General features: G+C 51.0%; 43 protein-coding genes. 16 read left to right on the forward strand and 27 right to left on the reverse strand.

Annotation, left to right across the window (positions count from 1 at the left end; translation table 11 throughout):
• Window positions 1–539: 539 nt before the first annotated feature.
• Complete coding sequence (locus ACO0LL_RS27755; protein WP_422954057.1) at window positions 540–1,166, forward strand: LysE family translocator; 627 nt, start codon at window positions 540–542, stop codon at window positions 1,164–1,166.
• Between the two features lie 102 nt (window positions 1,167–1,268).
• Here the strand turns inward: ACO0LL_RS27755 and ACO0LL_RS27760 are convergent, their stop codons facing one another.
• The 10 genes from ACO0LL_RS27760 to ACO0LL_RS27805 form a co-directional block, all read right to left on the reverse strand.
• The gene (locus ACO0LL_RS27760) at window positions 1,269–1,760 is read right to left on the reverse strand and encodes a hypothetical protein (RefSeq protein ID WP_422954058.1); all 492 of its coding nucleotides are present in this window, start codon (window positions 1,758–1,760) and stop codon (window positions 1,269–1,271) included.
• A 99-nt stretch (window positions 1,761–1,859) separates the two neighbouring features.
• Window positions 1,860–2,186, reverse strand: coding sequence for a hypothetical protein (locus ACO0LL_RS27765; protein ID WP_422954059.1), 327 nt, complete (start codon window positions 2,184–2,186; stop codon window positions 1,860–1,862).
• 80 nt (window positions 2,187–2,266) lie between these two features.
• Window positions 2,267–2,800 (reverse strand): tetratricopeptide repeat protein, encoded by a 534-nt coding sequence (locus ACO0LL_RS27770; RefSeq protein ID WP_422954060.1) that lies wholly within the window; start codon window positions 2,798–2,800, stop codon window positions 2,267–2,269.
• A 247-nt stretch (window positions 2,801–3,047) separates the two neighbouring features.
• Complete coding sequence (locus ACO0LL_RS27775; protein ID WP_422954061.1) at window positions 3,048–3,806, reverse strand: hypothetical protein; 759 nt, start codon at window positions 3,804–3,806, stop codon at window positions 3,048–3,050.
• Window positions 3,803–4,612 carry a hypothetical protein gene (locus ACO0LL_RS27780; protein ID WP_422954062.1) on the reverse strand — a complete coding sequence of 270 codons (810 nt, stop codon included), beginning with the start codon at window positions 4,610–4,612 and terminating at the stop codon, window positions 3,803–3,805. The genes ACO0LL_RS27775 and ACO0LL_RS27780 overlap by 4 nt, the downstream gene beginning before the upstream one ends.
• A complete protein-coding gene (locus ACO0LL_RS27785; protein ID WP_422954063.1) occupies window positions 4,609–5,505 on the reverse strand; it encodes an ATP-binding cassette domain-containing protein in 897 nt (298 codons plus the stop codon). Before ACO0LL_RS27785 ends, ACO0LL_RS27780 begins: the two co-directional genes overlap by 4 nt.
• Window positions 5,506–5,788: 283 nt before the next feature.
• On the reverse strand, window positions 5,789–6,307 hold the full coding sequence (locus ACO0LL_RS27790; RefSeq protein WP_422954064.1) for a hypothetical protein: 519 nt from the start codon (window positions 6,305–6,307) through the stop codon (window positions 5,789–5,791).
• A gap of 122 nt (window positions 6,308–6,429) precedes the next feature.
• Window positions 6,430–7,278 (reverse strand): diaminopimelate epimerase, encoded by an 849-nt coding sequence (gene dapF / locus ACO0LL_RS27795; protein WP_422954065.1) that lies wholly within the window; start codon window positions 7,276–7,278, stop codon window positions 6,430–6,432.
• Between the two features lie 88 nt (window positions 7,279–7,366).
• Window positions 7,367–8,683: an energy transducer TonB gene (locus tag ACO0LL_RS27800; RefSeq protein ID WP_422954066.1), complete on the reverse strand. Its 1,317-nt coding sequence runs from the start codon at window positions 8,681–8,683 to the stop codon at window positions 7,367–7,369.
• 213 nt (window positions 8,684–8,896) lie between these two features.
• A complete protein-coding gene (locus ACO0LL_RS27805) occupies window positions 8,897–9,853 on the reverse strand; it encodes a quinone oxidoreductase family protein (protein ID WP_422954067.1) in 957 nt (318 codons plus the stop codon).
• A 100-nt stretch (window positions 9,854–9,953) separates the two neighbouring features.
• Here ACO0LL_RS27805 and ACO0LL_RS27810 point away from each other — a divergent pair, with 100 nt between their 5' ends.
• Window positions 9,954–10,406, forward strand: a complete 453-nt coding sequence (locus ACO0LL_RS27810; RefSeq protein ID WP_422954068.1) for a MarR family winged helix-turn-helix transcriptional regulator — start codon at window positions 9,954–9,956, stop codon at window positions 10,404–10,406.
• Between the two features lie 429 nt (window positions 10,407–10,835).
• Here ACO0LL_RS27810 and ACO0LL_RS27815 read toward each other — a convergent pair whose 3' ends face one another.
• Window positions 10,836–11,225 (reverse strand): hypothetical protein, encoded by a 390-nt coding sequence (locus ACO0LL_RS27815; protein WP_422954069.1) that lies wholly within the window; start codon window positions 11,223–11,225, stop codon window positions 10,836–10,838.
• Window positions 11,226–11,298: 73 nt separating this feature from the next.
• The gene (locus tag ACO0LL_RS27820; RefSeq protein ID WP_422954070.1) at window positions 11,299–11,718 is read right to left on the reverse strand and encodes a hypothetical protein; all 420 of its coding nucleotides are present in this window, start codon (window positions 11,716–11,718) and stop codon (window positions 11,299–11,301) included.
• A 175-nt stretch (window positions 11,719–11,893) separates the two neighbouring features.
• Between ACO0LL_RS27820 and ACO0LL_RS27825 the strand changes: the two genes are divergently transcribed.
• Window positions 11,894–12,433: a hypothetical protein gene (locus ACO0LL_RS27825; RefSeq protein ID WP_422954071.1), complete on the forward strand. Its 540-nt coding sequence runs from the start codon at window positions 11,894–11,896 to the stop codon at window positions 12,431–12,433.
• Window positions 12,434–12,512: 79 nt separating this feature from the next.
• Here the strand turns inward: ACO0LL_RS27825 and ACO0LL_RS27830 are convergent, their stop codons facing one another.
• From ACO0LL_RS27830 to ACO0LL_RS27840, 3 genes are all read right to left on the reverse strand, one after another.
• Window positions 12,513–13,760, reverse strand: a complete 1,248-nt coding sequence (locus ACO0LL_RS27830) for an amino acid--tRNA ligase-related protein (protein ID WP_422954072.1) — start codon at window positions 13,758–13,760, stop codon at window positions 12,513–12,515.
• A gap of 114 nt (window positions 13,761–13,874) precedes the next feature.
• Window positions 13,875–14,033 (reverse strand): hypothetical protein, encoded by a 159-nt coding sequence (locus tag ACO0LL_RS27835; protein WP_422954073.1) that lies wholly within the window; start codon window positions 14,031–14,033, stop codon window positions 13,875–13,877.
• A 392-nt stretch (window positions 14,034–14,425) separates the two neighbouring features.
• A complete protein-coding gene (locus tag ACO0LL_RS27840) occupies window positions 14,426–15,589 on the reverse strand; it encodes a serine hydrolase domain-containing protein (RefSeq protein WP_422954074.1) in 1,164 nt (387 codons plus the stop codon).
• A gap of 197 nt (window positions 15,590–15,786) precedes the next feature.
• On the opposite strand from ACO0LL_RS27840, the gene ACO0LL_RS27845 reads away from it, so the two are divergent.
• The gene (locus ACO0LL_RS27845; RefSeq protein ID WP_422954075.1) at window positions 15,787–16,806 is read left to right on the forward strand and encodes a hypothetical protein; all 1,020 of its coding nucleotides are present in this window, start codon (window positions 15,787–15,789) and stop codon (window positions 16,804–16,806) included.
• 99 nt (window positions 16,807–16,905) lie between these two features.
• On the opposite strand, the gene ACO0LL_RS27850 is transcribed toward ACO0LL_RS27845, so the two are convergent.
• Window positions 16,906–17,547: an FMN-dependent NADH-azoreductase gene (locus ACO0LL_RS27850; RefSeq protein ID WP_422954076.1), complete on the reverse strand. Its 642-nt coding sequence runs from the start codon at window positions 17,545–17,547 to the stop codon at window positions 16,906–16,908.
• Window positions 17,548–17,660: 113 nt separating this feature from the next.
• Between ACO0LL_RS27850 and ACO0LL_RS27855 the strand changes: the two genes are divergently transcribed.
• The gene (locus ACO0LL_RS27855) at window positions 17,661–18,575 is read left to right on the forward strand and encodes a LysR family transcriptional regulator (RefSeq protein WP_422954077.1); all 915 of its coding nucleotides are present in this window, start codon (window positions 17,661–17,663) and stop codon (window positions 18,573–18,575) included.
• A gap of 321 nt (window positions 18,576–18,896) precedes the next feature.
• A complete protein-coding gene (locus ACO0LL_RS27860; protein ID WP_422954078.1) occupies window positions 18,897–21,803 on the forward strand; it encodes a ligand-binding sensor domain-containing protein in 2,907 nt (968 codons plus the stop codon).
• 63 nt (window positions 21,804–21,866) lie between these two features.
• Here ACO0LL_RS27860 and ACO0LL_RS27865 read toward each other — a convergent pair whose 3' ends face one another.
• Both ACO0LL_RS27865 and ACO0LL_RS27870 read right to left on the reverse strand, forming a co-directional pair.
• A complete protein-coding gene (locus ACO0LL_RS27865; RefSeq protein ID WP_422954079.1) occupies window positions 21,867–22,481 on the reverse strand; it encodes an ester cyclase in 615 nt (204 codons plus the stop codon).
• Window positions 22,482–22,856: 375 nt separating this feature from the next.
• Window positions 22,857–23,753 carry a LysR family transcriptional regulator gene (locus ACO0LL_RS27870; protein WP_422954080.1) on the reverse strand — a complete coding sequence of 299 codons (897 nt, stop codon included), beginning with the start codon at window positions 23,751–23,753 and terminating at the stop codon, window positions 22,857–22,859.
• Between the two features lie 136 nt (window positions 23,754–23,889).
• Here ACO0LL_RS27870 and ACO0LL_RS27875 point away from each other — a divergent pair, with 136 nt between their 5' ends.
• Window positions 23,890–24,105, forward strand: a complete 216-nt coding sequence (locus ACO0LL_RS27875; protein WP_422954081.1) for a hypothetical protein — start codon at window positions 23,890–23,892, stop codon at window positions 24,103–24,105.
• Window positions 24,106–24,407: 302 nt separating this feature from the next.
• Here ACO0LL_RS27875 and ACO0LL_RS27880 read toward each other — a convergent pair whose 3' ends face one another.
• The 7 genes from ACO0LL_RS27880 to ACO0LL_RS27910 all read right to left on the reverse strand — a co-directional run bounded on the left by ACO0LL_RS27880 (window position 24,408) and on the right by ACO0LL_RS27910 (window position 33,635).
• A complete protein-coding gene (locus tag ACO0LL_RS27880; protein WP_422954082.1) occupies window positions 24,408–28,643 on the reverse strand; it encodes a hypothetical protein in 4,236 nt (1,411 codons plus the stop codon).
• 530 nt (window positions 28,644–29,173) lie between these two features.
• Window positions 29,174–30,166, reverse strand: a complete 993-nt coding sequence (locus ACO0LL_RS27885) for a hypothetical protein (RefSeq protein ID WP_422954083.1) — start codon at window positions 30,164–30,166, stop codon at window positions 29,174–29,176.
• A gap of 221 nt (window positions 30,167–30,387) precedes the next feature.
• A complete protein-coding gene (locus ACO0LL_RS27890) occupies window positions 30,388–30,714 on the reverse strand; it encodes a hypothetical protein (protein WP_422954084.1) in 327 nt (108 codons plus the stop codon).
• Between the two features lie 60 nt (window positions 30,715–30,774).
• Window positions 30,775–31,092 carry a hypothetical protein gene (locus ACO0LL_RS27895; RefSeq protein WP_422954085.1) on the reverse strand — a complete coding sequence of 106 codons (318 nt, stop codon included), beginning with the start codon at window positions 31,090–31,092 and terminating at the stop codon, window positions 30,775–30,777.
• 23 nt (window positions 31,093–31,115) lie between these two features.
• Window positions 31,116–31,379 (reverse strand): hypothetical protein, encoded by a 264-nt coding sequence (locus ACO0LL_RS27900; protein WP_422954086.1) that lies wholly within the window; start codon window positions 31,377–31,379, stop codon window positions 31,116–31,118.
• A 290-nt stretch (window positions 31,380–31,669) separates the two neighbouring features.
• The gene (locus ACO0LL_RS27905) at window positions 31,670–32,485 is read right to left on the reverse strand and encodes a GSU2403 family nucleotidyltransferase fold protein (RefSeq protein ID WP_422954087.1); all 816 of its coding nucleotides are present in this window, start codon (window positions 32,483–32,485) and stop codon (window positions 31,670–31,672) included.
• Window positions 32,486–32,489: 4 nt separating this feature from the next.
• Window positions 32,490–33,635, reverse strand: coding sequence for a hypothetical protein (locus tag ACO0LL_RS27910; RefSeq protein ID WP_422954088.1), 1,146 nt, complete (start codon window positions 33,633–33,635; stop codon window positions 32,490–32,492).
• A gap of 874 nt (window positions 33,636–34,509) precedes the next feature.
• Here ACO0LL_RS27910 and ACO0LL_RS27915 point away from each other — a divergent pair.
• The 3 genes from ACO0LL_RS27915 to ACO0LL_RS27925 all read left to right on the forward strand — a co-directional run bounded on the left by ACO0LL_RS27915 (window position 34,510) and on the right by ACO0LL_RS27925 (window position 39,661).
• Window positions 34,510–36,801, forward strand: coding sequence for a pre-peptidase C-terminal domain-containing protein (locus tag ACO0LL_RS27915; protein WP_422954089.1), 2,292 nt, complete (start codon window positions 34,510–34,512; stop codon window positions 36,799–36,801).
• A 344-nt stretch (window positions 36,802–37,145) separates the two neighbouring features.
• A complete protein-coding gene (locus ACO0LL_RS27920; RefSeq protein WP_422954090.1) occupies window positions 37,146–38,822 on the forward strand; it encodes an AAA family ATPase in 1,677 nt (558 codons plus the stop codon).
• Entirely contained in the window at window positions 38,819–39,661 is an 843-nt protein-coding gene (locus ACO0LL_RS27925) for an HNH endonuclease (RefSeq protein ID WP_422954091.1), read from the forward strand. Before ACO0LL_RS27920 ends, ACO0LL_RS27925 begins: the two co-directional genes overlap by 4 nt.
• On the opposite strand, the gene ACO0LL_RS27930 is transcribed toward ACO0LL_RS27925, so the two are convergent.
• A complete protein-coding gene (locus ACO0LL_RS27930) occupies window positions 39,652–39,972 on the reverse strand; it encodes a hypothetical protein (protein WP_422954092.1) in 321 nt (106 codons plus the stop codon). The genes ACO0LL_RS27925 and ACO0LL_RS27930 overlap by 10 nt on opposite strands.
• A 29-nt stretch (window positions 39,973–40,001) precedes the next feature.
• Between ACO0LL_RS27930 and ACO0LL_RS27935 the strand changes: the two genes are divergently transcribed.
• The 6 genes from ACO0LL_RS27935 (at window position 40,002) to ACO0LL_RS27960 (ending at window position 45,536) form a co-directional block, all read left to right on the forward strand.
• On the forward strand, window positions 40,002–40,733 hold the full coding sequence (locus tag ACO0LL_RS27935) for a hypothetical protein (RefSeq protein ID WP_422954093.1): 732 nt from the start codon (window positions 40,002–40,004) through the stop codon (window positions 40,731–40,733).
• Window positions 40,734–41,119: 386 nt separating this feature from the next.
• Window positions 41,120–41,839 (forward strand): paraquat-inducible protein A, encoded by a 720-nt coding sequence (locus tag ACO0LL_RS27940; RefSeq protein ID WP_422954095.1) that lies wholly within the window; start codon window positions 41,120–41,122, stop codon window positions 41,837–41,839.
• The gene (locus ACO0LL_RS27945) at window positions 41,832–42,488 is read left to right on the forward strand and encodes a paraquat-inducible protein A (RefSeq protein WP_422954096.1); all 657 of its coding nucleotides are present in this window, start codon (window positions 41,832–41,834) and stop codon (window positions 42,486–42,488) included. Before ACO0LL_RS27940 ends, ACO0LL_RS27945 begins: the two co-directional genes overlap by 8 nt.
• Window positions 42,481–44,205: an intermembrane transport protein PqiB gene (locus ACO0LL_RS27950; protein WP_422954097.1), complete on the forward strand. Its 1,725-nt coding sequence runs from the start codon at window positions 42,481–42,483 to the stop codon at window positions 44,203–44,205. Before ACO0LL_RS27945 ends, ACO0LL_RS27950 begins: the two co-directional genes overlap by 8 nt.
• The gene (locus tag ACO0LL_RS27955; RefSeq protein ID WP_422954098.1) at window positions 44,202–44,819 is read left to right on the forward strand and encodes a PqiC family protein; all 618 of its coding nucleotides are present in this window, start codon (window positions 44,202–44,204) and stop codon (window positions 44,817–44,819) included. The genes ACO0LL_RS27950 and ACO0LL_RS27955 overlap by 4 nt, the downstream gene beginning before the upstream one ends.
• Before the next feature lie 93 nt (window positions 44,820–44,912).
• A complete protein-coding gene (locus ACO0LL_RS27960; protein WP_422954099.1) occupies window positions 44,913–45,536 on the forward strand; it encodes a hypothetical protein in 624 nt (207 codons plus the stop codon).
• A 35-nt stretch (window positions 45,537–45,571) separates the two neighbouring features.
• Here ACO0LL_RS27960 and ACO0LL_RS27965 read toward each other — a convergent pair.
• On the reverse strand, window positions 45,572–46,138 hold a 567-nt coding region (locus ACO0LL_RS27965), incomplete at its 5' end, for a transposase (RefSeq protein ID WP_422954100.1).

A 46,138-nucleotide genomic window follows, 5' to 3' on the forward strand; every position in this document is an offset into this window, starting at 1 on the left:
TACCGTCGTCTAAAAATGCGTTATGAGAAACTAGCTATGACACACGAAGCATTTCTTTCGTTGGCTTGTTCTCTCATTTGCTGGAACTTTCTTAAACCTTTAATTTAATTTCGCAACAGCTTCTTAGTATCGGTGATCCCCTGTCTTTCCTGGGGATCAGGCGCATCACTGTCCCATTCAGTTTAATCAGCGCAAACCTGTTTTCTGGATCTGGCATACCGATGATGCAAGGCATGCCACCAGATGTTGAACTTGTGCCAGGAGGATGTCCGGCCTGCCAGTGCTCCTGCGAAGACGTACTGGTTTCGCAATTTTGCACTGGCAAGGTATCCAGCCTCAAAGTATCTGCATACACTTGGACAGGCGATATACACGCCAGCACAAGTGTGACAGACAATAAGATATTTCGCGTGTGGGGCATGGCAGCAATTCCTAGATATACTAAACGGAGAGCTCAATACCGGATTATGCATCAAACATCTAGCAAATATAGAGTCTGCGGTAAAATCTGGCATCCCCGCAACAGCCAAAGGACTCCCATGGAAAACTACGCCCCCCTGCTCGGCATCTGCGCCGCACTCACTGTCGGCGTTGTCAGCCCCGGCCCGAGTTTTGTGATGATAGCCCGCACCGCGATGGCATCTACCCGTGCCGAGGGCGTCAGTGCTGCGATAGGCATGGGCATGGGTGGTACGCTGTTTGCGCTGGCGGCCTTGCTGGGCTTGCAGGGGGTGTTGCTGGCTTTGCCTGTACTGTTTATCGCCCTGAAGGTATTGGGTGGGCTGTACCTGGCATACCTGGGCTTCAAAATCTGGCGTGGTGCGGCTGAGCCTTTGCAGATTGTTGCGACCGAACAATCAGGTGAACGCAATTTGCGTAAATCGCTGTTACTGGGTTTTACTACCCAGGTCAGCAATCCAAAAACATCGATCGTGTATGCCAGCGTGTTTGCCGCCTTCATGCCTGCCACGCAAAGCCTGGGCTTTGATGTTTTGCTGCTGGCTTGTGTCTTCATTATAGAAGCGAGCTGGTATGCGATAGTCGCCGTTGCCCTTTCCTCAGAAAAACCGCGCACGACTTATCTGCGCTACAAACAATGGCTGGACCGCGCTGCAGGTGGCGTCATGATGGCGCTGGGTATCAAGCTGGTGGCATCGGCGCGCTGATACCTGGCTCATCTGTTGCGCATAACAAAAGACGCTTCATCGCGAATGATGAAGCGTCTTTTTTTCAGACCTGATATTGCCTGCTGCTAAAAACCCTGCAACTTATTTTGTTGCTGGCGTTGCTGTCTTGCCTGTGCCTGCTGTTGCAACTTTAGCTGTGTCAGTTTTGACCTCGGCTTTTACTTCTGGCTTGACTTCAGTTTTCGCATCTGTCTTCACTTCAGTTTTTGCCTTGGCATGCTTTTCATGGGTAACATGCTTGGCGTGTTTCTCATGTTTCTCTGCTGTTTTTTCCACAGCTGCAGTTTTGACTTCTAGCGTTGCTGGTGTAGCTGCTGGTGTAACTGCCGGCGTAGTTGCAGGCGTAGTTACAGATGTAGCTGCTGCCGTGGTGTTTGTTGCCATTGCAGTCGTTACTGCCTTGCCAGCTGGTGTTGCTGTGCTTGTTGCGACTGTTGCTGGGGTAGCTGGAGTTGCAGCCGTCACTGCTGGTGTTGCTTTTGCTGGTGTAGCAGTTGTCGCTGCAGGTGTCTGTGCAAATGCGCTACCCATCAAAACTGTGGAAGCGATCAGGGCGGTAATAAGTTTGTTCATGGTGATAATCCTTAATATGTCTGTGAGCGGTTTGTTTTTTTACTTCATTCACCGGCAGCCCGTGCTGCCGGTAAGTGTTCAACAATTACTGATTAAAACTTATTTCGATGCTGCGCTGGCTGCGGCAGATGCACCTGCTGCTTTTGCTTCTTTCTTGGTGTGCTTGGTGTGTTTTGCAGCTTTTTCACCTGTATGCATTACTGGCTTGGCTTCAGGAGCAGATGCTGCTGGTGCTGCAGCAGAAGCACTGGATGATGCAGAAGCGGCTACTACCTTGGCTGCCGGTGAAGATTTCGCTACACTCGCTGCTGCTGCGGCTGTTGCTGGTTTGGATGCAGCAGTAGCAGATGCGGATGCTGGTGTCTGTGCAAAGGCGCTACCCATAACAACTGTGGAAGCGATGATGGCGGTGATCAGTTTTTTCATGATATTTCCCTCTTTATGTTTGGGTTGCTTGCTAAGTTTTGTACTTCGTTTTGCGTTTCGTTTTTCGTCTCGTAGTGTCGCTACGTAAGCCAAAAACGCCGGCCGGATACATTGCGTTGACGCAAAAAACCACAGGACATGAGGCTTAGTGTTGTTGTTCTAAACGGCAGGTAGCTTGTCAACCGATCACCAGGCTCATGCGTTACGCGCGTAGGAACAATAAAAAACGACGCCTGCAAACTGCATGGCGTCGTTTTTTTGTAGGGTGCGTCTTGACGCACCATCTCTTCAATGATCAGGAAAGCGTAGAAAAACGGTGCGTCAAGACGCACCCTACTGGCTGACTTGCGAAACCAGTTCAATGCTTCGGCATCGTTTTTTGTCACGCCCAAGCCTTGGGCATACATAGTGGCGAGATTGCTTTGCGCGACTGCATCCCCTTGCTCTGCAGCTTTCCTTACCCATTTCAATGCCTCGGCATAATTGGCTTTTCCGCCTATGCCTTTAAGATGCATTGTCGCAAAGATGTTCTGCGCATCAATGTCGCCTTGCTCTGCACGCTGATGCAAAATATTGTAAGCAGACTTGTCACCAGCACTTGCCCTGGCAATCAAGGCCCGTTTTTCAGCATCGCTTGTTTGCGCTAGTCCAGGTAGGGATGCCAGCCGGATAGCGCTACTATGCATACAACACACAAGGTTTTAGACACAGGAGCAATCTTCATATGGCAAAGCCTTTAAAAAATACCCGTTGTCAGGGAAATTAATTGCCATAAGTCACCCTGACTCTGGAGCACAGGCAAATGAATTGATGCTGCAGCAAGATTAAAACCTGCTGCAGCATCATTTCACTCAGCTCTACTCAGGATTTGTCGGGCACAAAACGCGCCAATTTAAAAAACTCGCGCCTGCCGGATATCTGCACATCTTCCCCCACATCCAGCAGGATTTGCTGTGGCAAGCGCTCTGGATGTATATCCAGGTTACCAAAAGGCATCTGCACTTCAAGCTTTGTGACCCGCATGTCTTTGTTCAAAGAATAAGTCATCGAACAGCATTCTTTTGTCGGTGGTGGCACACAGCGAGACACCAGCCTAAGCTGGCTTACCTGCAAATCTCCGATGTCGGTACGAGAGCCGCAATCTCGCATGGACAATTCCAGCGCAGTCTCAGGTGCAGGGAAGCTGCCCGAGATTTCTGCGCCAGAATCACCTGCAAATTCCAGCTTTCTGACGCTCACTGGCAAGTGGATTTCTATTTCCTCAGATCGATGGTACCTCAAATCTGACTTACTTGAACTTAGTCTGATATGAAAAGCATCACTGGCCGCCTGCATGCTGACAGCAATCTGCAAATTGGGATTATTGACTTTTACCTGCGTCAAGCCAGGCTCAAAGATGAGTTTGAGCTTACCCACATCCCGGCGACTATCAACCTGAGTATCCAGCACCACCTTGGTATGGTTGCCCAGATCAGCATATTGTTCCCTGACATGGATGATCTCAGCTTCAGCCAACCGCTCTTTGCTCAGGTGGTCAAGCATATAATTGCCTGCGAGGTACCAGACAAAGGCGAGAGCAAATAACCAGGCACCTGCTTTAGAAAAATGACGTGACATCATGCGACCTCCCTTTCCCGGATATGGAAATAGAGTGCACCCCATAACAACACGGGCACGCCCAGCCACAGACCAAAGGAGAGTACATATTCCACCGGCCTGTGAACGTAAGCTTCGGTGTAGCGCCAGTTCCTCATGAATATACCCGCTTGCGGCACAATACCTGTCAGCAGGGTCAGTGTGCCCAAAAAGAACGTGACCAGTGCCGTACGCAGCACGGGAGAGCGTCTGAAATAAACCGCCCCACCAGCAACAAGTGCCTGCGAAAAAGAGAGTAGCAAAAACGAATAGGTATGGAACAAAAAGGAGTGGTCATCCCCCGTTGTACTGCCGCTTGTCAGGAAAGGGAAGAAAAAACGAAAATCGCGGTCACAATGCTCACAGACTGGCATGTTGGCCACGACAGCCTTGGCCAATTGCACAGCAGGATAATGCAATATGACGTACAGCAAACTGTAAGCCAGCGGATAAAGAAGACCGATGACCAGAAACGCCATGAGCCATTTTTCAAATACCGAAGCCGGGCGCATCAGGCCGATCAGACAAGCGCCGGGGTTTTGCAGGTATTTGAAATACCGCCATGTAAAGATCGGGGCAGAGCACCACAGGCCGGTAAAATACCAGAATGACTGCGCATTATATGTAAACTGATCATTTCGGTGCTCGACATCAAGAGCAACCATCACGACCATGATCACCAAATCCAGTATCGCCAGCACCCCCGCAAACCACGCATATTCGCGCCAGCTCTCGGCCCAGTGTGCGCGCAGCAGGCGGCCAAAACGTTGTATGTCAAAAAAATCTGTCATTGCAAATCCTTGGCAGCTTGTAACTGAGGTTGAGACTGAAGCTGGGATTGAGGTTGCCGATAATTCGCCACCGCATCCAGCACACCCTGTTTATTGATGCTCAGCGCCTTGTACAATAATTCGAGATTAACAGCGCCCGGTTCACCCGTGGTATTGCGCGCTATATACGCCCATTGCTGGCCATAAGCTTCCTGGTAAATGCTGCCGGCGGTATCTGCCTGGTCGTCTGCGACGCCGAGTTGCAGCGCATGTTGCAGTGTCTGCATGCTGGCCGACAGGGCGAGTTTGCCGCCATCGACGAACAGCACATGGTGCATCAGGCTCTCAAGATCATGTGCCTGATGGGTGCTGATGATCACGGTACGGTTCGCATGTTCATTGCCACCAAGGATAGTCTTGAATTGTGAGCGTCCGACAATGTCGAGGCCATTGGTGGGCTCATCCATCAGCAACAGGGGCGTGTGGGTTGCCAGGGCAAAGGCAATCACTGCCTTCTTCTTTTGCCCCAGGCTCATCGCGGCAAAGCCCTTGTCGCGCGGGATTTCAAAGATGTCGGCATACTGCGCAAAATCACTGCCTGAAAAACGCGGATAAAACGGTGCATGCGTCTTTTGCAGCACGGCCATGCTGATATCGGGCAGATGAAATTCTTCCGGCACGACATATACCTGCTCCAGAAAAGTCGGCAAGCGCGCTGCTGGCTTGTAGCCCAGCACCTCCACCTGCCCACCATGCGGGAACAGCAAACCTGACAAAATCTTCAGCAGCGTCGATTTGCCACTGCCATTGCGGCCAAACAGGCCATACACGCCGGGCTTGTCCAGCGTCAGCGAAAACTCGTCATAGACGCGCTTCTTGCCATACTCAAATTGTAGTTGCGAGACTTTGATCATCAATTTCCTTAAAGTGCTTTTTATATGTCATGTTGCGTCATGGTGCATGTTGTGCATGAAGCTGGCCGCGAAAACAATGGGATGAATATAAGCATCCATGCCGGCAACAGTTTGCGTATCAAAGGCAGAAGTGTATTACTATTTTGAAAACAGTGGGAGATTTTGGTCGCAGTTGCGATCATCGAAGTTGACAAGCGCGAGACCAATGAAAGCGCCATCCCCAATGAAAACATTGATCTGAACGTGTGATGATCTCAAATGGTGTTGTGGGATGTATGCTGAATCAGGGATTTTCTATCATCTCAAGCCATGCAATATCTGCGCCACAGCGCTGCATCCTTACGTGAAGACCATCTCTCAAGATTCCGCCATTGCCTGCGGCCTGGTGAAAACCGGGTGAGGAATCAAAAGCTGAGTAAGCCAGGTGGGCATTGCCAACGTCAAAACTTTCATTTCCCTTGCCTTTCGCATGCAGGCCTGGATGAAAATTTCTTATCGTGCCATCAATCAATTCACAGCTTCTACTCTCGTAGGCCGAACGCAATGACGCGTATTCGTAATATGTTTTTGCAATGATCAGCACACTGAGTAGTGCACCTGCACCCATGACCTTGAACGGGAAAGCAGGTCCAGACTCTGCTCCCCGGCGGCGCCAATTCATACGAGGATAACCAAGGCGCTTTCGCCATGCATCGACAAAGAGCATCAAACACGCAATCACAACAAGGACGAACCCGGCGTTGAAAAACAGCGTCACATCATAGCTAGTCTTTGTTATATCGAAAAGGACAGTTGAGCGCATGTTCTTGAGTCTTGCAAAAATTCGTGATCTAACAATACGATAGGTCAGGCTACCACGGAGCGCAAGAGGAAATTACTATACAGTACGGTACGAGGTGGGCGTCATTTGCTGCGGCGAGTAAATCAGGCTGACTCCCGCGTTACAAGCACGCCACGGCATACCACAAGCACAGGCCCGGTCATCGTGACTTCAAATTCAGGCGAAATGGCAATCGTGATGTCGCCACCCCGCATGCGCACCGTCAGGTTAGCATCAACCAGCCCCAGCCTGTGCGCCACGGCGGCAGCGGCGCAACTGCTGCTGCCGGATGCATGGGTGTAGCCTGCGCCACGTTCCCAGATTTCCAGTTGTATGTTCTGGCGATCGAGCACGCGCAAAAATTGCACATTACTGCGGTTCGGGAAGAGTAGATGATGTTCCAGCAAAGGGCCCAGTTCTCTCGCAAGGGCTTCAGTAGGCTCTGTTCCCAGCGTATCCGTCAGCACCACACAATGCGGATTGCCTATGGTCGCGCAAGATACCTGTACGCTGCGTTGACCAACAGCGATTTCTTCCAGCAAAACTTCCCGCGCAGGCCCCAGCACCGGTATCTGCACAGCATCAAAACTGACCTGCCCCATCGACACTTCCACTAACTGCTGCTCAGGAAAAACCCTGGCCCGCACGATGCCGCCCCTGGTCTTGACAGTGAACACCTGCGTGTTAACCAACCCCTGGTCGTACAGATACTGGCAAAATATACGCAGGCCATTGCCACTCTTCTCAGCTTCGCTGCCATCTGGATTGATGATGCGTAAACCAAAGTCGGCATCATCAGGACAAGTAGGGCCAAACAACACGCCGTCACTGCCTATGCCGGTACGAAAATCGCACAGACGCTTGATCTCCTCCGTGCCAATTTCTATGGCAGAGGCATCCACAACCAGATAGGCATTGCCGAGCGCCTGGTATTTTGTGAAATTGATTTCCATGCTGGTATCCACCATCTGCATCAATTGTATATTCAGGATATGTGCAAGCTGTTCAATACTTGCTTATTCCTTAGAAAAATGCAGCGCGCTACTGCGACTGACTGATTTTTTCTTTATCGGCAGCCTGCTTACGGATAAAACGCATGCTCGCCTTGTTGCCTCTCACTTCACCATCAATCACCGTTGGTTTGAACCTGCATTGTAGGAGTACGTCGAGCAGTTCACCATACAGATTTCCATTTCCTTTGAAGTTTCCGCTGTGCATGCCGTGAGGCTCTCCATCAATATTGATCTTGAAGCTGATATCGTTGTCTTGCGGTTTGCCAGTGGCGAGTGTCACTTCAAAACCGTCTGATTTACAACTGGCGTCGATCAACTCTGGTTTTGGATAGGGCTTGCCGCCAGGATTGGTCTTCCATTCATATTCATAATACGCCCATCCCACGGTAGGGCGGCCTTCATATGTTGGCACAGTAAATTTGCATTGGGCTATGGTCTCGAGTGCAAGATCATCCAGGCGCTTCCAGTCACTGCTTCTGGAAGCATATTTACCAACCACCTCGCCATCTTCTGCGATCAGGAAATTCAAGCTCATCGAACCATCCATTTCGTATCGGGTAGTTTCAGGCGGAAACGGCGGATTCTTGCAACTCTCTTTGACCAGGGTCGGGCCTTTGTATTTTGGGTCGAGCGCTACTTTCCATATGACAGCCGGGGGATTTAACAGCTCTTGCTTATCAGCTTCCACCTGCTTTGCCAGGTCACCACGCTTCGTCTCTTGATAAACCTTGATCAGATCAAGCGTCGCGTTTTTTTTGTAAGTATTATCCACGGCAGACCCTCGTTTTTCCTTGTTAAGAAAAACGGCCAGTCTCAAATAACTCTCGGCTTTATTCCACTCTTTCTGGCGCATGTATATGCTACCAAGGAAGGCAAACTCTTCATCCAGCCTGGTCCCTATTTTTTCACTGCTGACTTTTCCAAATCCCTCGATAGCTTGAAGAGACAGCTTTTCTGCTTCTGGAAGCTGCCCCTGTAGTATGAGCAATTGAGCATATTTGCTCAAGAAATCAGAATACGAATAACCTGCCATTTGCGGTTTTTTCTCTTTAAAAGCAAGTATCTGTGTACAAACTTTTTGAGCTTCATCAAGCTGCCCGGATTTGATATACAGATCCATTTTTTGGGTAAGGACTCTTAACAGCAATAGAGGTGTTTTGTCCTGCACTTTTTCAGCAATGACGAGTGCCTGCTGATTCAATGACCAGCTGTTGTCAGATTTCCTCGCATTGCGAGCCCACTTCCCTGCCGTCGAGAGCAGTTCATTAACGTTATCTATCGTATTTGCACTAGCAGCGTTTGATAATAAGACGAGTGTGGATGCAAAGAGAAAATTCTTGATCATGGAAAGAGGCGTTTTTAAAAAATAGAGATAGGAAGGCAGTAATATATCTCAAATCACCAGGCATAAAGACGCAAATTTGTGAGAAATGGGAGCTGCAAAATAAGTCACGCGATTGAAAATTGCTTTTCAATCGCAATGACAGCATGTGCACCATTGAGATAGTGAAATTTTGAGTAAGTACAAAAAAATAAAACTCAATTCTTTAAAAAGTCATCACGCCATCGTAAACACCAGCCTCGGCATGTTGGCATCTTTGGCCCAGTTTTCTGCCACCGCAGACAAGGGTGTCGTCTCTACCGCAATGTCGAACCCGCCTGGCACGGCAGCATGCAATACTTCGCCTATCGATTTGAACAGGCGCTGGGGTGGGATGCTGCCTATGCCGCTGCCCATGAGCACGATGGAGGATGAACGCAATACCGCACTTGGCAAATTGATGTCTTCGCCACTGACTGAGCCGACCTGCACAAAGCGCACGGGCACGGCTTCTTTGCCTGCCTTGGCAGCGGCGATGAGCAGCAATTCTGCGCTCTGCCCCCACAGGTAATCGACGACCACATCAATACCTTGTGCAAATTGCTGTTTGAAGACTTCTTCCATGGCTTGCTTGTCATCATCCAGAGGAATCACCACGTCTGCACCTATGGTTTGCAGTGTTTGCAGCGCCTGTTTGTTACGGCCCGTGGCAATCACCTTCTTTGCGCCCAGGTACTTTGCAATCTGCACTGCCAGGCGGCCTGCTGAGCCAGTTGCGCCATTGATCAACACGGTTTCACCCGCCACCAGCTTTGCTCTCTCCTGCATGGCGGCCCAGGCCGACATGCCAGGGTTGGCAAGGGCTGCCGCCTTGATATCATCAAGCGCATCTGGCAAGGCGATGCATTGCGCAACCCTGACTACGGTCTTTTCTGCCATGCTGCCAAACGGCGCTTGCGGCAGGGCAAAATAGACGCGGCTGCCGTCTTCCAGACGCCCTACGCCATCAATACCCACCACAAATGGCAGGCTGCCTGCGGAACTATAATGCCTGCCCGAGGCCCGGCTTTTGACCACAGGGCTGAGCGCTGCTGCCACCACCCTGATCATCACCTCGCCATCGCCTGCGGCTGGCTCCTTGAAATCACCATAGACGGGTGGCTTGCCTGCTTCTACTATAATTGCTGCTTTCATATCTGCTATCCTTTGCTGAAATTATTCAGGCTTGCTCAAATTGGACGCACTGAATATCCGTGCATTATACACACATATTGAAATACGCAAGGACTACCACATGAAGAAAGAAATTGGCGAACTGCGCGGTGCCCTGATGGATATCACCGGCGTGCTGAACCGCCCGCAGCCAGATGCCGCCCTCATTGCGGCAGCGGGCATTGATCTTGACCGCGCCCTCTTCCCCTTGCTGGTACGCATAGAACGCCTGGGGCCCATAGGCATAGTCGAGCTGGCAGAACTGGTGGGGCGCGACCACAGCACCGTCAGCCGCCAGATCGCCAAGCTCGATAGCCTGGGCCTGGTCAGCCGCTGCCCCAGCCCGCAAGATGGCCGCGTCAAGGCCGCCATCATCACCGAACAGGGTCGCGTCATGACGGATGCGCTCGACAGTGCGCGACAAAAGATCATAGAAAAAATGCTGAGTGACTGGAAAAAAGAAGACGTGCGCGAACTGGCCCGCTTGCTGCGGCATTTTGCGGATGATGCGCTGGCCTGGGTGGGGGCTTTGTGAAGTTGCGATGGCGTTGATGATGCTTGTGGGTGAATGCAAGTGTCATTGCCGCTACATCTGATTAACCAGTAGGGTGCGCCATGCGCACCGTTTGTACTTTGAAATTGCCAGATTAAAAAAAACGGTGCGCACGGCGCACCCTACTGCGGAACGATACGGCAACAACAGCGATATACCAATGCGACGAACGCCGCTGGCGCGCCAGCCCGGTGGATTCCAGCCTGCGCTGGAATGACGACTTTAAGATTGCGGCTGAATTAAACAAGGGCGATGAGAAAGCTGAAACTGCTTGAAATCACAAAAATTTGAATACTCACTTGACCGTATTAACGTCATCCCAGCGCAGGCTGGGATCCATCTGCGCTAAATCCATACTCCTGAAATGGCCAGCGATTTTGCAGATCGAGTATTCACCACTTCACTCAACAATCAATCCGCCTGAAAATAGGCATTTTTTGATTTAACTTTGCCATTTTCTGTTAAATCAATCTGGCAATAGGCATTGCTGAACATCAATGCCGGGAACAAGAAAGTATGACCGTCGTTGTCAAATCCCTCATCAGGAAATCCATAATGCCGGGCAGACACTTTATGTCCAGGCTTTCTTTCAAATCCTGTCTGTTTTTCAAATTGCCTGATGATAGGTATGATATCTGCGCCAAGCGCAATCTTGTCGCAAAACACATTCGCATCCCGCTCAGCAGACCAGATGGAATAAGCTACTAGCATGAACAAGATAACCGGCAGAGAAATAATGAACAGTACTATCTTGAGATAAATATAGAAAATTTTCTTGCCTGGATTTTCTTGAACACTCATAGATAAAAAATGTAAGGATTACTGATAAACCTAAGCTATTCACGCATCGGCATCCACAGTATGAACAGGGTAACTAAGGCAATTCAAGCAAAGGAAAACGCACATCAAATAACAACTCCCTTTTATAGCGCCCATTCCAATAACACTGCGATGCAACCACGAGCGTGCCTTTTATTTCGTTCGTCACTTGCGCAAGCTCTGGTGGGACAACGAATTTGGTGATCGTGAATATCAATGTAACGCCGTCACCATTTCGTTGCAAGGCATCATAGGCTTCAAAGGCCACGGCTATGCCTTGCCAGAGTAAATTATAGTAGGTAGGGCACTCTCCCCTGCCTGGTGCAAGATCGCCATGGCCGCCAAGGTCGAGGAAAATGATATCGCGCTCATCATCTACAACATAGCAGGATTGGAAGGCATACACAGGGCCGTAAACCCGCTTTGCATAGTCCCGCAACTCATTGTTACCCATGATGTTGAATTTGAATGTCATCGTCTGCAACTCATATAATTCTGGTCTGCCTTTTCACTCAACGTCTTTGCATCATATTGCCGCACAAACGCTGATCCTTGACGCCACTTTAGCATCAAGATAATATCGCGCAAAATTTTATCCTGCTGCAGGATAGATAAAAAATCCAGTACCCTACCCACATCAAGGCCAGCCAGTGACATCCCTATCTCCATACGCAAGACCCCTCGCCTGGGCATGTTGCCTGATCAGCTCGCTGCTGGTGAGCTTGGTCAACGCCATCATCTGGCGTGGCACTGGCCTGAATCTTTTTTCATTTTCTTATCTGGTGTTCCTGCCCATAGGTGCGATCCTCATGGGGTTTTGTGCCCTGAGCGGGTTTTATCTGATCGCAAACCATTTCAAGTTTCCAGCCAGCCGCATTGACTTTGCCTTTTTGTTGCTGGTTGCCGTGGCTTTCGTCTTGCAGATTTTCTTGGGTATTTACCTGTCGTTCTACTTCATGGGCAAGGTCGCACATCCATCACCAGCTTCATTCATGGAATTTATTTCGCTCTACGTGACCAGGGTCAAGCACGCCATGCGCCTCAATAGCCATACCCAAGACGCCGTCGCCGCCGGTGAAGCGGGATGGTATCTGTTGATGATACAGCTTATGGCACTATGTGCAGTTGCGCGCACCATTTATGGCGCGACCAACAGAAGCGGCAATGCGCAGTGGGAAACGAAGTTTTAAACCAGGATGCAGGTGCGTTACTCTGCACCTCCCATCTGCGTTTCTTTAAGCGCCTTGAAAATCAACGAACGATTCATGCTCAAGGCGACAGCCGTCCTGGCCCTCTATGGATAAACGTCGCCTCTTTAATCCCCGGCAAGCCCAGGAATAGCGCGGTCAAACGTGCCAGGCCCAGGCCAAAGCCGCCGTGTGGCGGTGCTGCCAGTTTGAATGATTCCAGATAAAACTCCAGGCCCTTGCCTGTCAGCCCTTTCTCGGCGAGTTGCGCCATCAGGACATCGTATCTGTGTTCGCGTATCGCACCCGTGGTAATTTCTACGCCGCGATACAGCAACTCAAAACTCCGTGTCAGGCTCTCGCCTTCGCGCATATGGTAGAACGGTCTTTGCTTCCACGGTACACGGGTCAGTGCCACCAGCTCATGGCCCTGCTCTTGCATCATCGCGCCGAGTTTTCGTTCTTCCTCGGCACTTAATGATTCGTCGCCGGATACGCCGAGCAAGGCCTGCGCTTGGGCAAATTCGAGGATATGGCAGGCGGCTGGCACCGTCGCTTTGGAGTAATGCGAGGCCAGCTCAGGGCCCATCCTGGTGATCACCTGCTGCAAGGCGGCAATGATCATTGCACACTCAAGTTGTATGATCTCGACTTCGCTTTTAACACCCTCGAGTTCCACGTCGAAGGAGATAAACTCGGTCGCGTGGCGCGAAGAAAAACTCGGCTCTGCCCTGAATACCGGGCCGACTTCATAAATCTTGCCCAGGCCTGCCATGATGGCAATTTGCTTGTAGATCTGCGGTGACTGGGCCAGATAAGCGCGTTCACCAAAGTACTTGACCTCAAACACCTCTGAACCAGATTCAGACGGCGCACCCATGAGCTTGGGAGAATGTATGCCAATGAAACCCTGGCTCCTCAGATAGCTGGTCATTTCCATTTCGATTTCACTTTGCACTATTAGCGCCAAGGCCTCTTTGCGTTCGCGAAAGCGTGCAACCGGCCATGCCAGCCTGGTGCCAATTTCACTCCCTGCGGATATCGGCCACTGTATCGTTGGTGACAGCAGCTCAATCGACTCTGCCTGTATCTCAAAGCCGCCAGGTGCCTGCGCCGATGCAACGACTATGCCTTCAACTGCCGCATACGCGTGCTGCATCAAGGCCTTCGCCTGTTCACGCGCCGCGCCCGATGACACGACTTGCACCTTGCTCGCACCAGACTGCAAAATGACGAATGCCATTTTGCTCTGTATGCGGGTGGTCGCCACAAAGCCTTCTACTCTTACTTTTTTACCTGCCTGTAATGCGATTTCCTCGAATGTAAACATGTCCTGCTCCTTGATTGCGGGTTGATAAAAATGCCGCCTTCGGATTCCGGAAATGAAAAAAGCCCGGAATCTCCGGGCTTTTTTGAATCGTGGTTTTCGCTATTTGATCAAATACTAATCAGATACAGCGAAACGACCCCAGCCCGAGTTCGAGTTGGAGTCATTATTATTAATGCGGGCAACAAGCGACAAAACCTCGCAGCCACAGGCGAAGCTACGCAGGGAGCGTGGCTCCGGCGTACTTGCTATTTGTGGATACGAAGTAGTTTGCATGATTGTTGTCAAAAATTATTTGTAGTCTGAATCAGACTGAACACTAAGGCTATATCAAGACTATCACGCTTGTCAAGCGCACCGACGGTGGTACTAAAAGCAAGTAGGGTGCGTCTTGACGCACGTTGTTGCGTTGAACCATTCTGATTATTGACGATGTGGTGCGTGAAGACGCACCCTACTCACTGGCAAGGCTCGCACGTCATACTGTTTCAAGCTTGTGATGCAGTGCGCATTTTCTGTAGGAGCGGCTTCAGCCGCGAACCGCTTTACCGTATCGACCATTCGCGGCTAAAGCCGCTCCTACAACCAGCCCGTAGGGTGCGTCTTGACGCACCGTTTTTGCGTTGAACCGTTCTGACTATTGACGATGTGGTGCGTCAAGACGCACCCTACTTTCCTGACATACTCTCCAGCACAGCCGCAATGCGCCCCGCCAGCGGTTGCTGACCTGGCTCATAATTCGACAGCACGACCACGGTATAGCCCGCATCGAGATACATGTCGAGCTTGCTATACACCCCGGTGAACTGCCCGCTATGTCCCACGACTTTGCCCAGCTTGCCCGCACTTAATTCGAAGCAGTATCCATAGCTGCCCTTGTCTGCACGGCCTGCGGTCTGGTCTTGCCAGAACAGCTGGCGTGTCGCTGGTTTGAGCAGTTTGCCTGCCTGCAGTGCATCGGCAAAACGCAGCAGGTCATGCGTGGTCGAATAAGCCAGGCCATACGGCCCGCCGCGCAATGGTATGAGGACAGTGTTTTCTTTTCTGCCTGCCATCGCAGCTTGCTTGCCCAGATAACCGGTGGCGAGATTTTCTGCTCCCTCATCCCTGACATAATTATCTGTACTGTTCATGCCTGCTGCCAGGAACACATGCTGGCGTACATAGTCATAATAATTTTGTCCCGAGACTTTTTCTATGATGACACCAAGTAAAAACGTACCCATATTGCTGTACAAATAATTGCTGCCGGGTGCAAACTCCAGCCTCGCATCACGTGTGAATGGCTTGTAGTCATCCAGGTTTCGCAACGCGACCATCTGCATATACGGGCCGTTGAGAAACTTGCTATTGAAAAGATCGCCCAGGCCCGATGTGTGCGACAGCAACTGGCCTATGGTGATTTTTTTCGCCACTTCAGGCGACAACCAACTGGCATCCACATAGTTGCTGACCGTGTCTGCATACGACAAACGCCCCGCCTCTGCCAACTGACCTATACCCACTGCCGTAAACATCTTGCCGACCGAGGCGACATTAAACCTGGTGTCTATCGTATTGGCCACATGGTAGCGCTTGCTGGCTTCACCACAGGCGGCCTCGCTGATGATCTTGCCAGCTTTTGCGACCACATAGGCACCAGAGAATTCATCCTTGCTGCAGGCGGTGTTGAATATGGTTTGCAGTTTGTCTTTCAGTTCAGCTTCAACTGCGGGCGACAAGACTGTATTTTTATCAGGCATTGCAGCCGTAGTAGCGGTATTGGTTTGCGCAGCTGTAAGGGATGTCAGAAACAAACTCAATATGGCGGGCAGTGCATGGCTGGTGCGCATTCGTTTCCTTATCGGGTGTATGGATGAGAGGCTGGCAAAATTTATTGGTCGCTATTGATAGCGTTGTGGATTTTATATGAGTATGCCCTTAAAATGAACAGCACCACCTTACTTTTCTTTCGCTCATGCACGCATTAGACAGATACAGAAACACCCGCGACCACTGGGGCGAATTGGCACCAGATTTCAGTCAAACCATGAACACGGAAGATTTGGCGATCGATCTCAATGCAAAGCAAAGATACGCTACCCTGCTTGCAATACAATATGATTTTCAAGAAATTGACAAAGAACTGATTCGCTATCTGTTTGCACAAGAAATAGATTCTCTCATTAATGACGACACCAGCGGCACCACTTACTCGCTATGGCTGGGTGCCTATTTGCTGGCAAGTTACCGGGACCCACTTGATATTCCCTCGTTCTATAAAGCAAAGAATATAGACATGGATACACACGGTGGATTTGACACTGAATTCATGTATTGGGCGCTAAAAACAGAAACACACGACTACGTACGCACTCACTTCCCTGATCTGTATAAAAAAATCCAGGACGATACAGAATCAGAAGAATTTTATGAGTGTCTGGATAGCTGGTGGGCAAATCGCTGCTCGGAGCATCCTGCCCACCCTGCTGATGAAAATGACTATGCCCTTTATGAACGTCACTTATATTTTGGTGACCTGAAGCAAGCGCGCAAGCATATAGATAACTGGGCAAGAGACCGCAGAGATGAACGTGAAGTTTCAGTCACGCTAGAGTATGCATATAAGGCACTGGGTGCATATCGGGAAGTCATCAAAATTCTTGAAGTAAATCTGAGTCAGGCAAAAACAGACCGAGACAAAATCATTATCATCAGTGATTTGTTACAGATGTATGCTGCACTCAATTCACCGCCTGAAGCCTTTGCTTATTTCGCGCAGGCAGATGCAGAATTATCGACTTTTCAAAACTGGAAGAGCGTGGGGTTAGGCAAAATGTTGGTTCACGCCGCCTTCGAGTATGCCGCTCTGTGTGATGACGACCAGATAGCAGTGTCTTCATGCGGATTCGCCTTGTCCTGGTGCCAGGAACTGACTTCTCATCATTATACTTTGCTCGTCGCTGGCGAGAAGGCAACAAGACGGTGCCAGCTTATTTCTCTCGCTGAAGATTTCAGACACAAGGCCGAAACAGAACGTCAACGCATAGATGCTTTATTCCGGAAGTGAAGAACTATTGCTGCATCTGATAAGGCCCGCTCCTGTGAGAAGCTTTAAGACGTCATGCGGCGCATTACAATGCGCCCTACGTCAGGGTAATGACGTGCTCTACTCGTTGTTCGCCTGCACACCCGCTGCATGTCTGATATCTGCCTCGAGCTTACCCACAAAGTCATCCATCGTCTCCTCCCCCAGGTCCACCCTCTTGGCACCGCCACCCGCAACAAAAGTCACGTCAGTGATGCCGATGACACCAAGAATGAGGCGCAGGTATTGTGTAGCGATGTCGCGTTCACGTATTGGTGAGCCCTCGGTATAGACGCCGCCAGAGGCGATCAGCACGGTGGCTTTTTTTCCGTGGACGAGGCCGCTGCCATCAAAGCCCAAGGTCAGGCCTTTGCGCACGATGTGGTCTATCCATGCCTTCAATAGCGCGGGCACATTGTAGTTATAAACCGGTGTCGCGATAACGATGTGGTCTGCGGCCAGCAGCTCTGCGACCAATTCGTCGGACAAACTCAATGCATCCGCCATGGCGGCACTATGCTGGGCGGGTGGTGTGAAGTAGGCTTGCAGCCAGGCGGCGTTGGTGAACTGTAGGCCGGTTTGCATTAAATCGCGTTCGACGACTTTGCCATTGGCATGCGCGCTGCGCCATTCCTGCACAAAGCGGCGTGTCATATTGCGTGAGACAGATGCATCGCCGCGCGGGCTGGTTTCAATGACCAGGAGTTTTGTTGGTTGTGTCATGAGATATCTCCTTGAAAAAGGAACTCACTATATCGCTGCAGCGGCTTCTTCAATAGAGATTAAATTATGATAAAGTCCATCATAATTTATGATACACAACAAGGAGAAGCATCTTGATAGGTAGCTTGACACTGGACCAGTTACGGGTACTCGTCACCATCGCCGACACTGGCAGCTTCTCTGCCACAGGCCGCAAGCTGGGGCGTGTGCAGTCAGCCATCAGCCAGAGCATTTCGACGCTGGAGGACGTGCAGGGTGTGGCCTTGTTTGACCGCAGCGGCCACAAACCCCGCATGACAGAAGCCGGGCGTGTGCTGGTAGAACAGGCGCGCCATGTATTGGCCAGCGCTGCCCGTTTTGAAGCAATGGCGGCAGGCACGCGCGCAGGCCTGGAACCCGAACTGGTCATCGCGATAGACCCGCTGGTGCCCAGCGCACCGCTGATAGATAGTTTATCGATGCTGAGCAAGACCTACCCTCATCTGCCAGTCAGTTTTTCGACCGAGGGGCTGGGCGGTTCGCTGAGGCGCTTGCGCAGCGATGCTGCTGCGATTGCGATTTGCCTGCTGCTGCCAACCGTGCCTGACGATATTGCCGCTTACCCCTTGCTGCGCATAGACATGCAGGCCGTGGTGGCGGCCAGCCACCCGCTGGCAGCACTGGCAAAAATGGCAACGCAGGGCCGCCCGGTGACACAGGCTGATCTTGAGCCCCATGTGCAACTCGTGCTGTCCGACCCGGTCGCACCTGAGAGTGACAACTATGGCGTCGCCAGCGCCAGGCTCTGGCGCTTTGTCGATCTTGGCCGTCGCCTCGATTTCTTGCTCGGCGGTTTTGGCTGGTGCCGCATGCCGCTACACCTGGTTGCCGGGCACATCAACAGCGGCGAACTGGTCGCCCTGCAAATCGAGAACGACCCCACCCCCAAAGAAGGCCTGACGATTTATGCCGCCCATAAACGCAGCCGCACGCCCGGGCCTGCGGGGCGCTGGTTGCTGGATGATCTCAAGAACCGTTTGCAGTCTTGACGTTTTTAACAGGCTCGCGCATGCCAATAGAGATGCGCAAGTCCATGCTTGCTTCATCAAAAACTACTGATCCATGTAGCTTGTTTACTCTTTTTGTGACATGCTTCCGCCCCGCTGAGAAAATTTCCTGACCATGGAAAATCGGTAGCTTTCATACCGGCAACTCTATGACATTTGCGTGACCAAAAATTTCGCTTGCATGTCAAATCGCACCAGATAGTCAAAAAAATGACGCCTAGTCAAGTTTAAGGAGTTGCGAAATTGTATTGCTACACAGGTCAATTTTTACCTCGTTTTGCCCGTTGCAAGATATTGAAGTTGATGGTCGTATCGAAGTTGATGTTCGTGCTATTCATATTAATGCTGGTGACATGGGTAACACCGGCCAGCTCGCAACAGATACCGCTGCGCTACTACACCCAGCTTGATGGCCTCAGCAATCTGTCTGTCAGCGCGATGGCGAGCGATGGTGATGGTTATATCTGGGTCGGTACAGAGAATGGGCTGTTTCGTTACAACGGCACTGAATTCCGCCGCTACGCCAAAGCAGAGGGCTTGCCCGAACCCTTCGTTACTGCTCTGCATGTAGATGCGCAACAGCGGCTCTGGGTAGGCAATAGTGACGGCCTTTACCTTAAAAAGGGCGAGCGCTTTGAACCCATACTCCACAATGGCAAAAAACTGCCAATTTCTCCAGGCCAGAAATTCAATACATCGCCAGACGGCACTCTGTTTTTCATCAGCCAGCAACGCCTGTATGCACTGAATTTGCCACTGAAGATGGCCCAGGGCCAGCCGCAATTGCAAGTACTTTTCCCCACGCAGCAAAGCTTCTCACAACAAGCGCCAGATACCCTGTTGAGTGTTCATCGTGAAAAAAACGGTGATTTCTGGCTGGGTTGCGGTTCATCGATCTGTCAATACTCAGGCAAACAAATTCATGTCTGGGATGCAGCGCAAGGTGTGCCTGGCGACCAGTGGCTAAGTTTTCACCGCGACAACAGCGGGCAACTCTGGGCCAGAGGTGAGCAGCATATTGTGGTTCTGCAGCCCAGCGAAAAACAATTCACCGACAGAACGCCACCAGGCGACATCCTGCATAAAAAAGGACTGGTCACCTGGATATCTGCCGATGCAGAAGGACGCATACTCAGCAATGCCAACCAGTCACTGATACGCTGGAACAAAGACCATTGGGAAAATTTTGACCGGAAGAATGGCCTGAAAATAGCAGGCGGCCTGACTGCCCTGCTATATGACAAAGATGGTGGCATGTGGCTGGGTTCACGCGGGCTGGGCCTGGTCAAATGGCTGGGTTCTGGCAATTGGGAAAGCTGGACCATGGCGCAAGGCATGCCTGACGATGTTGCCCTTTCCATGGTCAGGGACAAGGACGGGGTTTTGCATATAGGTACACGCTCTGGTCCGGCACAACTGCGTCCGGGCCAGCGTCAGTTCAACAACGTCACCGAGAAACAGCAAACACTGAACCATCAATGGTCAGGCATGGTGGTCGATCAGTCTGGTACGGTGTGGGGCGGCACTTATTCAGGGCATTTGATGCGCTACGATGCAAAGACCAGGCTCTATGCGCAAGTAGCAAGCCTGCCGCAGATTATCCGCATGCTGCCCGATAGTCAGGGAAATATCTGGCTGGCCACCACAGACGGGCTGTTTGTGTTCGACAGCAAGGCCAGCAAGATCAATGTCATGCGCCCTGCCGGGCTAGACAGTTTGCAGATGCCCAAAACCGAGAATTTTCGTGATCTGTGCCTGAGCCCAAATGGCCATGTCTGGTTCATTGCGCGCAATCAGCTGCTGCGTTTTGATGGCAGGAACTGGGCTAATTTCCCGGTCAGTTTCAATGGCCTGCCGCCCAATATGTCTTCCATTACCTGCACTGCAGAGAATGACTTGTGGCTGGGCACGCACCAGGCGGGCTTATTGCGTGCCAGTGTCAGCAATGGCGTCTTGCAGTTACGGCAGCAAGAATCACCGGTGCTCAAAGAAAAAGTCATTTTCTCTTTGCTTGAAGACAGCCGTGGCTGGCTGTGGGCAGGTACCGATGCCGGTATCGCGGTCTGGAATAAAAAACAGTGGCGGCTATTCAATCAAAGCAATGGTTTCGTCTGGAATGAAACCAATGGTCACAGCTTTTATGAAGACAGCGATGCCGCCATGTGGGTGGCTACCAGCAATGGCATCTCACACATACTCAAACCTGAGAATCTGTTCAAAGAACACGAACTCAATACCCTGATAGAAAGCATCCACAGAGATGGCGCCAGCTACACCAGCGATAAACCGCTGGCGCTGGCCTGGTCACCCCAACCGCTGGAACTGGTGCTGGCCAGCCTTAATTTCAGAAACCGCAGCGCGCTGGAATTTCATTACCGCCTCAGTGGCCTGGAAGAAAACTGGTCAAGTTCAACGACACCCAAAGTGCGCTACACCGCGCTTGAACCAGGCAACTATCGCTTTGAATACTTTGTCAGCAATGCCGATGCCCAGCAAACCTCGGCGATCAAATCGCTGGAACTGCGCATACAGCCGCCGTGGTGGAGAACCATCTGGTTTTACATCTTGATCGCTGCAGCCCTGATGCTGCTGGTTTTTATCCTCCACCGCTATCGCCTGCGCAAGCTGACCGAGCTACAGGCACGCACCGAAGCCATCGTCAAAGAACGCACGCGTGAGCTGGAAATATCCCGCGAACAACTCAAGGTACGCGCCTTGCGCGATGGCCTGACATCTGCCTGGAACCGTTCTGCCATGATGGAAATGCTGGACATGGAAATCGGCAAGGCACAACGCCAGCAAACGCCCTTGCTATTGGCCCTGCTGGATCTAGATCACTTCAAACGCATCAACGACACTTACGGCCACCCTGCTGGCGACGCCGTATTGATCGAGGTGGTGCGCCGCCTGAATGCCACAGTGCGCCAGTCTGACGCCGTTGGCCGCTACGGTGGCGAAGAATTCCTGATTATCATCCCCGGACTAGACGTCAACCATGGTAAAGGCCTCATCGAAAGATTACTGAAATCAATTCGCGAAAAAGAGATCGCCATCAGCGACCAGCAATCCATCGCCGTCACCAGCAGTTTTGGTGTCATCGCCTTTGATCCACACAACCCGATGACCGCCGCTGAATTGATCTCGCATGCCGACCAGGCTTTGTACCGGTCCAAGCAGCAAGGCAGAAACCGAGTTGAGTATGTAGGCTGAGAGTAAAAAAAATGAGTGGCAGGTACGATTGGCCTAGCGTAATCGCACCTGCTGTAGAAGGTTTTAATTCGTGGCCGCTGCCTGCCCAAACTTTAACTGCGTCAACAGGCTTGCCGTATCGGCGTGCAGCCAATAGTCTTTTACTTTACCGCCTTCGATGCGGAGTATGTCTGTACCTGTGAATTTCAGCGGTGTCCCTACGGCTGCACCTGTGCCGGGTATGCCACCACCATAGTTGCCCGTTGCCTCCCAGCGCAGCACTGCAAAATTGCCATCGACAATGGGGCCGACTTGTACCGTGAAGCGCAGGTTTTTGAACAGCGCATGGCTTTGCGCGACCCAGGCTGCAAGTCCGGCGGGGCCACTAATTGCAGTGTCAGGGCGGCCATCGAGCAGAGTGGCATGCAAAGCAAAATCGGGCGCGATGATGGACTTTGCCAAATCCAGATCGCCATTCCACAGCAAAATCCATTGATTAGTCAGTCCCTGATGTGCTGTGGTCACGCGGGTTTGGTGCGTTGGCGTGATTGCAGCAGGGGCAGATGCCTTTGTCTCAGCGGTCGCACCAAAAGCCGCAGTCAGGCTCGTGCCCAGCAATGCAATTGCGGCGGCCATCTGCATGGTTTTACGGGTATATTTTCCAAATGAGTTTCTGGATGAGTTGCTAGTTGTGTTCATGAAAAGCTCCTGAAATAAGTTCAATGTATTAAAAAAATTAATAGGTGATTGCGTCAGTCATCGCCGGTCTGTTGAAATACTTTTGCTTCGGTTGGCAAAATCCCTGATGAGGCCTTGCCGTTTGCAGCCGTATTGCGATGAAAGAAGTATGGGCGAATGCCTGGGTAAAAGAAATTGCAGAAAGCCGACTAGCGGCTATGCATTAATGCATAGCCATATGGGATATGCCAAATGAAGATGAATGGGAAGATTGATAGTTTGTAGCCTATTCCGGCGACCAGCTATTTTTACTACATGGTCTTGCATTTGTTTTGCAACAGGAGTGCCAGGTCATGTGCCTGGTTTTAAACTCCCTCAAGCATGAAAAAATGCGCTTCAAGCATGCTTCTTGACATAGTCCTTCAAACCCGCAGTGAGCGCAGCAAATGTCACGGCACAACGCGGGCTTTCGCGCAGATCTTCGTGCATGGCGACCCATATATCCAGGTTGACCGAGAACTGTGTTTTTAAAACGCGGACCAGGTCTTTGTCCCTGGCAGCCAGCACAGAATGGCAAACCCCTATGCCATAACCAGCGCGGATTGCCGCCAATTGCGCCAGATCACTGTCGGTACGCAAGGCAAATGACGAGGGTTCAAGCGTGGGGAATTTGGACTTCAATTTACGCAGGAAGGCATTTTCCTGGTCAAAACCAATGATGGTATGGCGCGATAACTCATCCATAGTTTTTGGCATGCCAAAATCAGCCAGGTAGCTTTGGTGGGCAAAAAACCCAATTTCAATTGCACCGGCACGCTTAGCGATCAAGGCATCTTGCTCTGGATTGACCATGCGCACGGCGATGTCTGCCTCTCTGTGCAAGAGATCATCGACACGGTTGGACAGCACCAGCTCTATCATCAGTTCAGGATGTTGCCGCCGCAATGCCGTCAAAATAGGTGGCAGCACTTCTACACAGGTGACTTCACTGGCTGTTACCCGCACCGTGCCGCGCACACCTGATCCATGGCTGCTGGCAACCCTGCGCAATGCTGCAGCGGTAGCCGCAACATCGGCGGCATAGGGTTTGAGCTCCAGCGCCGCCTCCGTTGGCGCGAAGCCGTCAAACGTGCGCGTGAACAGTTTTAAATTCAGCGCCTTCTCCAGGCTGTCTATATGGCGGCCAACAGTAGGCTGCGTCATGCCCATCGCCCGCCCTGCTGCCGACAGCGAACCGGTATCGATGACCATCAAGAAGGTGCGGTACCACTCCCAGTTCGGCTCAGCGTTCATGGCATATACATTTATTTATAGCGACCATGCGATTCTAGGCAATTTTCATTTAACTGGCAATACTGCACACTGGCATCTATTGCAGTAAAACTGTGCCAGTTAATACTAATGCAGCATTGATGAAAGAGCCCATACCATGAATATCGCCACCCATTTAGCTCAGCTATTTTCCAACCACGCAGAGTGCGCAATCGCCTTACGCCCCAGGCAACTGGCGATATCGGTTTTTGGGCTGGCCGTGCTGGTACTTGAATTTTGGTTGAAGGTGCCTGTGAAACCAGTGCTGGATACTTATTTGCAGAAACTGCTTGCCTGCATCGCCCCAACAACATCCTCGCAGGCTGCGTTATAAGGTAGCCGACAAAAAAGCCCCATCAACGAATTGACGGGGCTTTGAATACCGTTTTGAACGCTACATCAACGGCAAGATGATCTATGAGACCTAAGGACTCACCGCGCTCTTGATCGCAATCGCCGTCACTGCCCAGCGAAGTAGGGTGCGTCTTGACGCACCACTTTTCGGTCAAAAATTTCAATGTGCACGCGCATAAGGGTGCGTCGAGACGCACCCTACAAAAAAGCCCCATCAACGTGTCGATGGGGCTTTGAACACCGTTTTGAACGCTACATCAACGGCAAGATGATCTAAGAAGCCTACGGACTCACCGCGCTCTTGATCGCAATCGCTGTCACTGCCCAGCCCAGCCAGCCATTTGGCTGCGCGACGCTCCATGCCATGGCGGATGATCCTAACGCCGTCACTGGCGCATGCTGCGTGCCAAAGGTCAGGGTATTGGGGTTGGTATAGCTGAGCGCGCCCATGCCATAGGTAGGGACTATGCTTTGCGCATAATCGCCGCCATACACACCAAATACCAAGGAGTTCGACTGCAAGGTAGTCTTGGTGGCGCTGGCTGAGGTGCTGATATTGCTGGCGGTGACAGGGTTGCCATCAAATATCGTCGGAGCAAAATTCGATATTTCATAAGCTGCCATCACCACGCCTTGCGCTGCGCCGCCATTGGCATTGATGGTGAACGAAGTGCCGCCGGTTTTTGCAACTGCATAGAACCACCCGGCACAAGAAGACTTGCAGGCATCGGTTTTATACCAGATGTAGTTGCCTGCGTTTTTGTTGTCGGTAACGGTAAAGTTATAGGTATTGCCCTGGTTACTGGCCATCGCCACCAGGATCAGATTACCTGCCTTGACCGGATTGGCAAAGCTGATAGCCGCAGGCCTGGTGTCGCCATCTGCATAGGCCGGAGCAGCCGTTTGCACGATCACGGCAGATGCCGGAGCCTGCACGGCACCCGGCAAGCCCTTGATGGCAATGACCATTTCTGACCAGCCTGTCCATCCTTTGGGCTGTGTCACTTTCCACGATACCGGGGTGCTACCCACTGTCGCTGCCGTGGCAATCTGCGTACCGTAAGTCAGGGTATTGGCATAAGCAGCATTGAATGCGCCTGCTGCATTGCCAGGAGTGATGACCTGATCTGGGTCACCACCATAGACGCTGAGTACCAGTGAATTAGCCGAGACAGTCTGCTTGCCCGCACTTGCCGTGGCACTAGTATTACCAGTGCCGCCAATGCCATTAGCAATAACTGGCTTGCCATCAAATATCGCAGGGTCAAAATTGCTGACTTCAATCGCCGACATGACCAGCGATTGCGCCGCACCACCAGTGGCACTGATCGTGAAACTGCTACCACCCTTTTGCGCGACCAGGTAGAACCAGCCAGCACAGGTGTTCTGGCAGGCATCGGTCTGGTACCAGGTGTAATTGCCCGCGTTCTTGTTATCTGACAGAGTAAAGTTATACGTGTGGCCCTGGGTGGATGCCATGGAAACCAGGATCAGATTGCCAGCCTTGACAGGATTGGGGAAGCTGATCGTGACCGGGCGGGTCGAACCATCAGCAAACACCGGGGCTGCAGTCTGCACGATTTGCGGCGGAGTGATTGGCGCTGGTACCAGGCCAGTCACTGCATCTGAAACAGCAGTAGCAGAACCTGCACTGTTCTTTGCGGTGACTGTGCAAGTCAGCGCCTGCCCTACATCTGCCGTGCTGACGATATAGTTGGCGGCAGTGGCACCAGAGATTTGGGTAGTGCCGCGCTTCCAGCGATAGGCATAGCTCGTTGGTGCATTGCTCCAGGTGCCTGTTGAACAAGCCAGTGCGCTACCGACGAAAGGCGTGCCGGAAATGGCAGGCGCTATGGAATTGACCGGGGCCTGCACAATGCCGAGGTTAGCGCTGCAACTTGCCGTCGTGCCGCCGTTGGAACCGGCGCAAGTCCAGGTCCATGGGCCTGTGCCTTTCAATAAAGACGCGACACCAGCACTGCACAAACCTGTCGTCGGCGCGCTGCTGAAGCTTGCGCCGTCAGCACTGCCACAACTGCCATTGACGGGCACAGCAACACTTGCCACCGTAACTGAATTGCTCATGACCGAGACAGCGCCCTTGGCATTGCTCGCGGTAACACGCCATGCAATGACCTTGCCCGCATCTGTGCTGGCTGGCGTAAAGCTGTTGCTGTTACTACCTGCAACATCGGCACCATTGACTATCAATTGATATTGATAGTTCGTCGGGCTATTGATCCAGGTGCCTGTACTTACACTCAGGCTGCTACCGACCTGCGGCGTCCCCTGAATAGTTGGTGCAACGCTCACCGCTGGCAAGCCGGTATCGCTGGCAGTACCTGACTGATAGGCCCCCACATCCATGGCCTGCGGGTTGCGGGCTTTGAGATCATAGTCGTTGGTCACCAGAGAGGTCACTGCTGTCGCTATCGAACCCGCACCACGCGCGGCGCTGTTGGTTTGCAAATGAAAGTCAGCACCCGCCTGCACAAACAGCGGGATAGCCATGATCGCGGTGCTATCCAGACCAGGGCTGCCAGAGCCGTTGAACCACAGGTTGCGCGCAAACGTGCCTGCGCTGGCCTGCACGCCATTCGAGCCTGAGTTATACGGCGTGCCAGTGGCAACATAGAAGATATTGTTTTCAACATCCATCGCGCCTTTGGGCAAGTTCCAGTCATTCGTCAATGCACCATAATTGCTGTTGCCAGCGGTGTTGGTGTTGTAGAAGGTGTTGTTATATATTTTTGCGCCAGCGATGTCGGTCGTGTTAAAACGCACTGCCGCATACTGGATGTTATAGACAACGTTGTTCCATACCTTGACATTGCCCGCCGTACCATCGGCCAGGTTGATGCCATGCTTGCGCACATCGTGGATCAGATTGTGGTGGACATTGATATTGCCTATGGGCGTGCCAGAAGAACTGTAACTCTGCACACCGTTGCCGCCAAAGATATTGCCCACTTCGTTATAGGCCACCTCGTAAGAGCCGGTGCCATCAAAATAAAAGCCATGGTTTTGCAAAAAGCTGCTGCCATCGTCCGGCCCGCAATACACATCATGCACATGGTTGCCCAGCACCACGACGCCATTGCCGCTACCTGTGACACCCGCGCCCTTGGCATTGACATTGTGCACAGCCGTATAGGCAGTCAACTCGTTATTGACCACACGCCAGTTGGCACCCTTGTATTTATTCAGTTCATACCCTGCCTGCACGCTGATCATGCCATCGCCACGGCCTGACTCTATCTTCAGATTGGTGACGGTGATGCCGGCACCGCAGCCTATCTCCTGGCGTGCACTGTCGGCAGAAGTAATCACGCCGCCGGAGGCATTGTCCTTGCTGCTGGCGAGTGCCTGCGACAATTGCGTGGTTTCTGCCGGAAAGCCCATCAGCGTGATCGGCCCGCTTTGCACCGCGCCTGTTGCCGGCGTGCCGGATTTGTTTTGCGCCCGCAAGAAATAATTGTCACCGGCCTGGTGCACATCAGTCCACACGCCGCCACGCATGACAATAAAATCACCCGGCAGGACGATGCCCCATACACCAGCGGTCGCCACAGGCTGCAAGCCGCCTGCAATCGTGCAGCCGACATTGATGTCATTGGAATTATTGCTGACTACCAGTTGAACGTGCCGGTAAGGGTGGTTGATGTCATCCGCTTGCCCAGTGCTGTCATTGCCATCGAGGCTGACAAAATAGATTTTGCCGGGGTTGATTTTAAAGCTCAGTTGATTCGCGTCTGTCGCGACATTGCCATTAATGACCACCTTGACAGGCAGGTCACTGCCATTGGCCGCGCTACCGAGTGCGCCTATCTGTGCCGTGATCTGCTGTATGTCTGCCCTGCCGCGTGAGACACCGATGGAACGGTAATTATCTACCTCGATATTATCGAGATACACCTTGGCATTGGTGCCAGCCCCTGTCGTGCCAAAGTTCTGGCCAAAGACCGACAGGTAAATACCCTTGTTATTTTCGCCGCCAGTAGTGGGGCCAGAGGTGATGTCGGTATAGAGCTGCTGCGGCAGGGATCCAACTGCGCCACCAGAAGAAAAAATCGCCGTCACATATTGGGTATCCGCTGTTTTGGTAAAAGTGCAGTCTGCCGTGCCGCTGCAACCCGTGCTGGCAGCGGCTACACCCGGCCCCGCCCAACCAACAAAGCCACTGCCAGACGCATGCAGGGTCACGGTCGCATTCGTCGCAAACAACTGGCTGCAACTGCCAGTGTAGCCAAGCACGTCACTGGTACAGCTCACTGCGCCCGGGCTGCCCGCGACAGTAGTTACCGTGCCGTCACCGGCGACGCTGACATTCAGCAGTGAATTTGCATCACCTGATGACGCAATCGCATTCATCATCGCCTTCAGGCCAGAGCCAGCCGCCGCTGCCGTCCCACCGCCGCCGCCGGGCAGTGAATTACCACCACCCAGCACAACAAAGGCGCTGGCCGCAGTCGCCACAACGGCTGCCACCAGCAGCGTGAGATATTTTCTGGTTTTCATTTTTCTTCTTACCTTTCCGGGACGCAGCGACAGATCAAAGTCAAACAGCGGGGATGGGGGACAGATTGTCAGCAAGGCAGCCTGCCGGATAAATGCGGCAAGCTGATGATCATTTGGCAAACATTGATTCTAGGTAAGACATCCATGGTTTAGCAACCCATAGATATGAGAGGATTTGTATCTGGTGTATCAGGATGTAAGTGCGGGGAATATTGAGGCTCTGCCCAGAACTTGGCAATGCGCAGCAGCACGCAAACGACATCTGGTAGGGTGCGTCGAGACGCACCCTACTGACCGGGATTTGCGTATATTCCAGGGAACCCATTGCTGTGAAATAGTCGTCATGTAGGAGCGGCTTCAGCCGCGAACCGCTTAGCCGTATCGGCCATTCGCGGCTAAAGCCGCTCCTACAGGTAATACGTCATAAAAAGATAAAGCGATGCCATGCCGTGAAGTAGGGTGCGTCTCGACGCACCAGATCGTCAATATTCATAAAAGCAAAAAGGTGCGTCGAGACGCACCCTGTTTCACTATTTCTTTTCCGCCGGCATCTGATCCACCGCCTGCGTTATCGCGTCCTTGAAATTCAACTGGCCTTCCAGATAAGGCTCCCACACCTGGTCTATCAAATCCAGATATTCTGGCCAGGCTTTTTGATACAGGCCATTTTTCAATGCGTAGGGCTGGTAGTCCAGATTGGCGCTCTGCTTGAGTACATCCTGGGTCACTTTACCCACCGTATAAAATTGCAGCACATGCCATAAGTCAGACTCACCTTCTCTATGCGCAGCCTTCATCCTGTCATTGATGGTAGCGACCAGGGTATCAGTAACGGTGGTGTGCGAGGCCTCGTGATACAGCATTTCCAGCGCCGCCAGGCCCTGATAATCTGGCCTGCCGCTAGGCATGATGATCTGTTCATCGGTATAGGCGCCCTGCCTTGTTCCCGTCATCACGACGATATCACTGCGTATGGGCTTGGCCGGAAAAGCATGCACCATATACTTCTCTATGCGCGCCTGTATTTCCTTGCCATAGCTTGCATCCAGCTGTTTGGTCTGCCTGATCCAGTCCTGATTGCTTTTGTTCTGCGATGCCCAGATGCAGCGGGCATACACAGGAGCAACCCGGTTCAACACAGCAATGAGCGGTGCCGGAATAGCCAGGCCGCTGGCGTCACGACGCTGGTCATCCACACTCAGGCCACGCTTGATGCCTTGCATGGTCGCATCAAACAGCGGATCACGCTTGGCATAATCAGCCTTGTAAAAATCAACAGCCTCTTTCAGGATAGCGAATTCTGCCTCACCGGGTTTGTTATCCCAGGGCAGCTCTTGCAGTGATTTTTTTCTGACCGCCACATCCAGCAGAAAATGATGCAGGTTCATCAAAAACGCGCTGTGATACTCAAAACTGGCACGCTGCATGGGCAAACCCGGCTTGCCGTTTTCTGCACTGTGGGCGGTTGTCAGGAATGAACAGGCGAGGGAAAGAGAGAGGAATAACTTCAGAACAAGGCGCATAGTAATTCGATGGGAAAGGTAACAAACTGCTGACTTGGCTCAGGACTTGAACATACTTAAAGCATGCAAATTCCCCGGCGGTGATTCTAGCTTAATTTTGCTGGCCCCTGTATTTTTATGCAATACCAAATCCACAACATTAAGAATGGAATTCAATTTACCAGCATCATTGAAATATATTCGACAGAATTTTCATCAAAACAGAGAATTTTGCACGGCCGTTATTTGCCCATCCACTTCTTCAGAAAACGCTTTGTCAATGCCGCCCGCTCCTGCGGAGTACGCCCCTTTTGATTGGCACCAATCTCAGCAGCAGCGGCCATGTCACGCGCAGAATGGTAGGAATGCCTGTCCTTACCCATCTTCCATACATTGCTGACTTGCCGCTCCAGCACAGGCAAATGAGCGTCCAGCCCTGCTGGTGTTGCACTGACGAGTGCCACACGTTCAGTGCTACGCCAGCGACTGTGCCAGCGCTTCTTTTCTTCCTTCTCGCTTTGGCAAACACATTGGCCCCAGACAGGTTTTTTACGGCGGCTGTTACTCATGAGCTCATCTCACTCCTCAATTTTCTGATAGCTGGTTGCAGTAAGTCCGAATTACACACACTACCCGCCTGACTGTATAGTTCTGTAGCAATCAAGAAATCCACCATCACTCTTGATGGCGAACGATGCTATTTCTTGCAGCGTCCAGATCGCAGAATAATTATCATCGACAACTCCGGGCAAGATACTGATGAGCCTCAGCGCGAATGCACTGGCATCATTCACACCTTTGTTGGCACTAGTGGACTGTAACAGTGAAATCGAGAGTGAAGGACATGTGCCCGGCGCATCAGGGCAAGGCAAGGGTGGAACAAATGAGCACAGCGATAGCGGGGCTATCGCGAGTATTTGCAACGCAGGCATGATCGTCGCGCACATGGCAGGCACTCCGATTTTCACTGTTACAGTTCACTAATCTTGCGCATCTCAATTGCCAGCGATACGCCTGGCATGCCCTGGAGCGCCTCTGTGACGTTGGTTATGTTTTCAGGCTCATACTCAGTGAGCATGTCATCATAAAAATAAATAGTCAGGGTATAGTCTTCTCTATACGGGTATCGCCATGTCTGTTTTTCATACTCAATGGGACTCGCCATATGATCAACTACCTTATCAACAAACTGACGGTCTTGAGTACGAAGATGGACTATGATGGATTCTGCCATGGTGGGGTTTTACTGACTATGAGTACGCATGATTAACCTGTAGGCATGATTAGCGCAGCTTTGTCGTACAAATCGCGCGCATATTGCATCACTATTTCCAGAGCAGTTACTCCTCTTGCCCCAATTACTTTAATGCCTCTTTTTGACGTGAATGTATGTACTGCCTGTCCCGTGCGTATGATTGCGCTGCGCTAATCGTATCTACGCGGGCTATCGCGCCTAACAGAGACGTTATCTTCTTGGTGAATTTTTATTGTGTTGATTTAATATCTCACCCATTGGCATAAGGCCTACCTATCGAAAATTATGTCAAACGCTAGCTGACAGGTTTTTTGTACCTGTTCCGGTGCAAGTTTTCGATTCTGTGGAATTTGCGCTGCGGTTCGAATCATGTCATTGACGCCCGAAAACGTGTTTTCACTTAAGGATAGGATGTTATCACTCAGTTTCTTGCCTAATACAGGACTAATGGTGTCCTTCCATGATTCATGAAACTCCGTTAGCAGATCGCCGAAAAGTTCGATGGTATCGTATATGTAGAGCAGGTCTTGAGCTCGCTTTGTCGGAGAGCGATCTTTCTGGATCAGAAACTTCTGGACCATGAAGCAAAGTGGATTAGCGACTTGGATGTCGATTGTTGATGACAGCGGTATGCCATATTCGGGGCCCAGTGTGATCAACCACGGGGCGACAAGAAGGATATCCAAATGACGAATCTTTTGTGCCGAGATACCCGCCATCTTCATGGTCGCATCAGACACCCCGCTTCGTTTGATTCCACTTCCATTCAGCGGGGTCAAAAATTCAGCGTAGAATCCGCCGTCTTCGTCCCCCAAGGTGTAGTGAGCAACCGGTGGCCGGTGCTCTCCACGTAACTGCTCCATGAACCCATGCCGAATAAGGGCTTCCTTGATATCCCCTTCGATGGGTGCTCTGTTGGCAAATGCCAGGTCAGTATCACGAGTAAATATCGGCTGATATTCCGGCTTGTGCGCTCTTGGGTCGAATCGATGAAGCCGATGTGCCCATCCACCTATAAATACAAGATGTGCACGCCAAGGTAATAGTGCCTGAACAAGTTTTGCAATTGCATCCAGATCGTTCATGTCATTAACTCCCAATGATTGGGCGAAGGATATTTTCATAGATCAACTTAGCCTGCTCTTCACCACGCGATGGGTGATTGGCGACATCCAGCCAAACTTGAATGACATCTGAAACGAGTAAGCCATCTTGTTGTACTGCACCTCTAAAGACTGACTTTGGCGATAGCGCTTGTCGCACAATGAGGTCTGGCATCTCTGATTGAGAAGCTATTGCTAAGATTCTCCACTTTTTATCGTCAGGCCGTGGGAGCTTGGGCACATAAACATAAGGCAGAACACCGCTAACATGCCCCAATCCTAAAGCCTCAGCTGCGCCAAATAACGCCATACACGACTCATCCCGATTGCTTGTCAGAAGACTTCGAAGCTGCTTTTGTGCAGAGCCACGAATGAGGAAACGCATTGGCAATTCTGATACAGAACGTACCGTAGCTGACCGCCAACGGTTGAATAATTCTTGACGACGTACCAGAATCAGATATCGCGAGGTTTCAGCCAAATACCCTTCGGTGCGCAATCGTTGCAAAAACCTTGAGGCGCTCATGACCGATACGCCTGCAGCCTCAGCCAGTTCGGAACCACTTCGATATTTCTTTCTAGGCGCTTGCAGCAAATGGTCAGGTATTTCATTTGCCAATAACACTTTTAGCATCCACTGATTAAGATCAGAAAAAATGTTGGCAGGCTGCGTCTGAGGCGGGCCACCGTGCCATCGCAACTCTGTCGGCTCGGCATTGAGCTCTTCCAGCCCTTCTCCTCTAAAATATCTGAGTCCATCCCTGGAGACGAGACCAACCGCCACATTCGGCGCGTATTTTTCAACAAACGCCTCGATCTGCTTTGGCAGATAGAGAGAGGCACTATCCACATAGATCACCGCAAGAGCTTGTGCATTTTTCATATTGAGCGCATATGATTGTGCTTGCAGAATAGCTTGTGACAGCATCGGAATCACTCGATCAGGACGTCCTTCTGAAAGAGATTTGACTTCAATGACATAGCATTGCCTGCGCCGCCGTACAACTAAATCCGGGCGAATTGTTTCTGACTTTTCCTCACGCAAGACATTCCAGGCATAGGCATGGAATAAATCTGCTATAAGAGCCTCAGCATTCTTGTCCCGGCCCATGGGTGAGGAAGATGGAATCATGTCTTTCGCCTTTAATTTCTGCCATGTCCATTATAACTACCACGCCCATGTTGTCAATCACGTACATGTTATATATCACGTCCATGTTACATATCACGTCCATGTTATAAATAAAAAACCGCAACAAAACCAACGCACCGAGTACATCACCCACCCACAAATTTAGAGGCGAAATTCTAATTCTGCGTCTGTTTAGTTGATGTGATTCACGCAAAAAGCAATCCGTTAAAAAGCTGTATCACAACATCCATTTTTGCCTGCTTTTTTTACATAAGCGACGCCAAAAAATGCGCAAACCAGCACAGGAAATGGGGATGCATATGCGCTTTTTGCGACGGTTTTGTTGCAATTTCACAACCACTTTCTACTGCTCACACATTCCTTTTCAGTAATGAAAGTATATCTTTTCCTCTATGAAAATAAGTTTTCATAAATTTCAAGGTAAATGATTAAAAAAATTTGTCTATACATAAACACTTATTGCTTTTGACATATTGTTAAAGAATGTCAATAATTTGGCTCTGTTACAAAATGGCAAACTGGTATTGAATACTTCCAGTGCCTATAAAAAATTCGGCAGTGAATATCGTCTTGCGCGGCTTTTGCCAAGCGCAAGTGGTCTTACTATTGCCTGAAAGAATTGTTGTGTGGGGAAAATGATCAATTACCTGCATGGCAATATGGGACGAAGGGCGGGCCTCGCGCAGCTTGCCTGGTTGTCTCTGGATGTAGGGTAAAAGCGGTGCGGATACACCGCTTTTGTCTGTGCATCCACCCCTGTTTTGGGAAGAACTGGGGTGAGTACCTGGAAAGACCGACGCCGCCAACAAGCATCGGTCACATACTTCGTATCAAAAAAACAAGGAGAGAAGTAATGCGTATCAGCAGTAATCTACAACTACTCACTGGTGTTTCCATGGCTGTTGCCATGCTGTTCAACACGGCACAGGCTTCTGCAGAGCAATGGGCGCCAACAGCGACCAAAGCAACCAGGATACCAACAACGGTGTCATCCAAATCAGTGGCAACACTGATGCAGGCAGGCACGCCAACTCAAATATCGGTTGCACTCAAGCTGCGTAACAAGGCTGACCTCGATGCCATTACCACTGGCATCCTGAACGGCAAAAACGTGAAGACGATTTCGAATGCCGAATTCATGAGCCGCTTTGCACCGACCACAGCCCAGGTGCAATCCGTCGTGAATTACCTGAAGGCCAGCGGTTTCGTCAACGTCACAGTGTCTGACAACCGCTTGCTGGTGACTGCAGATGGTGCGGCAGCAACGGTAAAAACGGCGTTCAACACTGACCTGCAAACCTTTAGCATCGATGGCCGTACTGTGCATGCCAACACGACAGATGCACAGATCCCGCAATCGCTGTCTGACATCGTGCTGGCTGTGCATGGTCTGCAAAACGTGCACACCTACCGCACTCACCTGGTCAGGCCCAATGCCAATACACTGGCAAGCACCGGGCATAACCCTACCGAGTTCTCGGCGATCTATAACGCCAATGGTTTACCCAGCGCTGTGAATGCCACCATCGGCATTATCACGCAAGGCAGCATGACACAAACCATCAAGGACTTGAACACGTTCACAAGCAAAGCCGGTTACCCGACTGCGAATGTGGAAACCGTGACGATAGGTTCACCCAGCACGGATACTTCCGGTATCGGTGAATGGAATATGGATACGCAAGATGCGCTGGCAACTGCAGGTGGCACGATCAAAAAAATGGTGCTCTACACAGCCAACACACTGAACCTGACTGACATCACGGCAGCCTATAACCGCGCGGTCAGTGACAACGTGGCCAAGGTCATCAACGTGTCTTTGGGTATGTGTGAAAACGATGCGCAAAATGGTGGTATCACGGCCAGTAATGACCAGATATTCCAGACAGCGGTGGCACAGGGCCAGACTTTTGCAGTCTCGTCCGGCGACTCTGGTGCGTATGAATGCGGTGGCCCTGGTACATCACAAAGCTATCCATCGGCTTCACCTTATGTGATCTCGGTTGGTGGTACCTTGCTCAATACTTCTGGCACAACCTGGGTATCTGAATCGGTATGGTCTTGCACCACGGCGGCAAATTGCCAGGCATCTGCAAGCGGTGGCGCTGGTGGCGGGCCATCCCTGACAGAAGCAGCACCTAGCTGGCAAATCAGTTCCGGCGTTCTGGGTTCTGCAACCAAACGCGGCACGCCAGACATCTCGTTCAATGCTGACCCTGCCAGTGGTGCTTTGGTGATTGTCAATGGTTCCAACCAGCAGATCGGTGGTACCAGCCTGGCTGCACCTATCTTCACCGGCTTTTGGGCTCGTGTACAGTCGATGAACAACAACAGCCTGCCCTTCCCCGCTGCTGCGATCTATCAAAAAGCAGCCAGCACACCGGGCATGTTCCACGACGTGACAACTGGCAGCAATGGTGGTTATACCGCCAAGGCAGGCTGGGATTATGCCAGTGGTTTTGGTAGCCTGAACATGGCTAACTTTGCCGCCGCCATGGGTTCTACTCCGCCACCACCAAATGTACTGGTCAAAGATGTACCGATCACAGGCATCAACGTGGCAACAGGTGCCAACCTGGTATACACCTTTGCAGTGCCAGCCGGCGCCACCAACCTGAGCTTCAAAACCACAGGTGGCACAGGCGATGCTGATCTGTATGTACAAGTGGGTTCTGCTCCAACCACCACGACCTACCTGCAAAAATCTGATGGTTCTACCAGCACTGAAACCGTGACAATCGCATCACCAACAGCAGGCACATACTATGTCTTGCTGAATGGTTATACGACATCCAACGGTGTCAACCTGGTGGCAACTTACCAGACCGGCACACCAGGTAATGTATTGAACAATGGCGTACCAGTCACAGGCATCAGTCTGGCCTCTGGCGCATCATCGGTCTATACCTTCGTGGTACCTGCGGGCCGCCCAACAGTGACATTCAAAACCAGCGGTGGCTCTGGCGACGCTGACCTGTATGTCAAACTGGGCTCTGCACCAACGACCTCGTCTTACCTGCAAAAATCTGATGGTGCCAGCAACAACGAAAGCATCACCATCAATTCACCAGCAGGCGGCACTTACTATGTCCTGGTCAAGGCCTATAGCGCAATCAGCGGCCTGAGCCTGGTAGCAACAGACTAAGAAAGCTCTGATGTTGATTTAAAAGAGTAACGGCATTAAGGCCCCGGGGTAAAAACCGGGGCCTTATTTTTTTGCAGCTCTCTTAGATACGGCATCACAGCGTGGACAATCGTAGGACGCATTACAAAGCGCCCTTCATCACAGTCAAGTCTTCTTTCGCTTGTTACGGTAAGACAGATGCAGGAAAAATATGACTGCCAAGTCATGTCATAAAAACATGATAATAAAATAGGGCGTGCTAGAAAAATTTCTCAGATCGCCTGAGCATCTTACTCACAAAGCTCTTTTGTAATCGGTTATTCTTAGCGTATTTATTTTTCGAAAAACAACTTTTTTTCATTGATATGGATGAATTTCCTGAAAACCCGCACATTTATTTTAGTGTGAATAAACGTAGTGCCTTAAATATGAATCCCGGCACCATTGTAATTTGCACGCCATCAGACCGGTGGAACGATTTTGGTCATCAAACTATTTTTGACTTTGCTTTGATCGTTGGACCTGCCGAGGTAATTTGGAGTCGCCTTAGATTAGCGTTTTTAAAGCCACTAAACAAAGATGAAAGTGAATATGATTTGGTCAATGAAATTTTTTCCCACCGTGGTGCCGTAGATACTCTTTCGTTAGATAATTTTCCTCATTTTTTCACCATGCAGTTAAGTGCTGAGGCCTATAGTAACTTAAGCAAAGAGCTTGGAGAAAATACCGCTCGTAACATACTCACAAAACTAAACGATGTAGTTGTGGCCGAACATAGCGATGCTCAACAACCATGGCTGGAAACTGCATTAAAATCCAGTGCTTTCAATCGCTCTTTCCTGCGTACCCCAGAAGGATTTCTAGCGTATTTTGAAGGAAATGCAGCTCTCGCCGGACAAGTTTCGAAAATTGATTCGTCGCTCCCTCAAAAATTGAATTTTCATTTTCAGTTGGATGGTTTTTTAAATTCACATGAGTTTAGGTTTTCTTTTGATCCTTCCAGCCTTTTCCCCAAACGTATGGCAGCCATTATTGGCAAAAATGGAGTGGGAAAAAGTCGAGCATTGAACAATCTTGTACATGCCGTCTTAAGGCGCGATGAAAATATTACCGATGAAAACGGAAATTTTCCAAATATTTCAAAGATCATCGCCATTTGTACGCCTGGCGAAACTGAATCAACATTTCCACGCGCAGAAGATATTCACTCGGCCATAGAATATGTCCGATTGTCCGCGATCCCTGGTCAGAAAATGACATCATCTAACGAAACCCTACCTTTAGTCTTACAAAAATTGGCAAGGCGGGATATAGAAGAAAATAACAACAAGTTACATATCTTCCAGCGCTCAGTTGAGTCCATTCTTAATTTTGAGGACCTCTGGATTGTGCCACCTGCAGACTCTGCCAATAACGGAAATTTGGTTCAAATTGTGGGAAGTGTCAGGCTGCACGATCTAAGTTGGGGAAACGAAAAATCAATACTTGATTCAGCAATGAAACTGGATAGAAATGGTGTCTTGGTACACGGCATAAATGGTCGCTACTTTCCATTAAGCAGTGGTCAAATATCTTTCATTCGCCTAGCTGCACAATTATGCTTGCATATGAGCCCTGGCACACTTGTGCTAATTGATGAGCCAGAAACGCACCTTCACCCTCGCCTTGTGACGGAATTTGTCGTAATGCTAAATAGCATCCTAGAGCTTACCAATTCTATTGCGATCGTTGCTACACATTCTGCTTATTTCGTGAGAGAAGTGCCAACTACTCAGGTTCAAGTTATAAGGAAGACGGATGACGGCTTTGTCCAGATAGGCAATCCTCGTCTTAAGACTTTCGGTTCTGATATTGGGGCAATTTCAGACTTTATTTTTGATGACGAGGCAGCTAGCCGGATTATTAGAGATGTCGGTGCAAAAATTCATGAGGACGAATCTTTGCAAAACGATTGGGAAACCTCACATGGTCACGAAATATCGACTGAAGCCATCATGTATCTCAAAAGATCCCTGAAAGAAAATGGCGATATTGAAAAATGAAATATTTATCTCCTCCTACTTATGACGACTTACAAATTTTTCGAGCGCTATCAACTCACCCGCGTGCCAAGATTCATCCATTATTGGGTCAAAATTTAGGACCAATTGGGGCCGCCTATCAGCATTACAAAAACTCTGGAGGCAATCCCCATTTACTTCATTCACCATTATTGTTAGACGATGATCTCAAAGAGAACATGCAGAAAATTTATGAAAAGAAAATTGAAGTTTTAAAATATATTGATGAAATTCGAAACAAGCTTTCGCCAGATGTCTGCCCGATGTGCGGGAGTTATGGTAATGGACAAGTTGACCATATAATTCCGAAGACAATTTATCCAGAATTTTCTTTTTTTTCTCATAATTTGATCCCTGCTTGCAGTTGCAATCAGACTAAATCAACGAATTTCAAGGGTCCTAATGGGGAGAGACTTTTACATCCTTATTATGATATTGAGTTAAGAGATCGTATTTGCTACCTCGCTTTTTCAGGTAGTGTAGATACGCCAGATTTAGACGTGGAACGAGTACTTCCATATGCAAGCAACCAGCATGTCAAGTTTCACATCGAATCAGTCGTTAAAAAAAGCAACATTTTTAATTGGGCCAGCAAAGAATGGTCAAAGCTTCAGACCAGACCGAATCGCACGAGGCTTCAAAGGCAAAATGAATCAGTCAGCCGCTCAGATATCAAGAGTATGTTGGAAAGAGAATTTATCTCATATGACGAAGAATATGGCACACCAAACAATTGGAAATCCATGTTCTACTATGGCCTTGCCTTAAAAGAAGATTTTCATGAACATATTCGGAATTACGTGAACGCTGCTCAACCATAAATTTTGAGACGATCATCATTCATGCTCCACCGCTTAGATGGAACGATTAATGTAGTTAGATTGTGCAAAGATGATTGTTTCAGATACATGCCAGGAGGCTCACGGCGATTATGCGATGTTAATCCCACTTGCTTCTCTGAGGTTTCATTAACACTGGCAATATTTGTATTCGCGTTTCCTGCGTTAAGGTCATCCCAGCGCAGGCAGATATCTATCAGCGCATTAGCTCTTTTTAGATTACGGAGCGACTTGAAGGGAGCGCCATGCGCACCGTTTTCTGCACGCACATGTGCCATAAAAATGACGTGCACAACATAGCCACGCCCAACAAAGGAGATGAATGAGCAACACAAATCTTGCGATAGAAACGAAATACGAACACGGTGGCGGCTATGGCATCAACGAAGGTGAATTGCTGTACGCGCTGAGGAAAAAGAGCAAGTTAACGATGCTCAAGATCGTCATCCACGATGTCTGGCTGTGGTCAGTGCTGGTTGGCCTGTTTTTATGGGGGCCGCTGCTATGGAGCCTGATCCTGTATCCGGCCTTCGTGCTTCTGGCTCTGGTGCTGCGCATTTTCATCGACATCCCAAATTCATCTATCAATATGTACGCTGTCGCGCTGGCCTATGCCACTGGCGTCTGGCTGTCACTGCACAAGCAAACCCCGGTGCGTGATTACATGACCAGAAAGCAGCATGCCGCCACCAAAACCCTGCATCTCGATTGCAGCCAGAAACTGCTGGTGGCAGAAGAAGTATATCGTTTTGCATCAGGAAAAAACCGCGTAGTGAGCGTGCCGTTTGAGCATATGTACGCGTGGGTAACCTGGCACCAGGCTGACAAAGAACTGGCGGATGATGATACTTATCTGGACTCCGTCAGCATCTTTCTCAGGCTCAGACTCAACAATAACAGCAGTCTGGACATGGAGTGGGTCAGGAAAAAAATCGGCGACCCGGTTTTTTATCATCAGTACGATAGCAGCAATGCCACGCAGAATGCGCAGGCAAAAGCGAAGTTTGATGAAGTCATGGCTTTGTTTGCGGATTGTGGGATAGGGCAGAAATGAGATTGCCAGATTTTTTTGGATCAGGCCAAATTTATTGTCCACAAAAAAGCACAGAGAAATCCGCTGCCATCAAATGACCCGCAGTTTGTAGGGCGCGCCATGCGCACCGTCACGGCAATGCAAATAAATACTACGGTGCGCACGGCGCACCCTACCAATCCACAACATTCATCGTGCACGGCATAGGCATCTTACCCGGCATGCAACCATCCCATGTGGCGCATTACAATGCGCCCTACGTCACGCTCATATTGTGATCTGCCTATGATCCCGCACCGGGGAAACAAGATACTTGCACGCCATAATCCCCGCTTTAGCCCCTAAAACCCCGGCAAAATCACAATAAACCGTTACCACCGCCGTTATTCTATGATTAATCTCCAAAATTGATTACACTCATATTATTTTCGCCTTATTTTCCTGATATCTACCTGAGCCTGCACCATAACGTGAAGCCCGCCATCAAGCCTGCCCATCAATTTATCGTCTGCCATGAATGCGACCTGGTGTGTGCGGATGTGCCGGTCGCCACGGGTGAGGCGGCGAGTTGTCCGCGTTGCCGGGCTATCTTGTACCGCAATGGCACTGCCAGCATTGATGTGGCACTGGCGCTGGCGATCACCTCGGTGATCCTGCTATTACTGCTCAACAGCTTCCCGCTACTGTCGCTGAAGGTACAGCAGGTCACGCGTGACACCACGCTTTTTCATGCGGCGCTGGCGATGTGGGATGATGGCATGCACATCCTCTCGCTGCTGGTGATTATCACCACGATGCTGGCACCGGCCCTGCAAATCTCGGTGGCGGTCTATCTTTTGTATGTGATCCGTTTTGGTGATGCCGGGCTGGCGCTGGGTGCGCCACTGCGTGCGCTGCAGACCCTGCGGCCCTGGAGCATGGTCGAGATTTTCATGCTGGGCTTGCTGGTGTCGCTGGTCAAGCTGCAACACATGGCCGACATCGTCATTGGCCCGGCCCTGTGGTCTTGCGCTTCGCTGATCTTTTTTACGGCAGCGCTGACCTCGGTACTAACGCCGCGCAATATCTGGCTGTGGGCACATGCCGCCAAAGCCAGCAAGGCAGCCACCGGGGTGAGCCATGTCTGAGCAAGAATACCGCCACATCCCCGCTACCGGGCTGGCGGGCCAGACCGGTGCCTCTGCCGGGCTGATCACCTGCGACATTTGCGAAGCCCTGTGCTGCACCCATGACGAGGCCGCTACCCACTGCCCCATCTGCGGTGCCGCCCTGCATTTGCGCCATAAAGACAGCCTGACCAAATCCCTGGCTTACCTGGTTGCGGCGACAATACTGTACATCCCCGCCAACCTCTTGCCGGTCATGCAAACCAATACCATCTTTGGTACGCAGGACGATACCATCATGAGCGGCGTGCTGGTGCTGATGTATACAGGCTCATGGCCGCTGGCCTTGCTGGTATTCTTTGCCAGCATCGTCGTGCCTTTGCTGAAGCTGTTTTCGATCAGCCTGCTGCTTTACACCTGCTCAAAAAAATCGACCTGGAACCCGCTGCAGCGCACCCAGTTATTTCGCATGATAGAGGCGGTGGGCCGCTGGTCCATGCTGGATGTGTATGTCGTGACAGTACTGGTGGCGCTGGTGCAGTTTAAATCCCTGGCAGCGATACACCCTGGCGGCGGTGCGCTGGCCTTTGGTGCGGTGGTGGTGCTGACGATGCTGTCGGCACAAAGTTTTGATTCACGTTTAATCTGGGTAGCAAAGACGCATGAGTGATCCAACTTCAGAACATCCTGGCCCAGAGGCAGGCAAGCCTGCCGCTGCTGGCACAAGCAATGCAGCAGCCAGCATTGTAGAAACCGTCGATGCAGTCGATGCCATCGTCCCGGTCGTCAAGGTCAGGCCAAAGCGGCGTTTGCCCTCATTTGTGTGGGCCGTGCCTGTCATTGCTGCCCTCATTGGTATCTGGCTGGTGGTGCAAAGCGTGACCAGCCAGGGGCCGGTCATTACCATCACCTTTAAATCTGCCGAAGGGTTGGAAGCGGGCAAAACCAAATTGCGCTACAAGGATGTGGATGTTGGCCACGTCAAGGCAATTGCCCTCTCGCCTGACCGCAAGCGTGTGCTGATCACGGCGCAGCTGATCAAGAGCGCATCAGACATCCTCGCCACCGATACCCGCTTCTTCATCGTCAAGCCGCGCATTTCTGGCGGCTCGGTGTCTGGCCTCTCTACGCTGCTGTCCGGCAATTACATCAGCGTTGATGTCGGCACCTCGTCCGATACCACCAATGAATTCACCGGGCTTGAAGAACCACCACTGGTCAACCGTGATTCACCCGGTCGTGAATTTGTCTTGCACGGTGCACAGACAGGGTCAGTCAATTATGGCTCGCCTATTTTCTTCCGCCACATCAATGCCGGGCATGTCACCAAGTTCCAGCTTGACCGTGACGGCAAGGGCGTGACCATCCGCGTCTTCATCGATGCGCCGTATGATCAATACGTGACCGAGGACACCCGCTTCTGGCATGCCAGCGGCGTGGATATGCAGCTCGATGCCAATGGTCTGCGCGTGACGACAGAATCACTGACATCACTGATAGAAGGCGGCCTCGCCTTCCAGGAACATGATGATGCCCTGCCCGGTGGCAAACCCGCGTTTGAAGGCAGCGTCTTCCCCTTGTTTGAAGACCGCGAACATGCCATGCGCGCGCCGGATACCAAGGTGCGCAGCTTCCTCATGTATTTCCCTGAAAGCCTGCGTGGTTTGTCCAAAGGTGCCCCTGTCGATTTGCGCGGCATTGTCATTGGCGAAGTCAAATCCCTGGGTGTGGAATTTGCCGAGAATGGCCGCCTGCCGCGCTTCCCGGTAGAAATAAGCCTCTACCCAGACCGCCTCAAGGCCAGGGTCAGGACAGGCACGCGCCTGCCTGATGACGATACCGAAGCCAAAGAAAGATCACTGCTCGACCACCTCATCACCCGCGGCTTGCGCGGCCAGCTACGCAGTGGCAATCTGCTGACCGGCCAGTTGTATATCGCCCTCGATTTCTTCCCCGATGCACCGCAGGCAAAAATGGACTGGCGCACCGATTACCCCGTACTGCCCACCGTCGGTGGTGGCCTGGCCGAAATTCAGGAAACCGTAGGCCGCATCGCCAAGAAAATCGACAAGCTGCCTTTCGATAAAATCTCTGGCGAGCTCGTGCAGGCCCTCACCAAACTCAACACCACCCTCGCCAGCACAGAAAAACTCGTGCACCGCCTTGATGTAGAAGTCACGCCCGAGCTGACCTCTACCCTCAAAGAAGCACGCAGCACCCTCAACAGCGCCAACGCCCTGCTGGCAGAAGACGCACCGCTGCAACAAGACATGCGCGAATCATTGAAGCAAGTCGCCAAGTCCGCCCGCGCCGTCGCCAACCTGGCCGACATGCTGGAACGCCATCCAGACGCCCTGGTGTTTGGCAAACAAAAGGTAAAACCATGATGCGAAGCACACACGTCCTGACGATTTCCCTGGCGGGCCTGGCGGGCCTTTTACTGGTCGCCTGCGCCACGCCACCTGTAGAACACCTGTACCGCCTCGATTACCCGCTCGCCAGCAGCAGCCAGGCAGAGGCACTGTATGAACTCGTCGTCGCCACCATCAAACTGCCAGAGGCAGTGAACCGCCAGCAACTCGTCATCCAGAAATCTGCCACAGAATCCATCGTCAGCGACGAACAACGCTGGCTGGCCCCGCTGGACGAACAACTGACCAACGCCCTCACCGCCCACCTGCGCAAAAACCTGCCCGACGCCTGGCTCTTCTCCGACACCGGCATCAACGCAGGCATAGCCGCCACCCCAGGCAACAGCTTGCCCCGCTACCAGGTCAAGGTACAAGTCGATCAGCTACTCATCCAAAGCGGCGAGCAACTCACGCTCGAAGCCAGCTGGGTCGTGCTCGACAGCAGCCGCAAACTGCTAAAACGTGAACACCAGGTGTTTACCGTGCGGCTGAATGGCACCGCCTATGAAGCCGTAGCACCCACCATGTCAGAGGCGGCGCGGCAGTTGGCCGAGCAGGTTGGGGTGAGCGTGGCTGGCGTGCGCAAGTAAATATAGTTACGCACCTAACGTGACGACCCCGGTTTTTTTTCTTTCTGAAAAAAATGATTGAAAGCGACGATTTTGACTTCTGATCTGGACAACATGGATACTCTTGGTCTGAGTTTGGCGTGGCAAATACGCGATGGCAGCTATGTTGACACCCTGGAGATAAAGAGTTTTCTACACTATAAAGTGCCACTCTTTTTACTCGCTGCCAATGTCTACCTGGTAGGAGCGAACTTTGATGATGACAGCTTTGGTGGAGAAGGAAAGATACTGCGTCAATACCTGAAACCGTGCAAAAAAAATGCCTTTCTAGTCGATAAGGCGTTATGTAATGAAGTAGCTTCTCTTTCTCAATATATTTTGGGAAAGCACAATCGCCAACTCGTCAAAGGAAAGCTACCATCTACAGGGGATTTGTTTTTTGAATTTGCACAAAATACTGAGATCACAAGCTTCGATCTGTTATTCAAATCTTCTTTTGCTTTGTCTCATATGTCAGTACAAGAATTCAAGAGAGGTTTGCCGGGATGGCACTCCATTATGGAACCGGGTATCGTTGAAAGACATGTGACGTATATTGTATTTTCTGGACATGGTACACAATTGAATTTTGTTGGCCCGGCAAACGCCATTCGCACTCTGCGCAAACATGCCGAAGGCTTGGTCAGGGATTGGCCAGAAGCTGAATTTTTTCTTGATACTGTTGACTTCCCAAACTGACTATTGAGCCAGGCCCGTAGATACTGTTATGCCAGTCAAGCTAAATGCAAGCTAGCATCGAATGGTTTTCCTGATTTCAATACCCCCAAAGCGACATGTATCAACTTTCTCATCATAGCGCCAATAATGAGCTTGGCAGGTTTCCCGGCTGCGGCTAATCGTTGTCGGAAGACCTTACCCCAGGTGGTTCGATGCAGAGTTACCATAGCGGGCATATAGAGCGCTTTACGAATAAATGTATGCCCAACCTTTGACATTTTTGCTTTGCGACAGACACTGCTGCCAGACTCGTGCTGCTCTGGGTCAAGACCTGCAAAGGCAACAGCCTTCTTTACAGAAGAAAAACGTTCAGAGTCTGCATAATACGAAAGCAGTACAGCAATCGTGCGCTCGCCGAGCCCAGGAACACTGTCTAATAATTTTTGCTTATCTTTTAAATCTGGATCATTATTCATATGATTGTTGATCGACCGGGTCAGTGACTTGATTTCTTTCTCCAGCCACTCAATATGATTAACCAAGCCTTGTCGAATGGCATCACGGGCTACCTCAAGCCGGTTGAGTTCTTGTGTCCGCATCACTTGCAAGGCATCCAGGCGCAA

It is taken from the genome of Undibacterium sp. TC4M20W (assembly GCF_049340245.1).
GTDB lineage: Bacteria > Pseudomonadota > Gammaproteobacteria > Burkholderiales > Burkholderiaceae_D > Undibacterium.

Coding starts and splice junctions, on each gene's coding strand:
- ACO0LL_RS27850 (WP_422954076.1), bottom strand. CDS start 17,547: ATGACACAACCAACAAAACTCCTGGTCATTGAAACCAGCCCGCGCGGC.
- ACO0LL_RS27780 (WP_422954062.1), bottom strand. CDS start 4,612: ATGACAGATTTTTTTGACATACAACGTTTTGGCCGCCTGCTGCGCGCA.
- ACO0LL_RS27860 (WP_422954078.1), top strand. CDS start 18,897: ATGGTCGTATCGAAGTTGATGTTCGTGCTATTCATATTAATGCTGGTG.
- ACO0LL_RS27820 (WP_422954070.1), bottom strand. CDS start 11,718: ATGACATTCAAATTCAACATCATGGGTAACAATGAGTTGCGGGACTAT.
- ACO0LL_RS27845 (WP_422954075.1), top strand. CDS start 15,787: ATGAACACGGAAGATTTGGCGATCGATCTCAATGCAAAGCAAAGATAC.
- ACO0LL_RS27815 (WP_422954069.1), bottom strand. CDS start 11,225: ATGAGTGTTCAAGAAAATCCAGGCAAGAAAATTTTCTATATTTATCTC.
- ACO0LL_RS27875 (WP_422954081.1), top strand. CDS start 23,890: ATGAATATCGCCACCCATTTAGCTCAGCTATTTTCCAACCACGCAGAG.
- ACO0LL_RS27905 (WP_422954087.1), bottom strand. CDS start 32,485: ATGAACGATCTGGATGCAATTGCAAAACTTGTTCAGGCACTATTACCT.
- ACO0LL_RS27755 (WP_422954057.1), top strand. CDS start 540: ATGGAAAACTACGCCCCCCTGCTCGGCATCTGCGCCGCACTCACTGTC.
- ACO0LL_RS27900 (WP_422954086.1), bottom strand. CDS start 31,379: ATGGCAGAATCCATCATAGTCCATCTTCGTACTCAAGACCGTCAGTTT.
- ACO0LL_RS27865 (WP_422954079.1), bottom strand. CDS start 22,481: ATGAACACAACTAGCAACTCATCCAGAAACTCATTTGGAAAATATACC.
- ACO0LL_RS27925 (WP_422954091.1), top strand. CDS start 38,819: ATGAAATATTTATCTCCTCCTACTTATGACGACTTACAAATTTTTCGA.
- ACO0LL_RS27960 (WP_422954099.1), top strand. CDS start 44,913: ATGGATACTCTTGGTCTGAGTTTGGCGTGGCAAATACGCGATGGCAGC.
- ACO0LL_RS27950 (WP_422954097.1), top strand. CDS start 42,481: ATGAGTGATCCAACTTCAGAACATCCTGGCCCAGAGGCAGGCAAGCCT.
- ACO0LL_RS27800 (WP_422954066.1), bottom strand. CDS start 8,683: ATGATCAAGAATTTTCTCTTTGCATCCACACTCGTCTTATTATCAAAC.
- ACO0LL_RS27775 (WP_422954061.1), bottom strand. CDS start 3,806: ATGATGTCACGTCATTTTTCTAAAGCAGGTGCCTGGTTATTTGCTCTC.
- dapF (WP_422954065.1), bottom strand. CDS start 7,278: ATGGAAATCAATTTCACAAAATACCAGGCGCTCGGCAATGCCTATCTG.
- ACO0LL_RS27895 (WP_422954085.1), bottom strand. CDS start 31,092: ATGTGCGCGACGATCATGCCTGCGTTGCAAATACTCGCGATAGCCCCG.
- ACO0LL_RS27790 (WP_422954064.1), bottom strand. CDS start 6,307: ATGCGCTCAACTGTCCTTTTCGATATAACAAAGACTAGCTATGATGTG.
- ACO0LL_RS27935 (WP_422954093.1), top strand. CDS start 40,002: ATGAGCAACACAAATCTTGCGATAGAAACGAAATACGAACACGGTGGC.
- ACO0LL_RS27915 (WP_422954089.1), top strand. CDS start 34,510: ATGCGTATCAGCAGTAATCTACAACTACTCACTGGTGTTTCCATGGCT.
- ACO0LL_RS27830 (WP_422954072.1), bottom strand. CDS start 13,760: ATGTTTACATTCGAGGAAATCGCATTACAGGCAGGTAAAAAAGTAAGA.
- ACO0LL_RS27890 (WP_422954084.1), bottom strand. CDS start 30,714: ATGAGTAACAGCCGCCGTAAAAAACCTGTCTGGGGCCAATGTGTTTGC.
- ACO0LL_RS27810 (WP_422954068.1), top strand. CDS start 9,954: ATGAAGAAAGAAATTGGCGAACTGCGCGGTGCCCTGATGGATATCACC.
- ACO0LL_RS27765 (WP_422954059.1), bottom strand. CDS start 2,186: ATGAAAAAACTGATCACCGCCATCATCGCTTCCACAGTTGTTATGGGT.
- ACO0LL_RS27910 (WP_422954088.1), bottom strand. CDS start 33,635: ATGATTCCATCTTCCTCACCCATGGGCCGGGACAAGAATGCTGAGGCT.
- ACO0LL_RS27805 (WP_422954067.1), bottom strand. CDS start 9,853: ATGAAAGCAGCAATTATAGTAGAAGCAGGCAAGCCACCCGTCTATGGT.
- ACO0LL_RS27955 (WP_422954098.1), top strand. CDS start 44,202: ATGATGCGAAGCACACACGTCCTGACGATTTCCCTGGCGGGCCTGGCG.
- ACO0LL_RS27870 (WP_422954080.1), bottom strand. CDS start 23,753: ATGAACGCTGAGCCGAACTGGGAGTGGTACCGCACCTTCTTGATGGTC.
- ACO0LL_RS27840 (WP_422954074.1), bottom strand. CDS start 15,589: ATGCGCACCAGCCATGCACTGCCCGCCATATTGAGTTTGTTTCTGACA.
- ACO0LL_RS27945 (WP_422954096.1), top strand. CDS start 41,832: ATGTCTGAGCAAGAATACCGCCACATCCCCGCTACCGGGCTGGCGGGC.
- ACO0LL_RS27885 (WP_422954083.1), bottom strand. CDS start 30,166: ATGCGCCTTGTTCTGAAGTTATTCCTCTCTCTTTCCCTCGCCTGTTCA.
- ACO0LL_RS27835 (WP_422954073.1), bottom strand. CDS start 14,033: ATGCAAACTACTTCGTATCCACAAATAGCAAGTACGCCGGAGCCACGC.
- ACO0LL_RS27880 (WP_422954082.1), bottom strand. CDS start 28,643: ATGAAAACCAGAAAATATCTCACGCTGCTGGTGGCAGCCGTTGTGGCG.
- ACO0LL_RS27760 (WP_422954058.1), bottom strand. CDS start 1,760: ATGAACAAACTTATTACCGCCCTGATCGCTTCCACAGTTTTGATGGGT.
- ACO0LL_RS27785 (WP_422954063.1), bottom strand. CDS start 5,505: ATGATCAAAGTCTCGCAACTACAATTTGAGTATGGCAAGAAGCGCGTC.
- ACO0LL_RS27920 (WP_422954090.1), top strand. CDS start 37,146: ATGGATGAATTTCCTGAAAACCCGCACATTTATTTTAGTGTGAATAAA.